This window comes from Hymenobacter sp. CRA2 (assembly GCF_002007105.1).
Taxonomy (GTDB): Bacteria; Bacteroidota; Bacteroidia; order Cytophagales; family Hymenobacteraceae; genus Solirubrum.
In genome coordinates, this window is sequence record NZ_MVBC01000004.1 from 168,426 (window position 1) to 224,247 (window position 55,822).

51 protein-coding genes and 2 tRNA genes (2 of these 53 only partly in view) are annotated in these 55,822 nt (G+C 64.6%); 27 read left to right on the plus strand and 26 right to left on the minus strand.

The features are described 5' to 3' along the window. Positions 1 to 189 carry the 5' end (the start) of a hypothetical protein gene (locus B0919_RS08655; protein ID WP_078011839.1) on the minus strand. It extends 372 nt beyond the left edge of the window, so 189 of the gene's 561 nt are visible here — the first part of the coding sequence; the start codon lies at positions 187 to 189; its stop codon lies beyond the left edge, outside the window. A gap of 219 nt (positions 190 to 408) precedes the next feature. Between B0919_RS08655 and B0919_RS08660 the strand changes: the two genes are divergently transcribed. Next, the gene (locus tag B0919_RS08660; RefSeq protein ID WP_078011840.1) at positions 409 to 1,848 is read left to right on the plus strand and encodes a 3' terminal RNA ribose 2'-O-methyltransferase Hen1; all 1,440 of its coding nucleotides are present in this window, start codon (positions 409 to 411) and stop codon (positions 1,846 to 1,848) included. A gap of 21 nt (positions 1,849 to 1,869) precedes the next feature. On the opposite strand, the gene B0919_RS08665 is transcribed toward B0919_RS08660, so the two are convergent. Next, a complete protein-coding gene (locus B0919_RS08665) occupies positions 1,870 to 2,703 on the minus strand; it encodes a sulfurtransferase (protein ID WP_254846520.1) in 834 nt (277 codons plus the stop codon). A gap of 73 nt (positions 2,704 to 2,776) precedes the next feature. Beyond that, positions 2,777 to 2,989 (minus strand): hypothetical protein, encoded by a 213-nt coding sequence (locus B0919_RS25655; protein WP_254846521.1) that lies wholly within the window; start codon positions 2,987 to 2,989, stop codon positions 2,777 to 2,779. 316 nt (positions 2,990 to 3,305) lie between these two features. On the opposite strand from B0919_RS25655, the gene B0919_RS08675 reads away from it, so the two are divergent. The 3 genes from B0919_RS08675 to B0919_RS08685 all read left to right on the plus strand — a co-directional run bounded on the left by B0919_RS08675 (position 3,306) and on the right by B0919_RS08685 (position 6,317). Continuing rightward, positions 3,306 to 3,701 carry a winged helix-turn-helix transcriptional regulator gene (locus B0919_RS08675; protein WP_078011841.1) on the plus strand — a complete coding sequence of 132 codons (396 nt, stop codon included), beginning with the start codon at positions 3,306 to 3,308 and terminating at the stop codon, positions 3,699 to 3,701. 125 nt (positions 3,702 to 3,826) lie between these two features. After that, positions 3,827 to 5,806, plus strand: a complete 1,980-nt coding sequence (locus B0919_RS08680; RefSeq protein ID WP_078011842.1) for an OmpA family protein — start codon at positions 3,827 to 3,829, stop codon at positions 5,804 to 5,806. A 70-nt stretch (positions 5,807 to 5,876) separates the two neighbouring features. Beyond that, complete coding sequence (locus B0919_RS08685) at positions 5,877 to 6,317, plus strand: DUF5991 domain-containing protein (protein WP_078011843.1); 441 nt, start codon at positions 5,877 to 5,879, stop codon at positions 6,315 to 6,317. 5 nt (positions 6,318 to 6,322) lie between these two features. On the opposite strand, the gene B0919_RS08690 is transcribed toward B0919_RS08685, so the two are convergent. Beyond that, positions 6,323 to 6,700, minus strand: a complete 378-nt coding sequence (locus tag B0919_RS08690; protein ID WP_078011844.1) for a hypothetical protein — start codon at positions 6,698 to 6,700, stop codon at positions 6,323 to 6,325. Between the two features lie 215 nt (positions 6,701 to 6,915). Between B0919_RS08690 and B0919_RS08695 the strand changes: the two genes are divergently transcribed. Continuing rightward, positions 6,916 to 9,516 (plus strand): polynucleotide kinase-phosphatase, encoded by a 2,601-nt coding sequence (locus B0919_RS08695; RefSeq protein WP_078011845.1) that lies wholly within the window; start codon positions 6,916 to 6,918, stop codon positions 9,514 to 9,516. Between the two features lie 55 nt (positions 9,517 to 9,571). After that, on the plus strand, positions 9,572 to 10,759 hold the full coding sequence (locus B0919_RS08700) for a hypothetical protein (RefSeq protein WP_139362006.1): 1,188 nt from the start codon (positions 9,572 to 9,574) through the stop codon (positions 10,757 to 10,759). A gap of 31 nt (positions 10,760 to 10,790) precedes the next feature. Here the strand turns inward: B0919_RS08700 and B0919_RS08705 are convergent, their stop codons facing one another. Together B0919_RS08705 and B0919_RS08710 are read right to left on the minus strand one after the other, a co-directional pair. Continuing rightward, the gene (locus B0919_RS08705) at positions 10,791 to 11,522 is read right to left on the minus strand and encodes an SGNH/GDSL hydrolase family protein (RefSeq protein ID WP_078011847.1); all 732 of its coding nucleotides are present in this window, start codon (positions 11,520 to 11,522) and stop codon (positions 10,791 to 10,793) included. A 47-nt stretch (positions 11,523 to 11,569) separates the two neighbouring features. Further along, complete coding sequence (locus B0919_RS08710; RefSeq protein ID WP_078011848.1) at positions 11,570 to 12,181, minus strand: TMEM175 family protein; 612 nt, start codon at positions 12,179 to 12,181, stop codon at positions 11,570 to 11,572. A 272-nt stretch (positions 12,182 to 12,453) separates the two neighbouring features. On the opposite strand from B0919_RS08710, the gene B0919_RS08715 reads away from it, so the two are divergent. Genes B0919_RS08715 through B0919_RS08725 form a run of 3 tightly spaced genes read left to right on the plus strand, consistent with a single transcriptional unit; the run spans position 12,454 to position 13,931 of the window. Continuing rightward, complete coding sequence (locus B0919_RS08715) at positions 12,454 to 12,843, plus strand: hypothetical protein (protein ID WP_139362007.1); 390 nt, start codon at positions 12,454 to 12,456, stop codon at positions 12,841 to 12,843. Then, on the plus strand, positions 12,816 to 13,187 hold the full coding sequence (locus B0919_RS08720; RefSeq protein WP_176132933.1) for a hypothetical protein: 372 nt from the start codon (positions 12,816 to 12,818) through the stop codon (positions 13,185 to 13,187). Before B0919_RS08715 ends, B0919_RS08720 begins: the two co-directional genes overlap by 28 nt. A gap of 12 nt (positions 13,188 to 13,199) precedes the next feature. Further along, the gene (locus B0919_RS08725; protein WP_078011851.1) at positions 13,200 to 13,931 is read left to right on the plus strand and encodes a carbon-nitrogen hydrolase family protein; all 732 of its coding nucleotides are present in this window, start codon (positions 13,200 to 13,202) and stop codon (positions 13,929 to 13,931) included. Positions 13,932 to 13,981: 50 nt separating this feature from the next. Here the strand turns inward: B0919_RS08725 and B0919_RS08730 are convergent, their stop codons facing one another. The 6 genes from B0919_RS08730 to B0919_RS08755 form a co-directional block, all read right to left on the minus strand. After that, positions 13,982 to 14,566, minus strand: coding sequence for a hypothetical protein (locus tag B0919_RS08730; RefSeq protein WP_078011852.1), 585 nt, complete (start codon positions 14,564 to 14,566; stop codon positions 13,982 to 13,984). Positions 14,567 to 14,600: 34 nt separating this feature from the next. Continuing rightward, a complete protein-coding gene (locus B0919_RS08735; protein WP_078011853.1) occupies positions 14,601 to 16,364 on the minus strand; it encodes a M28 family metallopeptidase in 1,764 nt (587 codons plus the stop codon). A gap of 148 nt (positions 16,365 to 16,512) precedes the next feature. Then, the gene (locus B0919_RS08740; protein ID WP_078011854.1) at positions 16,513 to 17,499 is read right to left on the minus strand and encodes an NADP-dependent phosphogluconate dehydrogenase; all 987 of its coding nucleotides are present in this window, start codon (positions 17,497 to 17,499) and stop codon (positions 16,513 to 16,515) included. A 158-nt stretch (positions 17,500 to 17,657) separates the two neighbouring features. After that, entirely contained in the window at positions 17,658 to 18,296 is a 639-nt protein-coding gene (locus B0919_RS08745; RefSeq protein ID WP_078011855.1) for a cyclase family protein, read from the minus strand. Between the two features lie 166 nt (positions 18,297 to 18,462). Then, entirely contained in the window at positions 18,463 to 21,213 is a 2,751-nt protein-coding gene (locus tag B0919_RS08750; RefSeq protein WP_139362008.1) for an MGH1-like glycoside hydrolase domain-containing protein, read from the minus strand. Between the two features lie 102 nt (positions 21,214 to 21,315). Continuing rightward, a complete protein-coding gene (locus B0919_RS08755) occupies positions 21,316 to 22,134 on the minus strand; it encodes an SDR family oxidoreductase (protein WP_078011856.1) in 819 nt (272 codons plus the stop codon). Between the two features lie 406 nt (positions 22,135 to 22,540). On the opposite strand from B0919_RS08755, the gene B0919_RS08760 reads away from it, so the two are divergent. The 5 genes from B0919_RS08760 to B0919_RS08780 all read left to right on the plus strand — a co-directional run bounded on the left by B0919_RS08760 (position 22,541) and on the right by B0919_RS08780 (position 26,635). Further along, positions 22,541 to 23,476, plus strand: coding sequence for a TIGR01777 family oxidoreductase (locus B0919_RS08760; protein WP_078011857.1), 936 nt, complete (start codon positions 22,541 to 22,543; stop codon positions 23,474 to 23,476). A gap of 34 nt (positions 23,477 to 23,510) precedes the next feature. Then, complete coding sequence (locus B0919_RS08765; protein WP_254846522.1) at positions 23,511 to 24,053, plus strand: GbsR/MarR family transcriptional regulator; 543 nt, start codon at positions 23,511 to 23,513, stop codon at positions 24,051 to 24,053. Between the two features lie 33 nt (positions 24,054 to 24,086). Next, positions 24,087 to 25,193 (plus strand): hypothetical protein, encoded by a 1,107-nt coding sequence (locus B0919_RS08770; protein ID WP_078011858.1) that lies wholly within the window; start codon positions 24,087 to 24,089, stop codon positions 25,191 to 25,193. Further along, positions 25,186 to 26,010: a class I SAM-dependent methyltransferase gene (locus B0919_RS08775; protein WP_078011859.1), complete on the plus strand. Its 825-nt coding sequence runs from the start codon at positions 25,186 to 25,188 to the stop codon at positions 26,008 to 26,010. The genes B0919_RS08770 and B0919_RS08775 overlap by 8 nt, the downstream gene beginning before the upstream one ends. Before the next feature lie 211 nt (positions 26,011 to 26,221). Further along, positions 26,222 to 26,635 carry a hypothetical protein gene (locus B0919_RS08780; protein ID WP_176132935.1) on the plus strand — a complete coding sequence of 138 codons (414 nt, stop codon included), beginning with the start codon at positions 26,222 to 26,224 and terminating at the stop codon, positions 26,633 to 26,635. An 89-nt stretch (positions 26,636 to 26,724) separates the two neighbouring features. Here the strand turns inward: B0919_RS08780 and B0919_RS08785 are convergent, their stop codons facing one another. Next, entirely contained in the window at positions 26,725 to 26,976 is a 252-nt protein-coding gene (locus tag B0919_RS08785; protein ID WP_078011861.1) for a hypothetical protein, read from the minus strand. 382 nt (positions 26,977 to 27,358) lie between these two features. On the opposite strand from B0919_RS08785, the gene B0919_RS08790 reads away from it, so the two are divergent. Next, complete coding sequence (locus B0919_RS08790) at positions 27,359 to 33,427, plus strand: carboxypeptidase-like regulatory domain-containing protein (RefSeq protein WP_176132937.1); 6,069 nt, start codon at positions 27,359 to 27,361, stop codon at positions 33,425 to 33,427. 228 nt (positions 33,428 to 33,655) lie between these two features. Further along, a complete protein-coding gene (locus B0919_RS08795) occupies positions 33,656 to 34,621 on the plus strand; it encodes an ADP-ribosylglycohydrolase family protein (protein ID WP_078011863.1) in 966 nt (321 codons plus the stop codon). Positions 34,622 to 34,683: 62 nt separating this feature from the next. Here B0919_RS08795 and B0919_RS08800 read toward each other — a convergent pair whose 3' ends face one another. Continuing rightward, on the minus strand, positions 34,684 to 35,631 hold the full coding sequence (locus tag B0919_RS08800; RefSeq protein WP_078011864.1) for an acetyl-CoA carboxylase carboxyltransferase subunit alpha: 948 nt from the start codon (positions 35,629 to 35,631) through the stop codon (positions 34,684 to 34,686). Positions 35,632 to 35,894: 263 nt separating this feature from the next. On the opposite strand from B0919_RS08800, the gene B0919_RS08805 reads away from it, so the two are divergent. The 3 genes from B0919_RS08805 to B0919_RS08815 all read left to right on the plus strand — a co-directional run bounded on the left by B0919_RS08805 (position 35,895) and on the right by B0919_RS08815 (position 37,581). After that, positions 35,895 to 35,968 (plus strand) — tRNA-Asp (locus tag B0919_RS08805). A gap of 256 nt (positions 35,969 to 36,224) precedes the next feature. Next, the gene (locus B0919_RS08810) at positions 36,225 to 37,262 is read left to right on the plus strand and encodes an FKBP-type peptidyl-prolyl cis-trans isomerase (protein WP_139362011.1); all 1,038 of its coding nucleotides are present in this window, start codon (positions 36,225 to 36,227) and stop codon (positions 37,260 to 37,262) included. Between the two features lie 245 nt (positions 37,263 to 37,507). Next, positions 37,508 to 37,581 (plus strand) — tRNA-Asp (locus tag B0919_RS08815). A 243-nt stretch (positions 37,582 to 37,824) separates the two neighbouring features. Here the strand turns inward: B0919_RS08815 and B0919_RS08820 are convergent. Further along, on the minus strand, positions 37,825 to 38,079 hold the full coding sequence (locus B0919_RS08820) for a hypothetical protein (RefSeq protein WP_078011866.1): 255 nt from the start codon (positions 38,077 to 38,079) through the stop codon (positions 37,825 to 37,827). A 296-nt stretch (positions 38,080 to 38,375) separates the two neighbouring features. Here B0919_RS08820 and B0919_RS08825 point away from each other — a divergent pair, with 296 nt between their 5' ends. The 5 genes from B0919_RS08825 to B0919_RS08845 all read left to right on the plus strand — a co-directional run bounded on the left by B0919_RS08825 (position 38,376) and on the right by B0919_RS08845 (position 41,955). Then, complete coding sequence (locus B0919_RS08825) at positions 38,376 to 38,561, plus strand: hypothetical protein (protein ID WP_078011867.1); 186 nt, start codon at positions 38,376 to 38,378, stop codon at positions 38,559 to 38,561. A 70-nt stretch (positions 38,562 to 38,631) separates the two neighbouring features. After that, positions 38,632 to 39,480, plus strand: coding sequence for an MBL fold metallo-hydrolase (locus B0919_RS08830; RefSeq protein WP_078011868.1), 849 nt, complete (start codon positions 38,632 to 38,634; stop codon positions 39,478 to 39,480). 4 nt (positions 39,481 to 39,484) lie between these two features. Beyond that, the gene (locus tag B0919_RS08835; protein WP_254846523.1) at positions 39,485 to 40,276 is read left to right on the plus strand and encodes a patatin-like phospholipase family protein; all 792 of its coding nucleotides are present in this window, start codon (positions 39,485 to 39,487) and stop codon (positions 40,274 to 40,276) included. Between the two features lie 43 nt (positions 40,277 to 40,319). Continuing rightward, complete coding sequence (locus tag B0919_RS08840) at positions 40,320 to 40,877, plus strand: 1-acyl-sn-glycerol-3-phosphate acyltransferase (RefSeq protein WP_078011869.1); 558 nt, start codon at positions 40,320 to 40,322, stop codon at positions 40,875 to 40,877. Positions 40,878 to 41,046: 169 nt separating this feature from the next. Then, positions 41,047 to 41,955 (plus strand): bifunctional transcriptional activator/DNA repair enzyme AdaA, encoded by a 909-nt coding sequence (locus B0919_RS08845; protein WP_078011870.1) that lies wholly within the window; start codon positions 41,047 to 41,049, stop codon positions 41,953 to 41,955. On the opposite strand, the gene B0919_RS08850 is transcribed toward B0919_RS08845, so the two are convergent. From B0919_RS08850 to B0919_RS08870, 5 genes are all read right to left on the minus strand, one after another. Next, positions 41,932 to 42,369, minus strand: a complete 438-nt coding sequence (locus B0919_RS08850; RefSeq protein ID WP_078011871.1) for a hypothetical protein — start codon at positions 42,367 to 42,369, stop codon at positions 41,932 to 41,934. The two genes, B0919_RS08845 and B0919_RS08850, sit on opposite strands and share 24 nt — an antisense overlap. 1 nt (position 42,370) lies before the next feature. Next, a complete protein-coding gene (locus B0919_RS08855; RefSeq protein ID WP_078011872.1) occupies positions 42,371 to 43,042 on the minus strand; it encodes a DUF4159 domain-containing protein in 672 nt (223 codons plus the stop codon). 108 nt (positions 43,043 to 43,150) lie between these two features. Continuing rightward, entirely contained in the window at positions 43,151 to 43,858 is a 708-nt protein-coding gene (locus B0919_RS08860) for a 16S rRNA (uracil(1498)-N(3))-methyltransferase (protein WP_078011873.1), read from the minus strand. An 80-nt stretch (positions 43,859 to 43,938) separates the two neighbouring features. Further along, positions 43,939 to 45,138, minus strand: coding sequence for a putative sensor domain DACNV-containing protein (locus tag B0919_RS08865; protein ID WP_078011874.1), 1,200 nt, complete (start codon positions 45,136 to 45,138; stop codon positions 43,939 to 43,941). Between the two features lie 264 nt (positions 45,139 to 45,402). Next, on the minus strand, positions 45,403 to 46,224 hold the full coding sequence (locus tag B0919_RS08870) for a S1/P1 nuclease (protein WP_176132939.1): 822 nt from the start codon (positions 46,222 to 46,224) through the stop codon (positions 45,403 to 45,405). Positions 46,225 to 46,375: 151 nt separating this feature from the next. Here B0919_RS08870 and B0919_RS08875 point away from each other — a divergent pair, with 151 nt between their 5' ends. Both B0919_RS08875 and B0919_RS08880 read left to right on the plus strand, forming a co-directional pair. After that, positions 46,376 to 47,566: an SDR family oxidoreductase gene (locus tag B0919_RS08875; RefSeq protein WP_078011876.1), complete on the plus strand. Its 1,191-nt coding sequence runs from the start codon at positions 46,376 to 46,378 to the stop codon at positions 47,564 to 47,566. A gap of 187 nt (positions 47,567 to 47,753) precedes the next feature. Continuing rightward, positions 47,754 to 48,167 carry a hypothetical protein gene (locus tag B0919_RS08880; protein WP_139362012.1) on the plus strand — a complete coding sequence of 138 codons (414 nt, stop codon included), beginning with the start codon at positions 47,754 to 47,756 and terminating at the stop codon, positions 48,165 to 48,167. 204 nt (positions 48,168 to 48,371) lie between these two features. Here the strand turns inward: B0919_RS08880 and pckA are convergent, their stop codons facing one another. Beyond that, positions 48,372 to 50,000 carry a phosphoenolpyruvate carboxykinase (ATP) gene (pckA, locus tag B0919_RS08885; protein ID WP_410503620.1) on the minus strand — a complete coding sequence of 543 codons (1,629 nt, stop codon included), beginning with the start codon at positions 49,998 to 50,000 and terminating at the stop codon, positions 48,372 to 48,374. A gap of 237 nt (positions 50,001 to 50,237) precedes the next feature. On the opposite strand from pckA, the gene B0919_RS08890 reads away from it, so the two are divergent. After that, positions 50,238 to 51,974 (plus strand): peptide MFS transporter, encoded by a 1,737-nt coding sequence (locus B0919_RS08890; RefSeq protein WP_254846524.1) that lies wholly within the window; start codon positions 50,238 to 50,240, stop codon positions 51,972 to 51,974. Positions 51,975 to 52,047: 73 nt separating this feature from the next. Here the strand turns inward: B0919_RS08890 and B0919_RS08895 are convergent, their stop codons facing one another. The 5 genes from B0919_RS08895 to B0919_RS08915 all read right to left on the minus strand — a co-directional run. Then, positions 52,048 to 52,443: a hypothetical protein gene (locus tag B0919_RS08895; RefSeq protein ID WP_217701017.1), complete on the minus strand. Its 396-nt coding sequence runs from the start codon at positions 52,441 to 52,443 to the stop codon at positions 52,048 to 52,050. A 138-nt stretch (positions 52,444 to 52,581) separates the two neighbouring features. Then, positions 52,582 to 54,228, minus strand: a complete 1,647-nt coding sequence (gene groL / locus B0919_RS08900) for a chaperonin GroEL (protein ID WP_078011880.1) — start codon at positions 54,226 to 54,228, stop codon at positions 52,582 to 52,584. Positions 54,229 to 54,264: 36 nt separating this feature from the next. Continuing rightward, on the minus strand, positions 54,265 to 54,555 hold the full coding sequence (gene groES, locus B0919_RS08905) for a co-chaperone GroES (RefSeq protein ID WP_078011881.1): 291 nt from the start codon (positions 54,553 to 54,555) through the stop codon (positions 54,265 to 54,267). A 283-nt stretch (positions 54,556 to 54,838) separates the two neighbouring features. Beyond that, entirely contained in the window at positions 54,839 to 55,255 is a 417-nt protein-coding gene (secG, locus tag B0919_RS08910) for a preprotein translocase subunit SecG (RefSeq protein ID WP_078011882.1), read from the minus strand. Beyond that, positions 55,256 to 55,822, minus strand: partial view of a hypothetical protein gene (locus B0919_RS08915; RefSeq protein ID WP_078011883.1) — the end only. The gene runs 798 nt beyond the window's last position; only the last 567 of its 1,365 coding nucleotides appear in the window; its start codon lies beyond the right edge, outside the window; the stop codon is at positions 55,256 to 55,258.

Below are 55,822 nucleotides of genomic sequence, written 5' to 3' on the forward strand. Positions count from 1 at the left end.
CAGGCGCGTAAAGGTGCCTTCCACTTCCTGGTCCTCCTCCGTGTTTTTGGTCACGTTCTGCACGTACTGGCACTCCTCGTCTTTTTTAGGACGCAGGTACTTTTTGCGCTCGGCGCCGATCAGGTCCTGGGCGTGGGCGGCCACGGTGCCGAGTGACAGCAACGCCACGAGGGTAAACAACTTCTTCATAGCAGGGAAACAGGGGCTTGATGCAGGCCCATCATCCGGCAAAAATAGGCAACTGTCTGCGGCCGGCCGCTACCAGCCGGCGCGGAAACGGCGGCATTCATCGAAAACCTGCGTCAGAACTCACTGGCCGAACCGCCGCGCCCGCAGTCCGAATACCTATCTTGCCGGGGCCCGCTGCCCTTTGCGGCGGTGCCGTGTACTATTCGCGTCGCGTTTTCGATGCTGCTGACCATTACCACCACCCACCAGCCTGCCACCGACCTGGGCTACCTGCTGCACAAGAACCCCGCCCGCCTGCAGACGCTGGACGTAGCCGCGGGGCAGGCCTACATATTTTATCCTGAAGCCACGGCCGAGCGTTGCACGGTGGCCCTGCTGCTTGACATCGACCCCATCGGGCTGGTGCGCAACCACCGCGGCCCAGCCGGCGAAGGCTTCGCGCTGGAGCAGTACGTCAACGACCGGCCCTACGTGGCGTCGTCTTTTCTGAGCACGGTACTGGCCAAGGCCTTCAATACGGCCATGAACGGCACGTGCAAGGACCATCCCGAACTGCCCGAGACCCTGCTGCCCCTGGAGGCTACCGTGGCCGTGGTGCCGGCTGCCGGTGCCGAGCAGCTGCGGCGGCTGTTCGAGCCGTTAGGCTACGACGTTGAAAGCGAAGCCCACGTGCTCGACCCCACGGTGCGGGCCTGGGGCGACAGCCGCTATTTTACGTTGCGCCTGCGCCACCCCGCGCTGCGCCTGCGCGACCTGCTAAGCCATTTGTACGTGCTCATTCCCGTGCTCGACCGCTGCGACAAGCATCACTGGATCAACCAGGCCGAAGCTGAGAAGCTGCTGCTGCGCGGCGCCGCGTGGCTGCCCCAGCACCCGGAGCGGGAGTTCATCACCCGGCGCTACCTGCGCAACCTCGCCCAGTACGTGAATCCCACGCTGGAGCGGCTGCTCGGCGGGGAAGAGGCGCGGTCGGATGACGCGCCGCTGGCCGCTTCTGACGAGCTCACGAATACTGACGCGCCAACGGCGGCAGCCCCCAATCATCCCGCGGAGAAGAAGCAGGGTCTGCACGACCTGCGGCTCGACGAAGTGGCTGCCGAAATTCAGCGCCTAGGCGCCAAGCGCGTGCTCGACCTGGGCTGCGGCGAAGGCAAGCTGGTGCGCCGGTTGCTCAAGCTGCCGCACGTCGAGCACATTCTGGCCATGGACGTATCGTGGCAGGAGCTGCAGCGCGCCCAGGAACGGCTGCACGTGGCCGAAATGCCCCCACGCCAGCGCGAGCGGCTCACGCTCACGCAAGGCTCCTTGCTCTACCACGACCCGCGGCTTGCCGGCTACGACGCGGCGGCCGTGGTGGAAGTTATCGAACACCTCGACGAAAGTCGGCTGGCCGCGTTCGAGCAGGTCGTGTTTGCCCGCGCCCGGCCGGGCGCGGTGCTCGTCACCACGCCCAACGCCGACTACAACCAGCGGTATGGCGCCCTGTCGGCGGGTGAGTTTCGGCACGCCGACCACCGCTTTGAGTGGACGCAGGCGCAGTTTGCCGAGTGGGCCGACGGAGTGGCAGAGCGACACGGCTACCGGGTGCGCGTGGCCCCGCTGGGCCCGGTGGATGCAGAAGTGGGCGCGCCCTCGCAAATAGCCGTGTTTCAGCTGTAAGAAACGAGCAGGGCCCGGGGCTTATACCTCGCCGGTGGCCAGCGGGCGGCCGCTGCGCGACCATTCGCTCCACGAGCCCACGTAGAGCTTGGGCAGCGGCAAGCCAGCTTGCGCCATGGCCAGCAGCGTGTGGCATGCCGTGACGCCCGAGCCGCAGTGCACCACCGCTTCGGCAGCCAGTAGCGGCTGGTATTTCTGCCGTAGTTGCTCGGCGGAAAGAAAATACCCGTTGGAGTCCAGGTTTTCAGCAAATGGCACGTTTACCGCGCCCGGAATGTGCCCGGCCACGAGGTCGATGGGTTCGACTTCGCCGCGGTAGCGCCGGGCTTCGCGCGCGTCGATGACCACATTGCCCGGCGTTTGCAGCAGGCGCTGCACCTCGTCGGCCGTGGCCAGCGGGAGCTGCCACGCGGCGGCAGGGTAGGGCGCCGCGCCTAGGGCGTGTTCGGGCCCGGCAGCGGTGGGCAGCTTGGCCGCCTGGGCTGCTTGCCAGCCGCCGTTGAGTACTTGCACAGCCTCGTGGCCGAGGGCGCGGAGCATCCACCACAGGCGGGCCGCGGCGTTGGCGCCCTGCTTGTCGTCGTACACGACCACGTGCGTGGCAGGTGTGATGCCCAGCCGGCCGAGCAACTGGCCGAACTGCGCCGGCGCGGGCAAGGGGTGGCGGCCGCCGTGCGCCGGATTAGCGGTTTTTTCGGCCAGATCCGTTTCCAGGTCCACGAACTGCGCCCCGGCCAGATGGCCGGCCTCGTACTGGTGGCGGGCGTCGGGCCCGCTGCGCACATCCAGCAAGCTGACCTGGCCGCTGGTCATTAACGGCCCCAGCTCGGCGGCGGAAAGAAGAGGCTGCATCATGGACAAGGGAGCGGAGGTGCGGGCAGCAAAATAAGCTGAAATCCGCCGCCGGCGGCCGTCATTCCGACCTGGGTTACTGGCCTGTGAGCGAAGCCGGTAGGAAAGTGGATCGGTCGCGCACGAAGGCCACCAGCCACACCAGGGCCAGGATGACGGCCGCTGCCACCGGGCTGCGCCCGTGCGAAATGTCGGTGGCAATGGCCCCAGCGAAGTAGCAGGTGAGCAGCAGCAGCCCGAGCTTCAGGGTGCGCGGGTACACAAACAAGGCCGCGAACAGCAGCTCCATAATCCCCAATACGGGCATGTACCGGGCCATGCCGCCTGCGCAAGCCCGGCGCGGATTTCGGCCGAGCCGGTGAGCTTCATCACACCGCTGGCGACAATCAGCAGGGTGGGTATGGCTGTGGCTAGCCCGGCCACGAGGGTGTTTTTGGTAAGTACCATCGGGAGAAACGGTGGAAAGTGAACGACATGCAGTGGGCTGTCGGTAGCTTGCTGCCAAGGCAAAAGTGCCCGCGCCGCGGTGTACTTCGGATAGCGGTTTACCAAAGTATACCGGTTTGCCGGGGTATAGTAGCCTGATTTGTAGTCACCTTTGCTGCATGCAACTGCCCCCGCATCCTCTGACTAACCAAGAATGCACCGCCTCGATGCGCGCCGTGCGCGACGCCCTCGACCTGCTCGGCGGCAAGTGGAAGCTGCCCATCATCGTGGGGCTGGTGCACGGGCCCAAGCGCTTCAAGCAGCTGCAGCGCGAGGTGGCGGGCATCACGGCCAAGATGCTCAGCAAGGAACTGAAAGAGCTGGAAGTAAACGGGCTGGTGACGCGCTACGTGCAGGCCGATGCCGCGCCCGTGGCCGTGACTTACGCCTTGGCCGAGCACGGCACCACGCTGTACCCGGTGATTGAGGCCCTGCAGGGCTGGGGGCAGCAGCACCGCCGCTTCATCATGCACGCCCCGGCCGTGGCGCTGGCCGAGCCGGTGCTGGTGGCCTAGGTGTGCGCCTGCGTATCAGGTAGATAGCTCGCCAAAACGTCTGTCGGCCGGACTTTTACCCGGGCAGCTGGCAAAGGCTTCGTATTTTTGGGATACCCAGTCCGTAATGCTGGGTGCCGGGGCCGATGCGAATCAAGTTGTTGCTGCTGATACTGTGGGTTGTGGGGCTGCCGCTCCGCCTGCTGGCTCAGGTGCCCGCGGCCGGCCAAGCCTACACCGACGCCCGCGCGGGCTACCGCCTCGTGTACCCGCGCGACTGGCAGGTGTACCAATCCGACACCAAACCGCCGGTCGTGAGCTTCTACGCGGGGGAAGAGTGGGCGCAGGCGCAGGCCGCCGTCAGCCTGACTATTCGGCCGGTGCCGGCGCGCCGCCTGAACCTCAACCTGCTGGCCGCCGGTCAGGCCGACTCGGTGTGGCAGGGCATCATGGCGCAGCCCCAGGCGCGGGTGCTGCGCCTGGAGCAGCACGACGCCGGCACGTACCAGGAAATCCGCTACGACTATACCTACGCGGCTACCGGCGGCGGGCGTACCCACGTGCTGGGCCGGCAGCTGTGGCGCGGGGGCTACGCGTTCGAGCTGGAATACCGCGCCGTCGCGGCGGCCGACGGCCGCCATCTGGCCGCGGGCAGGCAACTGTTGGAGTCCTTCGTCTTTGCCGGCAAGGGCCTGCCGAGCCGGCGCTACGCCGAGCAGCCCTGCGACGACAAGATGTACGGCATTGCCGCCCTGCGCTTTCACAACGGGCAGTGGGAAGACGACTGCCGCACGATTCACGAATTCTCGGTGAGCCGCCCGAGCACCGCGCCCAAGCAGCACCGGCTGGCCTTGCCCTTCCAGTCGTACGCCCTGGCCAAGGGCTTCGACAACTGCCTGTACGCGGTGACCAAGTCGCCGACGGACGCGCCGGAGCTGGTGTACCGCTACAACCCGGCCACCCACACCGGCGAATACACCCCGTGGCGGCTGCCGCGGCAGGGCTCCGAAAACGTCTGGATTTCGGCCGCCACCGACGAGCGGGGCGACCTGTACTTCATCACCAGCAGCGCCGATCTGCTGGTGCGCGTCAGCCCCGCTACCGACTCCGTCTCCGTGGTCTGGGCCGCCGACCCGCTGCGCAAGACGCCGTATTACGCCGCCATCGGCTTTCCCGGCGCCGGTACCCACGCCAATTTCTGCATCGACGACGACAACGCGCTCTACGAAGTCTACAGCACCGACGGCTCCCTGCTAAAGATTGACCTCACCACCCGGCGCCCTGGCACCGAGCTGATGCAGCTCGGGGGCCTGCCGGAGCGCGGCGGCTACAGCGACCTGCTGGTGCAGCGCGACGCGGCCGGGCGGCGGCGCCTATACCTGGCCGGCCCCAAGGCGCTGTACGACGTAGACCTGAACCTGCGTCAGGCTACCCAAGTACGGAAGGGCATCTACACCGACCTGGCCGGCTGCAACGTCTTTCGCTCGCCGGCCAAGCCTGTTACCGCGCCCCGCACGCCTAGTACGGCCCTCTGGCGCGGCCGCGTGCTCGATGCCGTAACCTACCAGCCGCTGCCGCAGGCGCAGCTGCGCCTGCGCGGCACGGGCGGCCCCGAAATTACCGTGCAACTGACGCCCCAGGGCACCTTTGCCGTGGGCGGGCAGACCGGCTACCCCTACGTGACGCAGGTGCAGCTGGCCGGCTACTTGTCCGTCGACAGTCTGTATACGCTGGCGCCGGGGGCCTCGGTGCAGGACATTCTGCTGCGGCCCCTGAACGTGGGCACCACCCTGTCGCTGGATAAGGTGCAATTTGAGCAGGGGCAGGCGGCGCTGCTGTCGTCGTCGACGCCGGCGCTGGATCAGCTGGTAGTCCTGCTCACCAACAACCCCGGCATGACCATCGAGCTGCGCGGCCACACCGACAACGTGGGCGACCCGCAGAAAAACGTGGAACTGAGCCAGCAGCGCGTGGCCGCCGTAAAGGCCTATCTGGTCAACCACGGCATTGCCGAAGGCCGCATCACCGGCATCGGGCTGGGCGGCGCCGAGCCCCGCGCCAGCAACGCGCAGGAAGCCACGCGCCAGCTGAACCGGCGGGTGGAGTTTCGGGTGACGGGGCGCTAGGCGGGGCGGGCGGTGCAGCCAAACGAGGCGTTTGGCCGTTAGAAGAAGCTCCACCATCCCTGCCACTGCCATGCTGACGTTGAGCCTGCCGTTCGCCGCCTGGGTTTCGTTATGGGTTGCCACCCCGCCGGCCGCCGGGGTGCAGAGCTGGGCCGGTTCGTACCGCTACGAAGAGGAGCCCACCAAGGCCCTGGCCGGTTATAGCATGGCCATGATGTGGAATCTGCAACTGAAGCCGCAGGCCGGTAACCTAAGCGGCGAGCTGGCCGTGGAAGGGCAGCAGACTTTTATGAAGCTGAAAGTGCGCGCCGTCGGCACCGACCAGGATGCGCAGGTCGTTTTTGTGCAGGGGCTCGACGGCAGCGGTTACCAGCAGCTCAAGTCCGGCGACGTGCTGTTTCGGCTGCACAAAGACCCCCAAAGCGGCCGCATCCTTACGTACTGGGGCAAGCTGCAGCCCCGCCTGACGGAGAAGTACCAGGACGGGCAGCAGTGCTTTGTGCGGAAGTAAGCCCGTTAACCGTTGATTTTGCTGAGGCGGTAGCGCATTTCCTTGCGGATGCCTTTCCGGCCGGTTTCGGCAAACTCGCGCATAGTCTGAATGGCTTCGGGCGTACCGATATCGTGCAGGGCCCAGCTGAACCACTTGGCAATGACGCTGCGCCTGGAGCCGGAGTAGGCCAGGTAGTCAAAGTTGGTTTCGAGCGCGGCCCGGATAAAAGGCACGCTGCTGGCATGGCGCAGGCGTTGCAGCTCACGGGCAATTTGCTGATGACTCCAGTGATGCGGCACGAGCAGGAGCTGATGCAGCAGGTCGATCAAGTCCGCAGTGTCCTCGGAAAGCCACAGCAGGTCAATGGTCCTGTCCAACTCATCGGCATCGTGTTGGGCCATGGCCGCGGTTAATTCTGCCCGAACGTATTCCTTTGTCAGCTGAAAACCGGGTGGTAGTTTGGCCAGGACTGCCGCCCGCGTACTTTTCCCGCTGGCAAATTCAATAAGCAGTTGCCTTATACTAGCTTCCATAAGTACACAAGTGTCGTGCGGCTACCTACGCTTCGGCTAATAAAGGTAGACGGCATCGGCCTCTTGTTCTGATTCTCTTTTCAATGCCCCTGACCTCCCTCAAGCTCCCCGAACTTTCCCTGGTGCTGCTCATCGGCACTTCGGGCGCGGGCAAGAGCACCTTTGCGCGCCGGCTGTTCCGGCCCACCGAAATTGTCTCCTCCGACCATTGCCGGGCTCTGGTTTCCGACGACGAAAACGACCAGGGTGCCACTACGGATGCCTTTGCCCTGCTGCACTACCTCGTGGGCCTGCGCCTGAAGCGCGGGCTGCTGACGGTGGTCGACGCCACCAACGTGCAGCCCGAAGCCCGCAAGAGCCTCATCGAGCTGGCCCGCAGCTACCACGTGCTGCCCGCCGCCGTGGTGCTCGACGTGCCCGACCGCCTGGCCGAGGACCGCAACCAGCAGCGCGCCGAGCGCCAGCACCTGGGCCGCCACGTGGTGCCGCAGCAGCGCCAGCAGTTGCGCCGCTCGCTCAAAACGCTCAAGGCCGAGGGCTTCCGTCACATCTACCACCTGCGCGGCCCCGAGGAAATCGACGCGGTGCAGGCCGTGGTGCGCGACCCGCTGCACAACAACCTGCGCCACGAAACCGGCCCCTTCGACCTTATCGGCGACGTGCACGGCTGCTACCACGAGCTGGTGCAGCTGCTCACCGCGCTGGGCTACGCCGTGGAGGAGGAGCCGCGCCTCGACCCGCGCGACCTGGGCGTGCGCGTCACGGCCCCGACCGGTCGCCGCGCCGTGTTCCTGGGCGACCTGGTCGACCGCGGCCCGGCCTCCCCGGCGGTGCTGCGGCTGGTGATGCGCATGGTGCAGGACGGCACCGCCCTGTGCGTGCCTGGCAACCACGACATCAAGCTGCTGCGCCACCTCAACGGCAAGCAGGTCAACGAGAAACACGGCTTTGCCGAAACGTTGGCCCAGCTGGCCGGCGAGTCGGATACCTTCAAAAACCAGGTGCGCCAGTTTCTCGACGGGCTGGTGAGCCACTACGTGCTCGACGACGGCCGCCTGGTGGTGGCTCACGCCGGCATGCGCGAGGAAATGCAGGGCCGCGGCTCGGGCGCCGTGCGGGCCTTTGCCCTGTTCGGCGAGACGACGGGCGAAATCGACGAGTTCGGCCTGCCGGTGCGCTACAACTGGGCCGCCGAGTACCGCGGCCGGGCCATGGTGGTGTACGGCCACACGCCCGTGCCCGAGCCCGAATGGCTCAACAACACCATTGACATCGACACGGGCTGCGTGTTTGGCGGCCGCCTCACGGCCCTGCGCTACCCCGAGCGGGAACTGGTATCGGTGCCCGCCGCCAAGGTATACTGCGAGCCGGTGCGCCCGCTGCGGCCCGCCCAGGCCGCCGACGCCGCAGCCGAGCTCACTGCCCAGCAGCAGCACGACGACGTGCTCGACATCCGCGACGTAACGGGCAAGCAGATTGTCAGGACGCGGCTGCTGCCTTCGGTGACCATTCGGGAGGAAAACGCGGCCGCCGCGCTGGAAGTCATGTCGCGCTTCGCCCTGAACCCCAAGTGGCTGCTGTATCTGCCGCCCACCATGTCACCGTCGGAGACGTCGGCGCTGCCGGACATGCTGGAGCACCCGGCCGAGGCCTTCGACTACTTCCGCCGCCAAGGCCAGCAGCGCGTGGTGTGCGAGGAAAAGCACATGGGCAGCCGCGTGGTGGTGGTGCTGGCCCGCGACGAGGACACCGCCCGCCGCCGCTTCGGCGTGGTGAGCGAGGGGCCAGGCAAGGTGTACACCCGCACCGGGCGCAACTTCTTCACCGACGACGCGCTGGAAGCTGCTTTCCTGGCCCGCCTGCAGGATGCTCTGACCAACAGTGGCTTCTGGGAGAAGTTCCAGACCGATTGGGTGTGCCTCGATGCCGAGCTGCTGCCGTGGTCGGCCAAGGCGCAGGAGTTGATCAAGAACCAGTACGCCGCCGTGGCTGCCGCGGCCACCGCCGCCCTGCCCGAGGCGGCAGCCGTGCTCAGCCGGGCCGCCACCCGCGGCCTCGATGGCATCGAGGCGCTGCTGGCCCGCACCACGGCCCGGCAAACGGCCGCCGAGCACTACGCCGCCGCGTACCGCCGCTACTGCTGGCCGGTGGAAAGCCTGGACGATTTGCGCCTAGCACCCTTCCACCTGCTGGCCACCGAAGGCCGGACTTACTTCGACAAGGACCATGTGTGGCACATGGAAACGCTGCGCGCCGTTTGCCTGGCCGACGAGGGCCTGCTGCGCGCCACGCCTTTCCGCGTGGTACACGTGCAGGACATTCCGGATGTGGAAGTAGCCATTCAGTGGTGGACCGACCTCACGGCGGCCGGCGGCGAAGGCATGGTGGTGAAGCCCTACGAATTTATCCCCGCTGGGCAGAAGCACCTGGTGCAGCCGGCGCTGAAGTGCCGCGGCCGCGAGTACCTGCGCATCATCTACGGCCCCGATTACCTGCTGCCCGGCAACCTGGAGCGCCTGCGCGAGCGGAACGTGAAGGCCAAGCGCAACCTGGCCCTGCGCGAATTTGCCCTCGGCGTGGAAGGGCTGGAGCGTTTCGTGGCCGGGCAGCCGCTGCGCGCGGTGCACCAGTGCGTGTTCGGGGTGCTGGCGCTGGAAAGCGAGGCTGTGGACCCGCGCCTGTAAGCCGATGGAGAGGCCTGCTGATCCGCTGGAACCGGAATTCTCTCTTGCACACCGGTTGCTGCGTCCTCACAATCTAAGCGGCGTGCTGGCGCGCGGCTGGCTGTTGTGCGTACTGCTGAGCCTGCTGGAGTGGCTCACGCCGCTGGCCTTCAGCAACCGCGCCGTGAGCAGTGCCCTGCACTGCGGCATCTGGGTGCTTTCGCCGTTTGTGGCCCGGCGCCTGCCTGAGTTGCGGTGGCTGCCGCGGCTGCTGTGGAGCGTGTTGCTTGGGCTCTTGCCGGTGTGGCTGTTGCTCTGCCTGTGGCCCTGGGGCTTTGGGCTAATTCCCTTGTCGTATCAGTACCACTTCTTTTTCGGCACCAACGACAGCGGCGCTACCTGGAAGACCACGTACATCTACGCCCGCCAGAACGGGGCCGTCGTAGCGCGGCAGCAGTGCGAGTACTGGAGCCTGCATAGCTCAGAAACCCGGCACAGCCGCACGGTCAAAATAGTGCCGCTCACGCCCGTGTGGCAATGGGTAACGTCGGCTGAGGACGAGCACCCCCAAGGCTGGGCCCTGGTCGACAAAGCGGCGGTGTATTTCGGCCCTGATTCTACCAAGCAATACCGCGCCGATGCCTTGAAAGCGGGGCAGCAGCGCTGCTGGCAGGAGCAACAACGCCTCGACAGCATCCCCCAGTCGGCGCCCCGGCTGACGCTGCCGCCCGCCACGCAGCGCGGGGCCGGCACCCTGGGCTTTGAGCTGGCCGGCAAGGTGTGGCGCAACTTCGGCCACTGCTTCGACGGCCAGGCGTGCACGGATCAGTGTCCCGTGCGGGCCTCGGCGGCCCTCGAATACGTCGACCCCACCACGCGCATCTACTCGTTCCGAATCATGACCGAGTTGCACGCGGGGCCTACCAATCGGCAGCAGCTATCCATCTGGCTGGGCCGCGTGAGCGGGCCGGGCACGTATGAGTTGGAGTCGCCCCAGGAGGCCAGCGAAAATTTTGACCTCGTACTACAAGACAAGGTCACCGACAGCCTCTACAGCCAAGCCAACGCCCTGGACCGCCGCGGACCCCGGGCGGCTACCCAAGACATCAGACCCGCCCGGGTGACCATCACCCGGCTGGATCCGGAGGCGCGGATTCTCTCCGGCACGTTCGAAGGGCAGCTGCGCGCTGACGCCCCGCGCGCTAAGCCCCTACAAGTCAGTAAAGGCCGCTTCGACGTGCACTACTTTTTGGTGCGCAACTAAGCCGCTGTCCCGGGCCGCGGCTGTAGCAGGGCTATTTCTGCTTCAAGGCCTGCGCCACGGCTTGCTGCAGCAGGGGCTCCATCACGCGGTAGCCGGCCAGGTTGGGGTGCACACCGTCGTCGGCGAGGGTGGCCTTCAGGCCCTGCCGCTCGTCGACCATGGCCGTGTGGTAATCCAGGTACACGAAGTGCTGCTGGCGGGCGTAGGCTTTGATCTGCTCGTTCAGGGCCACGATTTTGGGCGCGGGCTCCAGGCCTTTGCGCCACCAGAAATCAATAGCCGGCAGCACCGAGCATAGGACCACGCGCACGCCCTGGGCCCGGGCCAGCTCGGCCATGGATTTGATGTTGTTCATCGTCGCCTGCGGGCTGTAGGGACCCGTGTTCTGGGCCACGTCGTTGGTGCCGGCCGCAATGACGGCCACGGCCGGCTTCAGCTCCAGCACGTCCTGGCGGAAGCGCACCAGCATCTGCGGCGAGGTTTGCCCGCTGATGCCCCGGCCGATGTACTCGTAGGGCTTACCGGCGAAAAACGCCGGGTCGGCTTTGGGCCAGCCTTCGGTGATGGAGTTGCCCATAAGCACTACGCGGGGCGTGCCGGCTTTGGGCGCGGGCAACTGGACGTTGGCCGAGGCGTAGCGGGCGAGCTTGGCCCAATCGGTGCGCAGCGGGTGGTCGGGCTGGGGCTGCGTGGGCGCCTGTTGGGCGAGCAACTGGCTGCTGAACAGGAGCAAGGCCAACGTGGCGGGCAGGAAGCGGGGCATGAGCAGGCGAAAGAAGTCAGTAATGAGGAAGATACGGCTGCCCGGTGCTAGTGCGCCGCCAGGTGCTCCGCCTGGTCTGCTTTTTTACGGTTGAGCGTGCGCTCGATGCGGCGGTCGGGAATCAGCCACATAAAGGCCACGAACACGTACACGGCCCCGGCCAGCCAGGGCTGCCAGAAGCTAACCAGAATACCCAGCAGGTACAGCGGGGGCGAGGCCTTGCCCTTCAGGTCCTTACCGATAGCGTAGGCCAGCACCGAATCGGGCCCGTCATCGGCAATGATGCGGCCCTGCAGCATCCAGTACGCCGCCCCCGACATCAGCAGCACTACCCCGTACACGGCCATGGTGGCCGAGGTGAAGCCGTTTTCGCCCATCCAGCCGGTGGCAAAGGGCACCAGCGACAACCAGAACAGCAGGTGCAGATTGGCCCACAGAATGCCGCCGCTGATGCGCCCGGCGCTGCTGAGCATGTGGTGGTGGTTGTTCCAGTAAATGCCGATGTAAATGAAGCTCAGCACGTAGCTCAGAAACACGGGCAGCAGCGGCCGCAGCGCGGCAAAGTCGTGGCCATGCGGCACCTTGATTTCCAGCACCATGATGGTGAGGATGATGGCCAGCACCCCGTCGCTGAAGGCTTCTAGGCGGTTTTTGTGCATGAAAAATGCAGGGTAACGAGGACGTGCAGGTGAGCTACCAAAGACACGGTTGCCTTTGCCGCGTAGGCGGCAGCCAACTGCATTCTCTCGAGCGTCGCCCGCAACTCCAAGGCTAAAATTTGGGCATAAACGGCAGCAAAGTAGCACGAGCGGTGCTGAACAGGAGCCGCAGCGCAAGCAAAGTAGGAAAAAGCCTGCTACTCATTCCCGGTGACGCTATGAGGCAATTAGTTATAATGCGTGCGCCGCAAACGCATCCGTAAAGACTTTCCATGCCCGCCGCTGCCCGCGCCCTTCAACCCAATCTGTTACTACACGTGGCGGCGGCCGTGCTCATCGGTCTTGGCATGCGCTGGTTGGTGGGGCTGGAGCCGGTGGGGTGGCTGGCCTGGCTGATGCCGGGGTTGCTACTGGCACTGGCTTGGCGTCAGCCGCAGCCCCGCGCCCGGCTTCTGGTGCTGCTGGCTGCCCTTATCGGTACCAGCGTCAACTGGCCTTACTACCGCTTGGTGATGCCGACGGGCGCCGCGCTGGGTGCCGTAGCGGCCCAAGCCGCACTCTGGACGTTTCTGGTGCTGGCGGCCCGGCGCGTTGTGCTCCGCTACCGCGCCGCCTGGACGGTGCTGGCCTACCCGTGCTGTGGGTCGGGGCCGATACCCTGATGGCCGCGTGGCTGCCCGACGGCAACTGGGGCAGAGCGTATTCGCAGGCCCGTTGCTTACCGCTGCTGCAGCTTACGGCGTTGCTGGGCGTGCCCGGACTGTTATTCCTGCTGACGCTGGGGCAATCAGCGCTGGCTCTGGGGCTTACGTGTGGGCGCCGGCTGCCGGGCGGCGCGTGGGCTTACGCTGCCCCGGTGGTGCTGCTGGCCGCGGCGCTGGGCTACGGCACCTGGCGGCTGCGGCAGCCGCTAAACGGGTCGGTAGTAACGTTTGGGCTGGCCTCCATCGACGACGCCATCGGGCCCCGGGCCTCGGCCGAGTACGCGGCCGGCATTCTGCGGTAGTACGAGCGGCACGTGGCGACTTTGGCCGCGCAGGGCGCGCAGGTAGTGGTGCTGCCCGAGAAAATAGGCGGGCTGCTGACGACCGCCCAGGCGCAGGCGTGGCAGCGGCAAATGAGCGGCTGGGCGGCCCGCTACCGCGTGTGGCTGGAAGCCGGCGTGGGCGTGGAGCGCACCGGCGGGCACCTGAACGTGGCCTGGCTGTTCGCCCCCGATGGTCAGCTGCTGGATACGTATCAGAAGCACTACCTGGCGCCCCCGGAGCAAGCGTTTGCTGCGGGGCAGGCGTATACCGTACGCGCTGTGGCCGGGCAGCCCGTGGGGCTGGCCATCTGCAAAGACCTGCACTTTGCGGCGTTGGGTCGGGCCTACGCCCGCCGCCGGGTAGGCGCCCTGCTGGTTCCTGCCTGGGATTTTGACCCCGACGGGCAATTGGCGGAGCGCATGACGGCTACCCACGGCGTGGAAAACGGCTACTTGATCGTGCGGGCCGCCCGCAACGGCCTGCTGACGGTCAGCGACGCCTACGGCCGCGTGGTGGCCGAACGGCTCAGCCGCCGCCTGCCCGGCCAAACGCTACTGGTCCGCACCCCCGTTTCACCGCTCGTGCCCACGCTCTACACGCGCCTCGGCGACGCGCTGGGCTGGCTCTGCGTAGCCGCCGGGGCGGGGCTGCTGCTGACCAGCCGCGGGGTCTCGCGGCGCTCCGAATCCACCCCTCGGCGCGCTGGCAGCTTAGTCCGATAGAGGGCGGACGGTCGTGAAGGCCAATTTTCTATTCGGACCCGCGCTGGCTTTTACTGCTCGCTTTGCAGTTCGATCAAGCCATTTTGCTCAAACACCCAGTCAAGCACCGCCGCCAATACTTGCGCATTGTAGTCGCTGACGTAGTACAGATTGGTCCAGACATCGGAATCTTGCTGGTGATTAATCGTCAGTCGGTTGTATTTCTTTTCGTACGCCAACGCCGCCCAGGGAATGAACGCCTTTTTGCAGCTGATGCCATGCTTGCTAACCGCGCACGAGCCGATTTTGACTTCCGTGCCAGTTAATAGCTGCTCAATGGTTTCATTGACCAGTCGGACGAACGTTTCGTCCCAAATACTGTCGATTAGGCGCGTGAAGAGCTCCTGAAAATACCTCTTCGACAACCCGAAGAACATCCGTAGATGGATGGTTATGGTTTCGTTCCCGGCCCGAAGAGCCAACGTGTATTCGCGCCCGATGTAAAACATGTCGAGTTGAATCGGCTCGACTCCATACCGGATACCCGAAACAAGGTGCAGCGGAATGGATTGCTGCCCGTAGGTTAACGTGTTGTTCTCGACTTTGAGCAGCGTACCAGCCCGTGCGAAAGAAGATGTTTTGATTATCTGGTGCACAGCCAGGGGCAGTTTTGCAGCCAACTTACACGCACTACCGGCCCATACTTATCTCCCGCGCCGCCCGAAACTCCGAGCCTTCCCGCCACTGCGGAAACGAAGTTTCGCCGGCCAGGCGCTGGCCCACGCGCAAGTACAGCTCGGCGTCCTGCGCGATGCCCGACAGGTCCCAACTCGGGTCGAACTGGTCGGCTGGCTTGTGGTACATGTCGGTGGTGTAGCGCTGGCGCTGCTCGGCAATGTAGGCCTTGCCCTGGGCGCGGCTCTCGAAGCCGCCGCTGGCGTAGAGCGAGGGCACGCCCACGTGGGCGAAGCTGAAGTGGTCGGAGCGGTAGAACATGCCGGTTTCGGGCGTCTGGTCGGGCAGCAGGTAGCGGCCCTGGGCCCGGGCGGCGGCGCGGGCGTAGTCCTCCAGCTCCGATTGGCCGTAGCCGATGACGGTGAGGTCCTTCATCTGCCCGTAGGGCCAGAGCATGTCCATGTTCAGGTCGGCCACGGTCTTCTTGAGCGGAAATGCCGGGTGCTGGGCGTAGTAGGCCGAGCCCAGCAGGCCCTGCTCTTCGCCCGTCACGGCCAGGAACACGATGCTGCGCTGGGGCTTCTGCGGGGCTTGCTGGAAGGCCTCGGCAATGCTCAGCAGGGCGGCCAGGCCGGTGCCGTCGTCCACGGCGCCGTTGTAGATGGAGTCGCCCGCAATGGCCTTGCCCACGCCGAAATGGTCCCAGTGGGCCGAGTACACGATGTATTCATCGGCGCGCGAGGTGCCGGGCAGCACGGCCAGCACGTTCTGCGAGGTCTGGCGGCGCAGCTTGTTCTCGATGCTGCCGGTGAGCGTGAGGCCGCCTAGGGCGCGGGGGCGGAAGCCGGGCTTGTTGGCGGCGGCGTACTGTTCGTCGTAGCGCAGGCCGGCGGCCTGAAACAGCTTCTTAGCCGCGTCCAGGGTCAGCCAGCCTTCCAGGGCGCATTTGTCGGCGCCTTTGTTGGCCGTCTGGGCGCGCAGCTTGGGGCTCACGGCCCCACTCAGCACCACCGACCACGGGTAGGCGGCCGGCTTGGTATCGTGCACGATGAGCACGGCGGCGGCCCCGTGACGGGCGGCTTCCTCGTACTTGTAGGTCCAGCGGCCGTAGTAGGTCATGGCCTTGCCGCGGAACAGAGTGGTGTCGGTGCCCGCGTTGCCGGGGTCGTTTACCAGCACCACCACGGTTTTGCCCTTCACGTCGAGGCCCTGGTAGTCGTTCCAGTTGTACTCAGGCGCCACCACGCCGTAGCCCACAAACACCAGCGGCGAATTGGCGACGGCCACCTTGGGCTGCTCGCGCTGCGTGAAGGTCACAAAATCAGTCTTGTACTGGAAGCTCAGGCTCTTGCCCGAGCCTTTCACCTGCAGAGTGGGTGAGGGCGTAGCGGTAATTTCGACCAGCGGCACAGGCTGGAAATAGCTTCCGCCCGGTGCTGGCTGTAGCCCTAGGCGCTTGAACTGCTCCGCCAGGTAGCGCGTGATGCGTGTTTCGCCCTCGGTAAACGGCTTGCGGCCCAGCATGTCGTCGGCCGACACCGCTTGCAGGTAGCGCCCAATCGTGGCGGCGTCAATGGCCGGCTCGGCGGTGCTGGGCGCCGCGTCGCCGCCCGGAGCGGCCTGATCAGCGGCTTGCGGCACAACGGCGGTCGACAGCTGTTGCAGCGCGGGCGTAATGGCCTGCGTGGTGGTAGGCTGGGCGCGGCAGCCGGCCAGTAGCAGGGCGCCCAGCAGGGCCGAAGAGAAGCCGCCTGCGCGCGGCAGAATCAAACTAGGCATAACGGAGAGGTCAACAGCCGGGAAGAACGGCAACTTACAACGCTTGCCGCAGAAGCGGCAAGCCCGCCCTCATGCCATAGCGCCGGAGCGCGTCGAAACAGCCAGCTATACCAGCTGTTTCGACGCGCTTCGGCGGCGTCGTTTCAGCTTACTTAGGGTTGTTTTCTGGCTGCTCACCCGTCTGCTCGGGCTGCTCGTACTCGCCCACGCGCCCGAACTGCCGCTCGTGCCGGATGCCTGCGTCCTCGCCGTAGGGGTGGCCGCCGAAACCGTGGCGCATCATGGCAATGGCCTTGGCCCAGGTCGGGTCCTTGTCGCGGGAGGTGAAGAGCTGCACCACCGACTGCGTAATGACCGGAATGGGCACCTCCATGTGCAGCGCGTCGGCTACCAGCCAGTTCACCTCACCGGTGTCCTCGATGTAGCTGGGCACGGTGAAGCCGCCTTCCTGGTCGTAGGTTTTGCGCATCAGCTCGATCAGCCAGGAGCGCACCACCGAGCCGTTGTTCCACAACTGCAGGATGGCGCTGATATCCAGCTTCTCGCGGAAGTGCGTGAGCAGGCCCATGCCCTCGCCGATGGCCTGCAGCATACCGAACTCGATGCCGTTGTGCACCAGCTTCACGTAGTGACCCGAGCCGGCGGGGCCGGTGTGCAGAAAGCCGCCTGGCACGGCCGTAGCCACGAAAAAGTCCTGGAGCAGGGCCACGGCCGCGGCCTCGCCGCCCACCATGTAGCAGGCGCCCGTGCGGGCCCCGGCCGGGCCGCCGCTGGTGCCGCAGTCGATGAAGTACACGCCCTGCTGCTGCAGCCGCTTGGCCCGCCGGATGGAGTCGCCCCAGTAGGAGTTGCCGCCGTCGACGATGACGTCGCCGGGCTCCAGCACCGTCAGCAACTGCTCGATAATGCCGTCGACGGCGGCCCCGGCCGGGATGTACAGGAAAACTTTGCGCGGGCGCTCCAGGCATAAGGCCAGCTCCGGCAGCGTACCAACCACCTGAATCATGTCGGATTCCAGATCGGGCCGGGGCCGGATGTCCATGCCCACGACGGGGAAGCCTTTTTCGGCCGCCTGCTGGGCCAGGGCCGCACCCATTTTGCCGAGGCCAACGACCCCAATTTGCGTGTTGCTCATCTTAAAGGTGAAATGGTGAGGTGGTAAGTTGAGAAGAGGGGGAAGCGAGATGCCAGGGAAGGTAAATGAATGATGAATGAGGCCGATGCCTGACAGCCAAGCCTTTACTAGCTTCTCCGAGAAGGGCCGTTAACTCACCATTTCACCGCCTCACCATCTCACATTTTCCGGGCAATGATGCGGGCCGGCGCGCCGTCGGCGCCTTCGATGAGCAGGGGCAGACAGATGATTTCGTAGCGGCCCGGCGCCACAGTCAGCAGGTTCAGTCCCTCGATGACGGTAATGCCCGCCCCGAGCAAAATCTTGTGCGTATCCGCCGGGCCTACAGATAAGTAATCGACGCCCACGCAGGCCACTTGCCGCTCGCGCAGCCACTCGGCCGCATCGGCGCGCACCCGCACAAAATCGGGGTTGAAGGGCGCCGTGGCCCAGGGCCGGTGCGAGTTGCGGGTGCGGAAGAGCAGCCGCTCGCCGGGTTGCACGTTGGGCAGCTTCTCCAGCTCCTCGCGGGTGATGAACCGTTCGTGCTCGATTTCCACCACGCGGGCCGGGCCCATGAGCGTCTGCAGGTCGATTTGGGTCACGTCGTCGCCGTCGGCCAGGAAGTGGCGCGGGGCGTCTACATGGGTGGCGGTGTGGGCGCTCAGGCTCAGTTCCGTCACGTTGGCCGGGTCGCCCCAGTCCATGCTGCGCGTCGGGCGAATGTGCACGGGGGCGTTGTCGGGCCAGTGCAGCATCTGGTCGGTGATGGGCGTGGTCAGGTCCAGCCAGGGCGAGGAAGTGGGGGAGTCGGACATGTTAGGTGATGGTTGGTCAAATAATAGTCGCCCGTCATCCTTGATCTGGCGTACGGCGCAGGCGAAGGACCTTATCACCGAAGAACGGCCGGCAGCGTAGAGTTACCGCCTGAAGTTGTAAGGTCCTTCGCTTTAAGCTCAGGATGACAGGATAGGTAGCGTTGCCCTACTTTCCCGGCGCCGCTGCCTGGGCCTGCATTTCCTGCTGCTCCTCCTGTTCGTCCACTACGCCGGCGAAGAAATAACCGTCCTTGCGGCGGGGCTGCAGCAGCTTGGCAATCAGGCCGGTCCAGCCGGTTTGGTGACTGGCGCCGAGGCCCTGGCCGGTTTCGGCGTGGAAGTACTCGTGGAAGAGCAGGTAATCCTTAAAGTGCGGGTCCTGCTGTAGCTTGTCGTCGGGGCCGAAGGCGGGGCGGCGGCCCTGCGCATCGCGCAAAAACAGGCGGGTGAGGCGCTGGGTAAGGGCATCGGCAATTTCGAGCAGCGAGGAATACTGGCCCGAGCCGGTGGGGTACTCTACCCGAAAATCGTCGCCGTAGTAGTGGTGAAAGCGCTGCAAGGCCTCGATAATCAGGAAGTTCATGGGCAGCCACACCGGGCCGCGCCAGTTGGAGTTGCCGCCCCACAGGTCGGTTTCCGATTCGGCCGGCTCGTAGCGCACCGTGAAGTCGCGCTCGGGCGTGTGGTAGGTGTAGGGGTGCGCCTGGTGGTAGCGCGAGAGGGACCGGACGCCGTACTCGGAGAGAAATTCGGCCTCGTCGAGCATGCGCCTGAGCAGCAGCTTCATGCGGTGGCCGCGCAGCAAACTCAGCAGGTGCCGGCTGCCCTTGCTCGGCTCCTGCCAGCGCGACACGAGCGCCGCCAGGTGCGGGCGGTGCTCCAGAAACCAATTCATACGCTTGACAAACTGCGGCATCTCGCGCATCAAATCCTCGTCGAGCACCTCCACCGCAAACAGCGGCACCAGCCCCACCAACGAGCGGACTTTCAGCGGCTGCCGGCCTCGCTCGGGCGTATTAAGCACGTCGTAGTAGAAGCCGTCCTCGTCGTCCCAGAGGTCGAGGCCATCCTTGCCGCCCGCGGCCATGGCCTCGGCGATGTAGAGAAAGTGCTCGAAGAACTTGCTGGCCATGTCCTGGTAGATGGAGCTGGTTCTGGTCAGCTCCAGGGCCATGCGCATCATGTCCAGCGCGTACATGGCCATCCAGGAAGTGCCGTCGGCCTGTTCCATGGTCACGCCCGGCGGCAGGTCGGCCGAACGGTCGAACACGCCGATGTTGTCCAGGCCCAGGAAGCCGCCCTCAAACACGTTGCGGTTTTCCACGTCCTTGCGGTTGACCCACCAGGCGAAGTTGAGCAGCAGACGGTGGAAGGCCGCTTCCAGAAACTCCACGTCGCCCTGGCCGCCGCGCTGCTTCTGGTCCATCTTGTACACGCGCCAAGTAGCCCAGGCGTGCACCGGCGGGTTTACGTCGCCGAAATTCCACTCGTAGGCCGGCAGTTGCCCGTTGGGGTGCATGTACCAGTCCTGCAGCAGGAGGCGCAGCTGGTGCTTGGCAAACTGGGCATCCACCATGGCCAGCGGCACGCAGTGGAAGGCCAGGTCCCAGGCCGCGTACCACGGGTACTCCCACTTGTCCGGCATCGAGATGACGTCGGCGTTGTTGAGGTGGCGCCAGTGGGCATTGCGGCCGGTCTGGCGCTGCTCCGGTGGGGGCGGAAAGGCCGGGTCGCCATTGAGCCACTCCGGCACGTCGTAGTAGTAGAACTGCTTGCTCCAGAGCATGCCGGCCAGCGCCTGTCGCTGCACGTTGCGGGCGTCCGCGTCGGCGAGTTGGCTTTGCAAGGCCGCATAAAACTGGTCGGCCTCCTCGCGGCGCTGCTGCAGAAGCTGGTCAAAGTCGGCGAAGGGCGCGGCCAGCTCCGGCGGGCCCAGGCGCAGGCGCACCGTCTGGCGTTGCCCGGCTTCGAGGTGCAGGCGGTAATGGGCGGCGGCCTTGGTGCCGGTGCGGACGGGGTTCAGGGCGTCGGCTCGCTGGTGCAGCAGGTAGTCATTGATGCCGTCCTTGAAGTATTGCTCGGCCTGGGGCGGTGCGCAGCGGTGCAGGCGCTGGGTGTTGGTGTGGTTGTCGCAAAACCACAGCTCGGGCGGAGCCTGCTCGGCCAGCGGCTCGCAGTACAGGCGCAGTGAAGCCAGCTCGCGGTGCTCGGCGGTGAGGTGCCCGTCGGCATCGGCGCGCAGCTCGGGGCGGTACGCGTCGTAGCCCCCGCTCCAGGTGTTGCGAAACCAGAGCTGCGGCAGCACGTGCAGCGGGGCCGCTTCCGGGCCGCGGTTGTACACGGTAAGCTGAATCAGGATGTCTTCGGGGCCGGCCTTGGCGTACTCCAGGCAGATGTCGAAGTAGCGGTTTTCGTGGAAGACAGCCGTGTCCAGCAGCTCAAACTCGGGCTTGAGGCGGCCCCGCTTGCCGTTTTCCTGCACCAGCCACTCGTAGGGAAACGCCCGCTGCGGATACTTGTAGAGCATCTGCATGTACGAGTGCGTGGGCGTGTTGTCGAGGTAGTAATACAGCTCTTTCACGTCCTCGCCGTGGTTGCCCTCGGGCCCGCTCAGCCCAAACAGCCGCTCCTTCAGGATGGGGTCGTGCTCGTTCCAGAAGGCTGGCGCAAAGCACAGCCGCTGCTTGTCGTCGGAGATGCCGCCAATGCCTTCTTCGCCCCAGCGGTAGGCCAGGCTGCGGGCCATGTCGTGGGTAGTGTAGCGCCAGGCGTCGCCCGTGGCGGAGTAGTCCTCGCGCACGGTTCCCCACTGGCGGTCAGCCAGGTAGGGGCCGAAGCGCCGCCACGGCGAGGATTCCTTCGGGTTGTTGGCGGCGGCCAGGCGTTGGTGTTCGGGCGTGTCGGGTGTGGTCGACATGGCGGCAAAGCAAGGACTAAGGAATAAGGAGGAATGAAGAAGCCGGATTGAGAAAGGCAGCGGGGCAGAGAAGCCACTTCGTCATTCCTCCTTCATCAACAATCAGCCGTTGCCCACGAAGCCGGGGTAGAGCAGCATGCCGCCGTCGGCAAACAGCGTGTGGCCCGTCACGTAGTCCGATTCGTCGGAGGCCAGCCACACGGCCACCTTGCCGATGTCGCTCGGCTCGCCGATGCGGCCGTAGGGGATGAGCTTGAGCAGGGCTTTTTCCTCCTCGGGCGTGTCGCGGGCCTCTTCGTTGATGGGCGTGGCAATGGCGCCCGGCCCGATGCTGTTGACGCGAATTTTCTTCGGAGCCAGCTCCTGAGCCACGCTTTTCATCAGCAGCATAATACCGCCCTTGCTGGTGGCGTAGTTCACGTGCCCGGCCCACGGGATGACCTCGTGCACCGAGCTCATGCAGATGATTTTGCCGGTGGCCTTTGATATTTCCGGCTGCGGACCGCGGCGCACAAACTCGCGGGCGGCCTCGCGCATGCACAGAAACTGCCCGGTGAGGTTCACCCCGATGACGCTGTTCCACTCATCCAGGGTCATGTCCAGAAAGGCGGCGTCCTGCTGAATGCCGCTGTTGCTGACGAGGATGTGCACGGTGCCGTACTTCTCGACGACGGTCCGGAACATGCGTTGCACGTCCTCTTCCTTGCTCACGTCGGCCTGCACGGCCAGGGCCTCGCCGCCGCGGCTCTTGATGTCTTGGGCCAGCTTTTCGGCCGGCTCAGCGTCCTTGTGGTAGTTGATAACGACGGTGGCGCCGGCGGCCGCTAGTGCCTCGGCCACGCCGAAGCCGATGCCGGAGCTGGCGCCCGTCACCAGGGCAATTTGATTCTGGAGCAGAAGGGGAGCAGTCGAAGGTGTCATGGCTGGTATGAAAGGAGAACCTACTGCTAGACAGCAAAACCAGCCATTGGGTTACGCTGGCCGCGGCTTAGCTGGTCAGTCACAGCCGCTGTGGCAGGGCGCGGCTAGGCCGAAGTGCCCTTGGCCGCGGCCCCAACCTGCGGCCATCAGCCTGTGGATTCGGTGAAGGCGGGGCGTCCGCTTAAGGCCTATCAACTAGGGTTTTGCCGAGTCACGATGCAAGCGGAGTAAGTCGTCAATTATCGTCCCGGGCTAAGTCTCCCGACGTTTACCGGAAATTAAATACTCTGATATTCAATAGTATAATGATTATGTATCACAAGTTTCAATAATTATTGAAACTTGTGATACATTTGAAGCGAACAACGGGTAAGCACATTCTTTCATCTGCAAAGCTTCACCAGCTATGGGCCGTACGCGCATTGTTTTGGCCGGGGGAACGGGGTTTCTGGGCCAATGTCTGATTAAGTACTACCGCCAGCCCGACGTCGATATCGTGGTGCTGGCGCGCGAGCCGCTGCCGCCTTACGCCAACGTGAGCTACGTGGGCTGGGACGGGCGCACGGTGGGGGAGTGGGCCGCTGAGCTGGAAGGCGCCGACGTACTCATCAACCTAGCTGGGCGCACCGTGGATTGCCGCTACAATACGGCCAACCGTCGTGAAATCATTGCCAGCCGGGTGGAAAGCACCCGGGCCCTGGGCGCCGCCGTGGCGGCCTGCCGCCGCCCGCCGCGCCTATGGCTGAACGCGTCCACGGCTACCATCTACGAGCACACCGACGCGGACCGGCCCGCCAACACCGAGGCCGACGGCGTCATCGGGCGGGGCTTTTCGGTGGAAGTGGCCCGGGTCTGGGAAGAGGCGTTCTGGAGCTGCGTGGCGCCCCAGACGCGGCGCATCGCCCTGCGCACGGCTATTGTGCTCGGCGCCGACGGCGGCGCGTTTCCCACGCTGACGCAGCTGGCTAAGTGGGGCCTGTGCACGCCCCAGGGCTCGGGCGAGCAGTGGATCAGCTGGATTCACGAGCGGGACTTCTGCCGCGCCGTCGATTTTTTGCGCCGGCACCCCGAAGCCAGCGGCACCTTCAACGTGTGTGCCCCTAATCCGCTGCCCAACCGCGACTTCAACGCCCTGCTGGCCGAGGAGCTGCGGCCCTTGGTGCGCCTGCCCCAGCCCGAGTGGCTGCTGGAAGTGGGCGCGCTGATGCTGCAAACCGAGACCGAGCTTATCCTGAAAAGCCGCAAGGTGTACCCGCAGCGCCTGTTGGAATGGGGCTTCGACTTTCAATTTCCCACCTGCGCGGCGGCTCTCGCCGACCTTCTACGTACAGTAGACGCGTAACTTTCGCGTTCCGCCGACCTTTTCCTCCCGACCCTTGACCGAGCAACCCGACCTCACGCCCACGCCGCCGACTCCACTGGAGCAAGCCAAAACGCAGTTTATTCAGCTGTGGGGTGCTTCCGCGGCCAACTGGGGCATCAACCGTACCATGGCCCAGATGCACGCCCTGCTGCTGGTGTCGCCCGAGCCGCTGAGCACCGAGGACCTGATGACGCAGCTGCAGATTTCGCGCGGCAATGCCAGCATGACGGTGCGCGACCTGATCGACTGGGGCTTGGTGTACAAGGAGTTGCGGGCGGGGGAGCGGCGCGAGTTCTACGTGGCCGAAAAAGACATGCTGCAGGTCACGCGCTGCATCATCCGGGAGCGGAAGCGCCGCGAACTGGACGCCATGAAGCGCAGCCTCGATCAGCTTGCCACCCTGCCCGGCGACGAAAACGACCCGAATTACCGCGAGTTTCACCGCACCCTCACCGACATCCAGCAGATAGCCGACGGCGCCGACCGGGTGTTGGGCGGGCTGATGCGCGCCGAGCGCAACTGGTTCCTCGACAAATTCCTGCGGCTGTTCATGTAGAGCAGCTATTCCCTCACTTCCTGGCCTGGTTTTATGGAAACCGACGAGCCGCGGCTGCCCGAGCAGCCCAGCGGGCAGCTCCCTGCATCCCATTTTCCCGCCTCCCTGACGCCGCCGGAGGCGCCCGGCGACTCCCAGCTGCCACCGGAAGCGGCCGGCCCGGCGCGGTCCTGGCTGACGGGCACGGTGTGGGGCTGCGCCCTGCTGGCGGTGGGCGGCGGCGCCGTGCTCATGGTACTGCTCACGGCCCTGTCGACCAACGGCTTCCGGCAGTACGGCTTCATGGTGTTCGTCTCGGCGCCGTTTCTCTGCGGGCTGGTCACCAACATCCTGTTTGTGTGGCTCAACCCCGAGCGGCCTACCCGCAACGGCGCCGTTGCCGGGGCGGTGGTCACGCTGCTTACGGTGCAAACGGCTCTGGCCCTGATGGTAGCCTCGGCGCTGGAGGGCATGATTTGCGTGTTGATGGCCGCGCCCCTGGCTTTGCTGGCCGCCTGGGCGGGCGCCTTAGTGGGCGCCGCGGGGCACCGGGCCGGGCTCGAACGGCACCGCGTGCCGGTCTTGTCGCTGCTGGTGCTGCTGTACCCGGTGGGGCAGCTGGTAGAGATGCAGCACAGCGGGCCCCCGAAGCCGCACCGCGTCAGCACCCGGCTGCGCGTGCGGGCCACACCCGAGCAGGTGTGGCGGGTACTGATTGGGCCCGTGCAGTACCCCACGGCGGTGGGGCCGTTCTTCCGAGCTGGGGTGGCCTACCCCCTCAGCACGGCTGTTCAGCTGGATAGTGCCGGGCGCCGCACGCTGACGTGCGCGTATTCGCAGGGGCGGGCCCACTTGCCTATCACGGGGTGGCAGCCGGGGCGGGAGCTGGCCTTTCAGATTCCGAACACGCCGGCGCCGATGCGGGAGTTGAGCCCGTACCCCCGGATTCACGCGCCGCACCTGCACGGCTACTTCAGCGTCGACCGCGGCACCTTCCGCCTGCTGCCGCAGCCCGACGGCAGCACCGTGCTCGAAGCCACCACGGTGTACCGCCACAGCATCGGCCCGCGCGCTTACTGGCAGCTGTGGAGCGACTACCTGCTCGACGACATGCACCAGCGCGTGCTCACCGCCCTCAAAACCCAAGCTGAACATGAGTAGCCGCGTACTGGAGCGGCCGCGCCAGGCGCGCCGCCGCACCGCCCACGACATTGTCCCCACGGCCGAGCTGTTCGAAACCGGCTTTGTGCGCAACCTCTTCAATCAGCTGGCCCCGAATTACCACTGGCACGAGCAAATGGCCTGCGGGCTGACCAACCGCTGGCGCCGCGAAGCTGTGGACCTGCTGCCGGCCCTACCGCCGGCCAGCGTCGTTATCGACCTGATGAGCGGCGGGGGTGAAATGTGGCCTGCTCTGCGCCAGCGCCTTGGCCCTGCGGCGCAGGTGCACGCCGTGGATTTTGCGCCAGCCATGCTCGCCCAAGCCCGCGCCCGGCAGCAACAGGCCGCGCAGTACGCCCGCACCACCCTGCACCACGCCGATGCCCTGACTTGCCCGCTGCCCGACGAGGCCGCCGATGCGCTGGTGTGCGGCTTTGGGCTAAAAACGCTGGCTGCCACCGATTTTGAGCCGTTGGCGCGCGAAACGCGGCGGCTGTTGCGTCCCGGCGGCAGCTTCGTGCTGCTGGAGCTGACGCTGCCGCGGCACGGCTGGCGGCGGGCTGCCTTCATGCGCTACCTGCGCCTGGTACTGCCGCTGATAGCGTGGCTGAGCCGGGGCCGCGCCGCGCTGCACCGCTACCTGCCGTTTTACGCTCATTCTTTTGCCAACCTCGACGCCGTGGAAGGTGCCTTTCACGTGGCGGGCTTCGAACAGGTGCGACAGGTGCCGCTGCTGTTGGGCTGCGCCACGGCGTTGGTAGGGCGGAAGCCGGAAGAGCTTGTTGGGCAAGGCTTAGACTTCGGCGTGAGCGAATGATCCTTAGGATGTAGAAAAGCGCAGTTCCCTCAGGTTCAGGAGCTTGAATGGTTGGTGCCGGAGGCAACTCAATCAGCGCCGGTTCACGGGTTTGCTCCGCGAGAATATGGCGGCAGTTGGCAGCGTACCTGGCTGCTCGCGGTGCAGGCCGGTGGTGTCCGTCAGGGCGTGCAGGAAGGCCATGAGGTCCTGCTTGTCGCGGGCTGTGAGGGTGAGCTTATCGAATGGCAGGGTTAACGGCTACAGCATCTACTGCCGCGTGTACCGCGAGTACTGGGACTGGGTGCAGAAGCGCAACGCCGAGCGCTACCAGAACACCGTGCAGCACGGCAAAAACTACGACGCCAAGAACATGCTGCACGTCTTTCGACTCCTGCAGATGGCCGAGGAAATTGCCCGCGAAGGCGCGTTGCGCGTGCGCCGCCCCAACCGGGAGTTTCTGCTGCAAATCCGCCGCGGCGAGTTCGAATACGCCGATCTGGTAGCGCAAGCCGAGGAGCAGGTGGCCCGCGTCGACGCCGCCTTCGCCGCCAGCCACCTGCCCGGTGAGCCCGACCGCGCCGCCGTCGAGCAGCTGCTCATCGACACGCGGCAGCGCTTCTACGCCGAACGCAGCAAGGGCTGAACCCGACGCCACCGACCAAAAACCAACCGGGGCCGCACCCACCCGAAGGTGAATGCGGCCCCGACCGAGAGGACCCTGAAAGCGGGTGCTTAGAAGCGGGTGGTGGTGTGCGCGGCCCGCGTGCTGCTTGCTTTGCTGCGCTTGATTTTGCCGGCCTTGCTGCGGCTGTGGCGCTTGGCGAATTTCCAGCCTTTGTAGCGCTTGTAGTTGGGGCGGTGCGTGTACACGCGGCCTTTCATTTTGGCCCGGGCGTAGGCGCTGATGCGGGCAGCCTCGGCGGGGGCAGTGGAGGCAATGCTGCTAACAAGCAGCGCGAAGCAGAGAAGCAGGATGCGGATCATCGGAGAGAAGGGTTGTGGTGTAGGGCTTAAACTTGTTTGGCCTAATGAAAATTGTGTGCCAGCTTCTGCAGCTGCAAAGAAAAAAGTTCCCGGTTGAGCTTGGGCTTTAGTTGTCATGATGAATTATAGTGTTGATTGTCAACAAAATATTTTTTATTCGAGTCAATGCCGATAGCGATACAAAATTCTGGGAGCAGCTAAAAATCAGCTGCGCAGGCACCGCAGAATGGTGAAAATCCGGGAGCGGCTCCGGCGCGCGGCGGCTTTTTTCGGGGTCGTAGTGTGGAATTCCGGGCCGGGGCGCATCCCCTAAATGAAGTTGCCCGGCCGGCTGGCCACCGGCGGCGGCCTCGGATTCTGCCACGCGCTACCACCGTCACCCATGTTCCGATTGTTACTCTGCGGGCTGTGCCTGCTCGGGCTTCTCGTGCCCGGGCGCGCCCAGCAACGTTTGGCCTGCGCCCGCCAAACCAGCCACCTCACCAAGGTATTCCGCCTCACCAACGAGCAGGCCCGCCACCTCTACGAGCACGACCTGACCGGCGCCCGGCCCGAATTTTTTCGCCAGCCCGTCGATTCGTTTCTCACCGACAGCGCCCGCCGCTACCAGTGGCGCCCCCTGCCGCCGGGCTACTACCTCGTGGCCCGCACCGAAGGCCCGCAGCTGCTGTACTGGCTGCGCAGCGAAACCAACCGGCAGCTGACCGTGCTCGACAACCAAGTGGACCTGACCCTGCTCGTGCGCGACTCCACCGGCCGGCCGCTCGCCGGCGACGCCCGCGTCATGCTCGGCCGCCGCGTCGTTCCCTTCGATGCGGCCACCCGCACCTTTCGCCTGCCCAAGGCCGGGCACGCGGGGCTAGTGGCCGTAACCTACCGCGGGCTGACTACCTACCACGCCCTTAGCCAAACGCTTCCGCCGCAACGGCCGCGCTGGACGCAGCGCGGCGCGCCCAGTCTGGTATTGCGCCTCGGGCGCCGGCTGCTCTACGGGTTTCCGCTGGGCTACCTCACGCGGCCGGTGCGAAATCTGGTGGGGCAGCTCCGGCACGCTTCCTACGTCAGCAAGGGCCTGATCGGGCTGCTTCGCTCGCCCTTCAGCGAAGACGTGCGCGATGAGCGGCAGGACCGCCGCGAGGAACGGCGGGAGCGGCGCAGCGGGCAGGCGCCCGCCGAGCCGGGGCGCATTGCCTGGGCCAGCTACGTGGCCTTCAACAAGCCGCGCTACCGCCCCAGCGGCGACACGCTGCGCCTGAAAATCCGGCTGCTGCGCCGCCCGTACGGCCGCCCGGCACGCCAGCGCGTGGTGCTGTGGCTGGGCTCTGAGAACGGCAAACCCAAGCGCCTAACCGAGTTGCGCCCCGTGCGCCCCGGCTCCTACGAGTACACGCTGCCGCTGACTGATACCCTGGGCCTGCAACCCGATTCCTACGTGCAGGTGAGCCTGACCACCCTGCGCGGTACCACGCTGGCCAGCGGACAGTTTCGCCTCGAAGACTACGAGCTGAGCAACACGGAGTATGCCCTGCGCGTCGCCGAAAAGGAGCACCGCCGCGGCCAGCCACAAAGCTTCTTTTTGCGCGGCACCGACGCCAACGGCCTGAACCTGCTCGACGCCCGCGTGCGCCTGAGCGTCGTGCCGGACGGGATGCCCGAGTGGTTTGCCCAGCGGCAGCTGTTCGTGCCCGATACGCTGTGGAGGCACGCCGGCCCACTGGATACCAGCGGCGAAACCCGCCTGGACCTGCCCGCCGACCGCCTGCCCGCCGCCAACTTCCGCTACCGGGTGCTGGCCACCTTCCTCAACACCGACAACGAGCGGCACGAGGAAAATACGGTGGTGCCCTTCCGCCTCGACCCCGGCCAGCTCACCGCCGAGCTGGTGGGCGACTCCGTGCGCCTGCGCTACCTGCATCTGGGCCAGTCGCGCCCGGCCGCGGCCCGCCTGTGCATTGCCGGGGCCAGCCACCTCAGCGGCGACACTCTCTTCAGCGGCCCGGTGCGCCTGCCGCTCACGCTGCCCGTCGATGCGCGGGCCCGGCGCTATGACCTGCGCGACAGCGCCGGCCACGTCGCGCAAGTGGAGCTGACGACCCAGAACGCCGGGTTGGCGCTGCAGTCGGAGCGCACCAGGGACTCGGTGTACCTGGCCGTGGACAATCCGCGCCGGCTGCGCTTCTGGTGCTTCGTGTACCGCGGCAACCGCCTCGTGTACCGCCGCTACGCCGAGCCCGACTGGCGCCTGGTCCTGCCGGCGCGCTCGGCCGCGCCCTGGTACATATCGGTGCACTACCTCTGGGGCGAACAGCTGCTGAGCCAGGAGTACAACGTGCCGCTCGAACGGCACCAGCTGCGCATTCAGTCCGATCTGCCCGCGGTGGCGTACCCCGGCCAGCAGCTGCAGCTGAACTTCACCGTGACCGACGTGGCCGGCCGCCCCGTGCCCGGGGCCGACCTGACGGCCTTTGCCTACACCAACAAATTCGACGAAGATGCGGAGCCCAACGGCCCGGGCGTGCCCGACCTGGAGCCGCCCCTGTACGGCCGGGCGTCGCTGCGGCGGTTTCGGCTGCGCGAAACCAGCTTCGAAAACCGGCCCGATGCCACCCGGCAACAGCTGCTGCGCTGGGCCGAGTGGCGCCGCACCCTCAGGCTGGACTCGCTTCGCTTTTACCACTTTCTGTACCCCGAGGCCGGCCAGTTCTACGAATACCGCCCGGCACCCGGCGGCCTGACGCAGGTGGCGCCCTTCGTGGTGGACTCCGGCCGGGTGCAGCCGCCCGTGGCCGTGTACCTCGACGGCGTGCCGGTGTACGTGCACGACGTCAACCACGCCGAGCCCTATAGCCTGGTGGCCGAGCCGGGCCTGCACACGCTCAGCATCCGCACCACCGACCGCCTCGTGACCCTGCATGACGTGTACCTGCGCCACCTGCACAAGCTCACGCTCAGCGTCGACGTGAACCGCCCCTGCCAGGAGCTGACGGTGCAACGGCTCGGGCCCCTGCGCCCCGAAGAGCACCTGGCCCTGAGCCGCTCCCTGGTCATGCTGGATGAGTCGTACGACCACCTGCGCGACGCCACTCTACGCCAGGGCAACCGCCTGCAGCCCGTAGTGGGCAACGTGGGCGGCAGGCGCGTGGCCGGTCCCTTTCGGCCCGATTCCCTGCTGCTGCGCCGCCCCGATGGCTACCGGCGCAAGTTTGCTTTCGAGCCCTTGTTCAGCTACAGCTTCGGGCCGGCGCTGCTGCGCATGCGCTGCGTCGAGCCCGTGGCCTTCGGCCCGCTCACCGGCGCCGGCTTCGGCCCCGCGCTGCCGCTGGACGGCTTTGCCTACACCGAAGCCGCCGTGCGCGAGCTGCAGCGCCGCGACGCGCCGGCAGCGCGCTTGCCCTACGACTACAACGCCAATCAGTATCCCATCCTCGAAAATCCCAACCGGACTGAGCAGGGGCAAGGCCAGCTTGTGGTGCGGGAGCCCCTGTCGCCGGCCGTCGGCAGCTCCTGGCCTGCGGCGCGCTACCTGCTGGTGACGCGCCCCGATCAGCCTAAGTTTCAGCGCTTGCTCTTCAGCCTGAACACGGTACACGCGCTAGCGCCCGGCCGGTACCGCGTAGCCGTGCTGCTGGCCGACAGCTCCTGCTGGGCACCGGCCGAGCTGGTGGATGTGCGGCCCAACGGCACCACCTACCTGCAGCTGCGCGCCACCGACCGGCAGCAGCTGGGCCAGCTGAGCCGCCGCATCGGCCGGTTGGTGCGCCAGCGTATTCCGCACGTGTCGGCGCTGAGCGAGGACCGGCTGCAGCGGCGCGAAATCAAGGTGCACGCACCGGTGCTGCCCGGCGTGCAGGGCCGGCTCGTTCGCGGCCGCGTGTTCGACCGCAGCACCGAGGAAGGGCTGCCCGGCGTCACGGTGCTGGTGCGCGGCACCACGGTGGGCATATCCACTAACACGGACGGAACTTACGAGCTGGACGTGCCGCTTGATGCCCGCACGCTGTTGTTTTCGTCCATCGGCTACGTGACTCAGGAAAAGCCCGTTGGTGACGTAGTTGATGTCGGTCTGAGCGCCGACAACAGGCAACTGTCGGAGGTAGTGGTAACGGGCATGGGCCTGCAGATGGAGCGCCGCGAGCTGACCGGATCGGTGTCGTCGGTGCTGGCCGGGCGCGCCGCGGGCGTGAGCATCACCGGTGCTCCGAGCAGCAGTGTGCGCATCCGCGGTACCAGAAGCGTTGCCGCCGATTCCCGCCCGCTGATTATTCTTGACGGCCTGCCGCTCAGCGGCCGGCTCGAAGACCTGAACCCGGCTACCATTGCCAGCATCAAGGAGCTGCCGGCCGCGCAGGCAACCGGGCTGTACGGCGTGCGCGGGGCCAACGGCGTGCTCATCGTCACTTCCAAGGCCGGCTTGGCCAACAGCTCCGATAACCCCGGCCGCGACCCGCGCCTGCAGCTGCGCCGCCGCTTCTCGGACTACGGCTGGTGGCGCCCCACGCTGGTCACCGACGCCCGCGGACGGGCCAGCACCACCGTCACCCTGCCCGACGACGTGACCGGCTGGCGCGCCTTCGTGCTCGGCTCCGACGCCCACGGCCGCACCGGCCGCAGCAGCGGCGAGCTGCGCGCTTTCAAGGCGCTGCTGGCCGAGCTGGCCGTGCCGCGCTTCCTGGTGGCCGGCGACCGAGCACAGGTTATCGGCAAGACGCTGAATTACTTGCCCGATACCGCCCAGGTCAGCACTACGTTCCGGGTGGGGGAGGCGGTAGTGCGGCAGCAGGCGCACCGCGTCAGCACCTCGGCCCTCGATACGCTCACCGTCACGGCCCCGGCCACGCCCGGCGACTCGTTGCAGCTCACCTTCGGCCTCGCGCAAAACAGCGGGTACCAGGACGGCGAGCAGCGGCGCATTCCCATCGTGCCCGCCGGCTCGCGCGAAACCGTGGGCGCCTTCCTTGCCCTCACCGCCGCCGATACCACCCTCACGCTGCCGTCCGCCGATCCGGCCAAAGGCGACGTCACCGTACGCGTCGACAGCGACCCGCTGCCCGCCATTCTCTCCGAAATCCAGCACCTGCAGCAGTACGCCTACCTCTGCAACGAGCAGGCCGCCTCCAAGCTGAAGGCCCTGCTGCTGGAGCGCCGCATCCGGCAGTACGAGGAAGAAGATTTTAAGGGTGACCGGTCCGTGAACTACCTTATCCGCAAGCTGCTGGCCGGCCGGCGCCAGCCCGAAGGCCTGTGGGGTACGTGGCCCAGCTCGGCCGTGAGCTACTGGGCCACGGCGCACGTGCTCGAAGCCCTGCTCGACGCCGAACACTCCGGCTACCGCGTGACCTACGACCGCGCTAAAGTAGCTGCCTACCTGCTCAAGGCGCTGGACGAAGGCCTGGCCCGTACTGAGGAATCGGCCAAAACTCAGCATTACCTCTGGTACCACTACCAGCTCAACGACCATCTGCGCCTGTTGCGCCTGTTGCTGCAGCTGCAAGCCACGGCCGACTACCGCACCTACCTCACGCGCCTGGCCCGGTTGGAGCGCGGCCGCCAGCCCCTCGACCGGTACTTGGCCTTCACCGAGCTGCGCCAGCAGCTGCAGCTGCCTTACCAGCTCGATACCTTGCGGCGCTACCGCCTGCGCACGGCCCTGGGCGGCGTCTTTTACGCCGATACCCTGCGCGGCGGCTCCTACTACCGCGACCTGCTGGCTGGCGACGTGGGCAGTACCCTGCTGGCCTACCGCGTGCTGCGCGCCCACGGCGGCCAGGAAGCTGAGCTGACGCGCATGCGGGTGTATCTGCTGGGGCTGCGGCGCACCGGCTACTGGCGCAGCACCTACGAGGCGGCGCAGATTCTGGAAACCATCGGCCCCGACTTGTTCGCCGCCGGCCGGGCGGCCACTTTTGCCCGCGTCGAGTTCAGCGGCGGTCTGCAGCAGCGCGTCACCCAGTTTCCATTCGAAACCAAGCTACCCGCTACCAGCGGCAGCATCAGCCTGCGCAAGGAGGGCCCGGTGCCGGTGTACGCCACGGCCTATCAGACCTTCTGGAACCCGGCGCCCGTGGCCAAAACCGGCACGTTTGCCGTCAGCACGAGCCTGGCAGGCCAGAAGGGGCGCCGGGTGCAGCTGCGCGCCGGCCAGCCGGCCGAGCTGCTGGTTACCGTCGACGTGAAGGAAGCGGCCCGCTACGTGCTGGTGGAAGTACCCATTCCGGCCGGCTGCTCCTACGGTCCGCCCGCGGCTACCAACTTCCGCGAGGTGCACCGCGAGTACCTGCGCCACCAGACCGGCATTTTCCTCGACGAGCTGCCCGTGGGCCGCCACACCTTCCGCATCAACCTGCAGCCGCGCTTCCGCGGCCGCTACACGCTCAACCCCGCCACAGCCGAGCTGGTGTACTTCCCCACCAAGTTCGGCCGCACCGACAGCAAGCAGGCAGAGGTCAGGTAAGAGGGGCCTACTGCCGCTCCAAAAGCCCCGCACGGTTTCCGGCGGGGCTTTTTTGGGAGTCACATGTTGGTGGCCCATATAAAAGGGCCTGTCGTAGCGGACTGGCCGAGATATTTCGCGTGCTCCCGTCGGCCATCGACCAAAAGACGGTTGGGGAAGCCTCACAACTGTTACGCCAGCTACTTCCAGCCCGGTCGCTACCTTGCCTTTTCTATTCTGTCGTTGTTTATGCCCGCTCCCCAACCATCTACCCTCGAAGCCCAGATCCGCGCTGCCCTGCTGGGCCTGGCCGTTGGCGACGCCCTCGGCGTGCCCGTGGAGTTTGAAAACCGCGCCAAGCGCCAGGCCGACCCCGTCGTGGACATGCGCGCTTACGGCACCCACCACCAGCCCGCCGGTACCTGGTCCGACGACGCCTCGCTTACATTTTGCCTGGCTGAAGCTATTGCTGATGGCTACTCGCCCCGAAAACTGGCAGTGTACGCTTGCCGGTGGTATTACGATAATTTTTGGACGCCCCACGGCTTGGTATTCGATATCGGCATAACAACCCGTGAGGCGTTGTATCGCTTCAAAACCAATCCTGAGGACACACCGCTGGTTGGCGGTACTGATGAGTACAGCAATGGCAATGGCTCGTTGATGCGCATTTTGCCGCTGGCGTTCTACAAGTCGGATACACCTTTGGAAAGCCGCTTCCGACTAATTTTCGACGTGTCGGCCATCACCCACGGGCACATCCGCTCGGCCGTAGCTTGCTGGCTGTATCTGGAAATGGCCCGGCACCTGCGCGCCGGCCAAACACCCGCCGAGGCGTACGCTACGCTCTGCGCGGAAGCGCCCGCGCAACTTCGGACATTGAACGTACCGGCCAAGGAAGCCGACCATTTTGAGCGCATCCTCAGCGGCCGCTTGCCGGAGGTAAACGTGCTGGCCATCAGCAGCGGCGGCTATGTGCTGCACACGCTGGAAGCGGCCCTGTGGTGCCTGCTGCGCCACAATACCTACGCTGAAACCGTGCTGGCGGCTGTCAACCTCGGCGATGATACCGATACCACCGGCGCCGTCACCGGTGGCCTGGCTGGCCTGTACTACGGCGAGGCCGCCATTCCGCCCGAGTGGCTCCAGGTTTTGGCCCGCCGCGCCGACATCGAGGACCTGGCTCGCCGAATGGCGGTGGCCTGTGCCCCCTGACGAAAAAAGCCCCGCAACAACCGTTACGGGGCTTTTTTGTGACTTCAAGGGCGAAGCGGAGCTTACTCCATTACCACACCCATCTTGCCGAACTTGTCGATGCGCTGGGAAATCCGCTCGTCGGCGGGCAAAGCTTCCAGCTCATCCAGGGTCTTGATCAGCGTCTTTTTCAACGTCTGGATCATCTTGTCCGGATCGGTGTGGGCGCCGCCTAGCGGCTCCTTCACCACGCCGTCCACCAAGCCGGCCTTGGACATGTCGGCGGCGGTCAGCTTCATGGCTTCGGCGGCCTGCTCCTTGTAGCTCCAGGAGCGCCACAGAATGGTGGAGCAGTTTTCGGGCGAAATCACCGAATACCAGGAGTTTTCCAGCATCAGCACCCGGTCGCCGATGGCAATGCCCAGGGCGCCACCCGAGGCACCTTCGCCGATGATGATGCAGATAACCGGCACCTTCAGCATGAACATCTCCTTCAGGTTGCGGGCAATGGCCTCGCCCTGCCCGCGCTCCTCGGCCTCCAGGCCCGGAAAGGCGCCCGGCGTGTCGATGAGCGTCACGATGGGCTTGCCGAACTTCTCGGCCAGCTTCATCAGGCGCAGGGCCTTGCGGTAGCCCTCGGGGTTGGGCATGCCGAAGTTGCGCAGTTGCCGTTGCTTGGTGTTGCGGCCCTTCTGCTGGCCGATAAACATGACGGTGCGGCCGTCGAGCTCGGCAAAGCCGCCGACCATGGCCTTGTCGTCGGCCACGGTCCGGTCGCCGTGCAGCTCCACGAATTTCTGGGTCATGCCCTCGATGTAGTCGAGGGTGTAGGGCCGGTCGGGGTGCCGCGAAAGCTGCACGCGCTGCCAGCGCGTGAGGTTGGCGTAGGTTTCCTTTTTAAGGGCCTTGATTTTGGTTTCGAGCGCCTCAACAGCTTCCGAGACGTCAACCTGGCTTTCCTGCGCCAGTTTTTGCATCTCGCGAAGCTTGCCTTCGAGGGCGGCGATGGGTTGTTCGAAGTCGAGCAGCATAGCCAAACGGGCGGCGTGCGGCCGCCGCGCAGTCGTTTCTTAAACGGTGGAAAATGGGGGAGGGCAAAGGTAAGCGACGCGAGCGAAGCGCGCAGCGGCAATTTTTGGTCGTGGGTCCGAAAATTTTTCTGGTTGGTTATCAGTCAGAACAGCTCAGCCGGTAACGATTTGGTAAAAAACTTTGCCTGGGGCTTGCACGGCGGTTATTCAGCCCCCTACCTTTGCATCGCAATCGGGGAAACGCCCCAGCCACATTGCAACCTGGTTCGGTAGTTCAGTCGGTTAGAATGCCGCCCTGTCACGGCGGAGGTCGCGGGTTCGAGTCCCGTCCGGACCGCACAAAGGCCCTTCAGCAACGCGCTGGAGGGCCTTTTGCTTTTCCGGCCTGCCGCCATAGACCGTCCGAACTGGCCCCCGGCAGCCTAGTCCGAAAGAGAACATGTTGGTCTGGGCGAGACGGCGGCCCAACGGCATTGCCCTGCCGAACACACAAAGCGCTCCGGCGGCTAGGCATCCCGCACAGGGCGTTAAGCCCTGTGCGGCCGGCAATTCTTGACCGGCCGCCTATCTTTCGGCTCCTTTTTTCTTATACGATGCTGACGACGATGATCCGTTGGAATAAATCGGCGGGCTACCCGCTCGCGGGGCTGTCCTTGGCGGCGCTGCTGGCTTTTCAAACCAAGCCGACCCAAACCAAGCCCACTCAAGCCAGACCCACTCAGGCCAAAACGGCGCAGACGACTACGGCTCCTTACAATCGCCTGAAATCCGGCATAGAGTACCGCATCTACAAGCGCGTGAGCGGGCGCTACACGCGCCAGCCCGCTGTGGTACCGGCTACGGCCGCGACGGCGTACGCCAAGCGCATCGGCCAGGTAATGGCCCTGCACGTGGAGTACCGCACGGCCAAGGACTCGGTGCTGTTTCAGTCGCGCAAACAGCAGATGGGCTTTCCGGCGCGCGTGCAGCTGCAAGCCCTCAAGAGTCGTGGTGGCATCGAAGAAGCTCTGTCGCTGCTGCAGCCTGGCGACTCGGCCGCGTTCCGCTTCAACGCCGACTCGCTGTCCATTAAGAGTTCGGGCCAGCCCGCCCCGCCGCAGATCAAACGGCATGGCAACACCATGCGGGTACTGGTGAAGGTGGTGGCCATTCAAAGCGAAGCCGACGCCATGGCTGCTCAGCAGCAGGCCATGCAGCAGCTGGAGGCCAAGGCCCAACAGCAGGCGGAAAAGCAGAAAACCATCGACGACCAGCTTATTCAGGACTACTTGCAGCAAAACCACCTACAAGCCCAGAAAACGGCCGCGGGTACTTACTACGTCATCACGCAGCCGGGAGCAGGCCCGCAGCCCCAGCCGGGGCAGACGGTGTCAGTACGCTACCAGGGAGCCCTGCTCATCGGCAAAGTGTTCGACTCGTCGGAAAAGCACGGCGGCACGCCGTTTGACTTCGTGCTGGGCCGCGGCCAGGTCATTGCGGGCTGGGACGAAGGCATTGCCCAATTACCGAAGGGCAGCAAAGCCATTCTGCTTATTCCTTCCGGCCAGGCTTACGGCGGCCGTGGTGCCGGCGCTGATATTCCCCCATACGCCGTGCTGCGTTTCGACGTCGAGCTGACTGATATCAAGTAAGACGTGCCCAGGCGGGTTTTTCGCCCTGCTTCTCCCTGATTCCAGCAAGAAATCGGCCGGTGATACGCAGGGTGTGAAGAAAATTTGAAAAAATATGCTCAGCTATATCGTTCACAACCAATTTTATGCGTCGTGGTGGTTGTTTTTTGAGCTGAAAAGAAGGGGCGGGGATTTTGAAATGTGAATTCGCATCGTACCTTTGCAGCACCTTAACAAAAGGCACACGGCCTAAGAGCAGGTTACCTGGTTCGGTAGTTCAGTCGGTTAGAATGCCGCCCTGTCACGGCGGAGGTCGCGGGTTCGAGTCCCGTCCGGACCGCACAAAGGCCCTTCAGCAACGCGCTGAAGGGCCTTTTGCTTTTTCGGGCCCCACGGGCGGCTATGACTCGCGCAGGCACAAAAAAAGCCTTGGCCGGGGGCCAAGGCAGTTCCATTGTTCACCAATGCCGTTTCCTTAAGCAGCATTGCACAAAAGTAGCTAACCCACGCAGGCCGGAAAATCACATAAAGATGTGAGTCCACCCTCTGCCAGCAGGCAGCGCACCGGCACGGTGTAGCTAGGTTAATAAAACGTGCCCAGTAGCTCCGGTACCGGTTCGGGCAGGCGTCCCCCGTGCTTGGCGAAGAACGCCTCCACGGTGGCTAGTAGCTGTGACTGGTCAGGTGCCGGCCCGGTCGAGCTAACAATGTGCGGAACCGATAGATAAAGCCGGGCCCCGTCGCGGGCAGCGTGGGCGTGCACGTACATGGCCGTTTGCAACGGAAAGGGCGGTATCCAACGCTCAAAGCCTAGCGAAAGAAAATACGCGTCGTCCATGGGGGGGGTGAAGCCAATTGCTGAACGGTAAGCCAACGTAAAAGAGCGGTAGTTTGATACCACACAATCATGTGAGCAATGCTCATCCGGGGCCGAGCAATTGGGTTTTGGGCCAATCGAATGAGCTTATACGCCGTGATTATTGTTATGATGATTATTGTATAAGTTCAATAAATATGAAATTGCATTTAAGTAATGGTGCTCATGAATAATAATAATATTTAGTCGATATCTAGGTTGTTTGATAAGTATCGTTATAATTTAGCAGTGCAAACGTTCTCTTACCCATCTGAGTTATGAACAAACTGGTACTTCTCTTCGCTACGGTAGCTACGCTGGTTGCTACCCAAGTCGAGGCCCGGCCTCGTCCCCGCTACGTTCGCGACAAAATGAACGGTCGTTCGCACACGCACCGCCCCAACTATAGCCGCTACCACGGCGCCGGCAGCCCCTTCCGCGGGATTCTGGCCGTGTTGCGCTAAGCCTGCCTTCGGCCATAGAAAAGCCGCCGGCCCTTTCCCAGGGTCCGGCGGCTTTGTGCATCTTGCGGGCATGAACGTTCATCCCCTCGATACCGGTCTGTTTAAGCTTGACGGCGGCGCCATGTTCGGCGTGGTGCCCAAGTCCCTCTGGTCGCGGCAGTACCCCGCCGACGAAAACAACATGTGCACCTGGGCCATGCGCTGCCTGCTCGTCGAAGACGCCGGCCGGCTGCTGCTCATCGACAACGGCATCGGCAACAAGCAGGACGAGAAATTTCGCGGGCACTTTTACCTGCACGGCGATGCTACCCTGGAAAGCTCGCTGCGGCAACACGGCGCTACCGCCGCCGACATCACCGACGTGTTGCTGACCCACCTGCACTTCGACCACTGCGGTGGCTCGGTGCTGCGCACCCCGGCGGGCAAGCTGGAGCTGGCCTTCCCGAACGCCACCTATTGGTCGAACCAGGCGCACTGGGACTGGGCCGTGACGCCCAATGCCCGCGAAAAAGCCTCCTTCCTGGCCGAAAATATCCTGCCCATTCAGGAAAGCGGGCAGCTGCGCTTTATCGACCCAGCGCAGGGTGTGCCGGCTGAGCTGCCCATGCTCCGCGACATCGTGTTTGCCAACGGCCACACCGAAAAGATGATGGTGCCGCTGCTCGATTACAAGGGCCGCAAGCTGGCCTTTATGGCCGATTTGCTGCCTTCCACGGCCCACCTGCCCATGCCCTGGGTGATGAGCTACGACGTGCGCCCCCTGCAGACGCTGGTGGAAAAAGAAGCCGTGCTGCGCCGCGCCGCAGAAGAACAGTGGGTACTGGTGCTCGAGCACGACGCCCACACCGAGGCCTGCACCGTGCAACTGACCGACCGCGGCGTGCGCCTGCACGAAACGCTGCGGCTGGCCGACCTGTAGGCCCGTGGCGACGCGGACCTTGGGGCTGGCGCTGTCGGGTGGGGCGGCGCGCGGCATTGCGCACCTGGGCATGTTCGAGGCGCTGCACGAGCTGCAGCTGCCCATCGGAGCGTTGTCGGGGGTAAGTTCGGGCGGGCTGGCGGCGGTGTTCTACGCGGCTGGCATTCCGCCGCGGGAGGTGCTGCGCCTGCTCGCCGACACGCGCTTTCTGCGGCTGGTGCGCCCGGCGTACCGGCGCGGGCTGGTCAGCCTCACGCTGCTGGAGAAGCTCTTTGTGGCGCACTTACCCGGCGAGCAGACCTTTGCCGACCTGACCCTGCCCGTGACGCTGAGCGCCTGCGACCTGGCCGCGGGCGAAACGGTCTTTTTCAACGAGGGCCCGCTCATCCCGCCGCTGCTGGCCACCGGCGCCGTGCCCGTGCTGTGTCAGCCCATCGAGTACCAAGGACGGGTGCTGGTGGACGGTGGGCTGCTGAACAACCTGCCGGTGGAGCCCCTGCTCGGCCGGCCCGACCTGGCGGTGGTAGGAGCGCACACCAACGTATTCAACCCCGAAGGCCCCATCGACAGCATCCGACACGTGGCCGAGCGCACGTTTATGCTCGCCATCGGTACCAACGCTACGCCCCGGCTGGCCCAGTGCGAGCTGGTGCTACAGCCGCCCGAGCTACGGCACTTCCGCGTGACAGACCTGCGCCACGCGGCGGCCCTGTTTGCCATCGGTTACGAGCACACCATGGCCCAGGCAGCAGCATTGCAAGCTTTACTGACTGCTCCCGCCGGGGATTTTGGCTAGCTTTGTTGGCTTTTTCCCCGATACATCCCCGTACCTGCACCTTATGAACGCCTTCTGGCTGGCATTTTCTAAGTTTTGGTTTAAGCTCGTCGGCTGGCGCCTGGCCTCCAGCATTCCGCCGGACATCCGGCAGGCCATGATGATTGCAGCCCCGCACACCAGCAACTGGGACTTCATGCACGCCCGGGCCGCCTTCTTCCTGATGCGCCGCAACGTGCGCTTCACCGTGAAAAAGGAGTGGACCGACATTCCCCTGCTCGGCAAGCTCATGCTCAGCCTGGGCGCCCTGCCCATCGACCGCAGCAAGAACAACAGCATGGTGGAAGCCATGAAAGAGCTGTTTCAGGAGCACCCGGACCTGATCATCCTGATTACGCCGGAGGGCACGCGCAAGTACCAGCCGCGCTGGCGCCGGGGGTACTACTTCGCCGCGCAGGCCGCCAATGTGCCCATCCTGCTGGGCTACCTCGATTACAGCAAGAAGGAAGCCGGCGTAGGGCCCGCAGTGTACCCCACGGGCAACTACGAGCAGGACGAAGAGAAAATCAAGGCCTTTTACCGCACCAAGAAGGGACGTTTTCCGGAGCAGGGCATTCGGTAATTGTGCGGTCGTTTTTTGCCCGCCGCGGACGCAGAGAGTTGGCGCAACAGGCGCCGGGCTCTGCGTCCGCGGCTTTTGCTGCCGCGCCCTCTGCGGGGGGATTAAACCGTAACCGCAACTCCGCAAGAATCGGGTCGGTGGGGCGGGAGCGGAGCGCTACTTTTGGCTTATGCTTACCGCCGAAACCGCCAGCCCCGATTACCAGCGCATTGCGCAGGCCATTCGCTTTCTGGAAGCCAACTTCCGCCGCCAGCCCAGCTTGGAGGAAATAGCCGAAGCGGTGCACCTGAGCCCGTTTCACTTTCAGCGCCTGTTCAGCGAGTGGGCCGGCATCAGCCCCAAGCGCTTCGTGCAGTACCTCACGGCTGATTTTCTGAAGGCCCGGCTGGCTGCGGCCGGCAACCTGACCGAAGCCGCCGAGGCGGCCGGCTTATCCGCGCCCTCGCGCCTGCACGATTTGTTTGTGACCCTGGAGGCCGTGACCCCGCACGAATACCGCAGCGGCGGTGCGGGCGTGCGCATAGGTTACGGCGTGCACGCTACGCCCTTCGGGCCGGCGCTGCTGGCGACTACCGAGCGCGGCATCTGCGGCCTACACCTGCTCGATGCGGCCCTCCCCGATGCCGAGCTGGCCCTACGCGCGCTGCAGAAAAGCTGGCCAAATGCCGTGCTCGTGCCCGATGCCGACCGCACGGCCCCCTTGCTGGCGCAGGCTTTGGTCCCTGCCAGCGGCCGTCCGTTGCATCTGCTAGTACGCGGCACCAACTTTCAGGTGAAAGTGTGGGAAGCCCTGCTGCGGGTGCCCAGCGGGCAGGTGGTCAGCTACCAGCACGTGGCCCAGGCCATTGGTCAGCCCAAAGCCTTACAGGCGGTGGGTTCGGCGGTGGGTGCTAATCCGGTGGCGCTGCTGATTCCCTGCCACCGCGTTATCCGTAAGGAGGGCGTGCTGGGAGAGTACCGCTGGGGCTCGGTCACCAAAAAGGCGCTGATCGGCTGGGAAATGGCGCGGGCCGAGCAGGTAGCCGATCAACTGAATGTAGAGCCAGCTGCGTTGTCAGAAGGGAATACCCCGGAATAGCGGCCGCACGTCGACGCCGAGCTGCGCCTGCACGTCCGTTTGCAACTGTTGCAGAAACACCTGGCCGGCCCGCGCAAACTCGGATTCCAGTACCGTGAGGCTGCTTACGTCGCGGCCGGCGCTGCCCCAGGACAGGGTAATGCCCTCGGCCTGACGCCGAATTGTTAGGGCCGGCGACGCTTCGAACTCGTCGATAACCAGGCGGGCTTCGTCCAGTGGCGCCGGGCGGTACGCCTGCCAGTGGTGCAGCAGGGCTGCCAGGCGAAATAACGGAAAGTCCTCCTGCAGAAAGGGTTGGCCCTGCTCCGCAATGGTCAGCTTGCCGTCGAGCAGGTACCAAAGCGCGGCCGCGGGCGAGCTAGCCATCTGCGCCGCGGTGGGCTGCTGCGAAAAAGAGGGGTAGGTAAACTGCACCTTACTGCTGGGTCAGGGCGTAGGCCAGCAGGTTGGCGCCCATGCGCAGGGCCTCTTCGTGCTTTTCCACCGGGTCCTTGTACACTTCGGGGTCCTCCCAGCCGTTGCCCAGGTCGCACTCGTAGCTGTAGAAGCACACCAGGCGGCCTTTGTAAATCAGCCCAAAACCCTGCGGACGCTTGCCGTCGTGCTCGTGCACTTTGGGCAGGCCCTTGGGAAAGGGAAACTTTTGGTGGTAAACGGGGTGGGTGAAAGGCAGCTCCACGAAGTCCAGCTCCGGGAACACCTTCTTCATCTCGGGGCGGATGTACTTATCGAGGCCGTAGTTGTCGTCGATGTGGAGAAAGCCGCCGCCGAGCAGGTAGCGGCGCAGGTTTTTGGCTTCCGCATCGGTAAAGGTGACGTTGCCGTGGCCCGTCATGTGCACGAAGGGGTACTGCAGCAGCGTGGCCGAACCGGGCTCCACCGTGGCCTCCTCGGGCGCAATGTTGGTTTTGAGCGTCTGATTGCAGAAGCGGATCAGGTTCGGCAGCGAGGTTTTGTTGCCGTACCAGTCGCCCCCGCCGCCGTACTGCAGGCGGGCTATCTGGAAGCTATACGACGGGCCCGGCGCCGCTGCCGCGAGGGGCAGAAGCAGCACGAGCACAAGCAGAAGGCGGGAAAGGAACTTCATGAGGATAGGCAAAGCGGAAACGACCGGCAAATCAGGTGGCATACGGCCGGAGGCGGCGGCCGGTGTACCGGGTGCGGCCGCCGTCCGAATCTACTGACAACCGAACGGCTAGACTAATTCCCGCACCACGTGCACCGTGTGGCAGGCGGCCAGGGCGGCCGTTTCGGTGCGCAGGCGCGTCTGGCCCAGCGTCACGGGCCGAATGCCGCGGGCCAGCGCCAACTCGATTTCGTCGGGGGTAAAGTCGCCTTCGGGGCCGATAAGGATGCAGCAGCCAGCGCCGGCGGCCGCTACTTGCGGCAGCGAAGTCCGCTCGCCCTCGGCCAGGTGGGCAATAAAGGTGGTGGCGGGCTCGATGGTGCGCACAAAGGCCGCGTAGTCCGTCAGCTCATCCAGCTGAGGTAGCCAGGCCTGGCCCGACTGCTTCAGGGCGCTGACGGCAATGCGCTCCAGCCGATCCAGCTTCAGCTCGCGCCGCTCGGAGCGGGCCGCGCGCAGGAAGCTGAGCCGGTCAATGCCGATTTCGGTGGCTTTTTCCACCAGCCATTCCATCCGGTCCAGGTTTTTGGTGGGCGCCACGGCCACGTGCACGAAGTAGAGCCGGCGCTCCACCCGCTGCTCGGCGGTAATGCGTAGCTGGCAGCGCTTGGGGTTGTCGTCGGCCACTTCGGCCTGGTACAGCCCGCCGCGCCCATCCACTAGCTCCACCGCGTCGCCCGGCTGCAGGCGCAGCACCCGCACGGCGTGCTTGCTTTCGTCTTCGGGCAGGGTGTAAGTGGGGCCAGCGAGGTCGGGGGCGTAGAAGGTATGGGGCATGGGGCAAAAATAAGCCGTGTGCCGTTGTGCGGACCCGGCGGAGCCGTGTCGCAGCCCGAAGCCGGTGTCGAAAACCGGGCTCAGACGGCTAACTGGTCCCAAAAGACCACTTTGCCCTCGCGCTGGCGGACGAACTTTACGGCCCCGTCCTGCGACACGACGATGACCAGACAATCCGTTGAGGCGAAACACAGGCGGTAGGCGGCCCGGTGCCGGGTCCCACCGGTATCCACGGCTTCGGCCCGCAGCGCTACCGCATCCACGTCCAGGGCCCGGTAAACGCAGTTGGTGGAAATCAAGGGCGCGTGAATTTCCACGCCGAACCCGGCTACATCCAGGCGGCTGCTGAGCACGGCGGCCCCGTCCACGCCCATCAGGTCGGCCAGCACTTCGGCAAACTCGTCCAGCTGCTGCCGCAGAGCCCGCAAGGCACCGTCCGCCGTTTCCTGGTACTGGCTCCAGCTGGTCAGCCCCAGCTGCCGGGTTCGTTGCAGGATAGCCTCGAACAGCGCGCTGTACTGCCCGCCCGTGCCCAGGGCCTGAACGCGGTACTTGGGGCGCAGCAAGCCGCTCGGGCCCATCAGCTCGTCGACGGCGGGGGCCGGCACCAGTACCAGCATGCCCCCGTGCCGCTCACTGCGCACCCGCGTGATGGCCCGGCGCAGCAGGTGCATAACCATTGCTTCGGCTATTTCGGCGGTGTCCTGCGAGTTGTAGGTGAAGTACTTCCGCGTCCAGGCCGCGGGGAAGTGCAGAAAGCCGTGCCCTTCGATGCGGCCCTGTTGCAGCGTTAGCACCCGAGTCCGGCCGCAGTAAAATACCAGCCCACCGGGGGCACGCACGTGCAGCACCAGGGCCGGCGGCAGCGAATCGGCGGGGGCGTATCCGTCCTCGGCTTCCTGCTCCCAGGGCGAGCTGGTCAGCAGCATGCCCCAGATCTGCAAGGAAGTCTGAGCTGCCTCGCTGACGGCCAACAGGCTGCTGCTGCGCTGCACCGTAGGGCTTAGGCGGCGCAGTTCCTGTTCGTTGCAGGCGCGCGGGTGCGACAAGGCCAGTACGTGCGTGCCGTGGCTGTTGTCGGCGTGCACCACGGCCTGGTCCGGCGGTAGAAAAATCAGGTGGGAGTGCACGGGCCGCCCTTCTTCGCTGAGCAGGCTGGCCTGATAGGCAACGGAGATAAGCGAAATCAGCAGGGCAAGCGGCGGCAGCGGCAAGCCCTGGGCCGGCCACCGGCCCTGCAAGGCAACGGCGACGTCCGGGGGGTAATAATGCTGATCCATTCGGGGCAAAGGGCTAGGGTAACTACTGTGCGCAGCATCGGCTGGCACGAGGTGCTGGGGCTTACGTGTACGGAACAGTCCCGGCGGTAGCAAAAACAACTTGGTAGTGCTGCCCGGAACGGGCAGCACAAGCAGCAGGGACGTTGCTGCGGGAGCCGGTATCCGATCTGTTCGCGCTATTCCCTAGGCCTTTACACAAGCACTGCGGCCGGCGCAGCGTCGATAGTCGACGCTGCGCCGGCCGCAGTGCGTTGGCGGGGCTGCTTAGTTGAGGGCCTTGTTCAGCACCTCGGCCAGGCGGATGCCGCCCTGCTGCAGGCGCAGATTTACCTCCGCGATGTGCTTTTTGTAGTACTCCGTGTCGAGCTTGGTGCCGGTGGTGGCTTCGGCGTACTGCTGGGTGCTGATCAAATACGACTCGAACAGCCACTGTTCCGGGCGGGCCTGGGCCCACTGTTCGGCCAGGGCCTTATCGGGGTGGTCGTATTCGGCGGCCATTCTGTCGTCGGAGAGGCCTTGAGCGTGAATCAGGCCGCTGTCCCACATGCGGTGCAGGTTGGTGCCCTCGCCCTGAAACTGCAGCTGAATATCGTTGCCGCCCTTGTCTTCGGCCCGGCTTACGTGCATGGGCTCGTGGATGTCGCCCACCAGGTGCACCACAAACTTCAGCGCGTCGAGACGCTTTTCGCGGGCCTGCTTTTTATCGGCGAGGATTTTCAGGTTGTCGTTGAGGGCCTGGTAAGCGTTGGCCTCCGTCTTGGCTTTCAGCTGCTTTTCGAAGTCGGCGTAGCCAAAGCCCAGCGGCAGGTTGACGAAGTGCCAGGGGCCGGTGCCCTTGTACTCGGGCTTGTTGCGCACCTCGTCGGCCCAGGAGGCCACGTCGGCAATGGATTGTTCGCCGAGCAGCTCTTTGATTTGCGCCTGGGCTTTGCGGGAGAGGTGTTTCTGGGCAATCAGGGCAATGGTGCGGTGCCCTTCGTGGCCCCAGGCCGAGGCCGAGTGAGCGGAAAGCAGCAGCAGCGCTGCAGCAGTAAGCGGGGAGGCCGCCCGGGTGAAGCGGCGCAGTAAGCGGGACAAAGAACGCATGGCAATAGGGAAAAAGAGCTTACTGACGCAGCTGGCGCGGCAGAAGCTGCACAAAGGTCCGGCAAAATTTTTTCGCATCGAAGCCGCTGGGCCGTCGTAGAAGAAAGCTTACAGCCCGTCATCTTTAAATCCACACCCAACCCCACAACCAATGGCCCTGAAACTAAAGAAGCTCAAAGACCAGGTTATCGTCATCACCGGCGCCTCCTCCGGCATCGGCCTCGTTACGGCGCGCATGGCCGCCAAGAAAGGCGCCAAGCTGGTGCTGGCCGCCCGCTCGGAAGAAGCCCTGCGCCGGCTTGTGCAGGAAATCGAGCAGGAGGGTGGCCAGGCCGTGTACGTGGCCATCGACGTGGCCCAGCCCGCGGCCGCCCGCACCATTGCCGACAAGGCGCAGCAGGCTTTCGGCGGCTTTGATACCTGGATCAACAACGCCGGCGTGAGCATCTACGGCAAGGTGGAGGAGACGCCCATCGAGGACATGCGCCAGCTGTTCGAAGTGAATTTCTGGGGCCTGGTTCACGGCTCGCTGGAAGCGGTGAAGCACCTGAAAAGCCGCGGTGGGGCCCTGATCAACGTCGGCAGCATCCTCTCCGACATCACGGCCATTCTGCAGACGGTTTATTCGGCCAGCAAACACGCCGTGAAAGGTTTTACCGACGGCCTGCGCATGGAGCTGGAAATGGAGGGCGCTCCGGTATCGGTCACGCTGATTCAGCCCGCGGCCATTGACACGCCGTACCCCATCCACGCCAAAAACTACATGGAGCGCGAGGCTAAGCACGCGCCGCCCGCTTACGCCCCCGAAACCGTGGCCCGCGCCATCCTGCACAGCTGCGCCGCGCCCGAGCGCAACGTGGTAGTCGGCGGGGGCGGCCGCGCCATGATTGGCATGGAGCACTGGACGCCCGCGCTGCTCGATAAGTTTATGGAAAAGTCGTTCTCGAAGCAGGAAAAGGCCGATTACGCCCCACGCCCCCTGCACGAAAACGCTCTGGATAAGCCCATGGGCAGCCTCGAAGAGCGCGGCAACTACGATGGTCACACCCGCGAAACGAGCTATTACACCGAAGCCGTGACCAGCAAAAGCCCCGTGCTAAAAACGGCCTTGGCCGTGGGCGCCGGCTTGGCGCTGGCCACCTGGCTGAGCAAAACGCGCAGCTACAGCGCCAGTGGGGGCAGCGGCTCGGTTGGCAACGGCTACCACCCCCGCAGCACTCCCGACGACGGCCGCCCCGCGAGCTACGCCGCCGGCTTGAATAACCCAAGCTCGGCGGGCAGCGCCCCGGCAGGGCACGACCACCGCTATTCCACGCAAACCCGCCACGAGGATCTGCCTTAGTAAGGCCAAATTAAAGCCCCGTAATCAACCCGCCCCGTTGCCCAATCCGCAGCGGGGCGGTGTTGTTTAGGGCAGCTGATCCAAAGAATGCCGGCGGGCCAAAAGAGAGCGTAGTTAGGCTACGAGGAACATTTGGCGCGGCGCTGCTGGGCTGCTAACTTGGGCGTCCTACTTGTTTTCGCTTGCTATGCTGCGCGTTAAATACAGTCACCAACGAGCTACCGAATTGTTTCGGCAGGGCCAAACGCCCCAGGAGGTCAGCCAAATGCTGGTGGAAGAGGGCGCTACCCCAGCCGAGGCGCCGGATTTGGCCCGACAGTATTACCGCAATTTCCTGCTGTACCACTTGGAGGAGCAGCGCAAACGCAGCAAAGACGCCGATATGCAGAAAACGATTGGGGCGGTGCTGCTCGGGGCCGGCGTAGTTTTCAACGTGCTACTGTACTTGCTCATGGACGGCGAAACGTACGTAGTGTTCTACGGCGTGCTCGTCGGGGGCCTGATCTGGCTGATGCGCGGCATCAACGCCAAGAGCCAAGCCGAAGCCAACATCGACCGGCTGACGAAGAAATTTGAGCTAGCCGGTAAAACGCTCGCATGAGCTCAGGGGGATCTAGCAAGCGTTGCTGCCGTTTGAATAGGTGACGACCTACGCCTTCAACTGCGGGCCTGGCTGCTCGTCCAAGGCCACGCCGCCGAGCAAGAGTAAAACGCTCCAGCGCTACTCTAAAAGCCCAAAAAGCCCCGCCGGCAACTGCCAGCGAGGCTTTTCTGGTGAGTGAATGGATTTACGGGAGCGGAAAGCTTAGGCGCCGGCTTCGACGGCTACTTTGGGGGCGCCGGCCAGGATTTCCTCGCTGGCGAAATCGGCAAATCGTTGGAAGTTGGCCACGAACTTCTCGGCCAGGTCGGCGGCCGTTTTGTCGTAGGCTTCTTTATCGGTCCAGGTGTTGCGCGGGTCGAGGATTTCGGCCGGCACGCCGGGCACGGCGGCCGGAACTTCCACGCCAAACACCGGGTGCTTGTGGAAGTCCACGCCTTCGAGCTGGCCTTCCAAAGCGGCCGTAATCATGGCGCGGGTGTAACCAAGCTTCATGCGCGAGCCCACGCCGTAGCTGCCACCCGACCAGCCGGTGTTTACCAGCCACACGTTCACCTCGGGGTGCTCTTCCATTTTCTGGCCCAGCATCTCGGCGTATTTGGTGGGGTGTAGGGGCAGGAATACCTGACCGAAGCAGGCAGAGAAGGTCGTTTGCGGCTCGGTCACGCCCATTTCGGTACCGGCTACCTTGGCGGTGTAGCCCGACATGAAGTGGTACATGGCGTGCGACTTGTCCAGCTTGCTGATGGGCGGAATCACGCCAAAAGCGTCGGCCGTGAGGAAGAAGATGTTCTTCGGTACGCCGGCCACCGAGGGCTCCACCGCGTTGGGGATGTAGTGGATGGGGTAGGCCGTGCGGGTGTTTTCCGTCACCGATTTGTTGGCGTAGTCCACCGTGTGGGTGCCCGGCAGGAAGCGGGTATTCTCCACAATGGAGCCGAACTTGATGGCATCCCAGATTTCGGGCTCCTTCTCGCGGCTCAGGTCAATCACCTTGGCGTAGCAGCCGCCCTCGAAGTTGAAGATGCCCGCGTCGCCGGGCATCCAGCCGTGCTCGTCGTCGCCCACCAGCCCGCGGTTGGGGTCCGCGGAGAGGGTGGTTTTGCCCGTGCCCGAGAGGCCAAAGAAGATGGCCGTGTCGCCGTCCTTGCCCACGTTGGCCGAGCAGTGCATGGCCAGCGTGTTGTGCGCGTGGGGCAGCAGGTAGTTCAGCACCCCGAAAATGCCCTTCTTCATCTCGCCGGCGTAGCCCGTGCCGCCGATCAGAATCATTTTCTTCGAGAAGTTCAGGATGGCGAAGTTGGCCTGGCGGGTGCCGTCCACAGTCGGATCGGCCTCGAAGCCGGGGGCGCAGATGATCGAAAAGTCCGGCGTCCACGACGTGTCAGCGCCTTCCTCGGGGCGCAGGAACATGTTGTAGCAGAACAGGTTGTGCCAGGCCAGCTCGTTTACCACGCGCAGCTTCAGCTGGTAGTCGGGGTGGGCCCCGGCGTAGGCGTCGCGCACGTAGATTTTCTTGTCGGCCAGGTACTGCACCATCTTCTCGTGCAGCTGGTCAAATTTCTGCGGGTCGAAGGCGATGTTGATGTCGCCCCACCACACGGTGTCGGCGGTGTGGTCGTCCTTCACCACGAAGCGGTCCTTGGGCGAGCGGCCGGTGAACTTGCCCGTATCGGCCATCAGGGCGCCGGTATCGGTCAAGGTGCCTTCCCCGTTCTTGAGCGCCTCTTCCACCAGTTCGGCGGGCGTCAGGTTCAGGCACACCTCCTTGGCTTGGCTGATGCCCAGCGGGTTGAGGCGGTTCATGGCGTCGGTGGAAGCAGCGGTTTCCATCATAAGCGCAGAAATGTGGGAATGAAATTGGGGTGGGAATGGGAGAATATTGGAACAAAAGTAGGCGAAAAAGCCAAAGTGCCGCAAACGTTTGCGCTAACACTTGTAAGCCACCTAACGGTATCAGGACTGCAAAAGATTTAGTAGATTTACCCGTAAGCCCCAGCCCGCCTACAGCGGCTGCAGGGCGTTTTTTCCACCATTCCATTCTCTTACCACTCCTTCCTTCCCGCACTCATGCAAGTAGCCACCGCTCAGGCGCCGCCGCCGACTCCCACCAGCACCGGGCACCCGAAGGGCCTGTACGTGCTCTTCGCCACTGAAATGTGGGAGCGTTTCAGCTATTACGGCATGCGCGCCCTGTTGTCGCTGTATATGATCAAGGCCCTCCTGATGAACAAGGAGATGTCCTCGCTCATTTACGGCAACTACACCAGCCTCGTCTACCTCACGCCGCTGCTCGGGGGCTACGTGGCCGACCGGTACTGGGGCAACCGCCGCTCGATTCTGGTGGGCGGCCTGGTGATGGCTCTGGGCCAGTTCGCGCTGTTCTTCAGTGCCTCGTTCTACCAGGCTGGCCAAACGGCCGTGCCCTCGGCCCAGCTGCTGTTGTTCTTCCTGGGCCTGGGCTGCTTGATCTTCGGCAACGGTTTCTTCAAACCCAATATTTCCTCGATGGTGGGTACGCTGTACCCGGCCGGCGATAAGCGTATCGACGCGGCCTACACCATCTTCTACATGGGCATCAACCTCGGCGCCTTCTTTTCGCCGCTGGTCTGCGGTACCCTGGGCGACACCGGCAACCCCGCCGACTTTAAGTGGGGCTTCCTGGCGGCCGGTTTCGGTATGCTGCTCGGCACGCTCACCTTTGAGCTGTTTAAGAACAAGTACGTGGTAACGGCCACGGGCGCCCCGCTGGGCGCCAAGCCCGAGCGCAGCGTGGCACACGCCTCGCAGGTGCCCGCCGATACCGCCGCTCCGGTGCGTAGCGAAACCATTGCGCAGCCGGCTCCCAAGGGCTTCGCCAGCAAGCTGCCCATGCTCCTCGGCATCTTCGTGGTGGTGTACGCCGCCATTGCTTGGCTGATGAACTACGACTGGGTCGGTGCCCTCGTCTTCTCGGCCATGATTGTGATGCCCATGGCTGTACTGGCCGATTCGTCGCTGACCAGCCGTGAGCGGGAAAAGATCTACGTGATTCTGATTCTGAGCTTCTTCGTAATCTTTTTCTGGGGCGCCTTCGAGCAAGCCGGCGCTTCGCTGACCTTCTTCGCCGACGAGCAAACCAACCGCCAGCTGACCGATACCTATACCGTGCCGGCGTCGTTCTTCCAGTCGGCCAACGCGCTGTTCATCATTGTCTTCGCGCCGGTATTTGCCGTGCTGTGGGGCGCGCTGGGCCGCAGCGAGCCTTCCTCGCCGCTCAAAATGTCCATCGGCCTGATGCTGCTGGCTGTGGGCTACCTCATCATTGCCTTCGGGGTGAAAGGCGTCGACGCCAATACCAAGGTGAGCATGTTCTGGCTCATCACCATGTACCTGCTGCACACCTTCGGCGAGTTGTGCTTGTCGCCCATCGGCCTGGCGCTGGTGAATAAGCTGGCTCCGGCCCGCTTCGCCTCGCTGCTGATGGCCGTGTGGTTTCTGGCTACCGCCGCTGGCAACAAGCTGGCTGGTGTGCTGTCGGGCCTGTACCCGGCCGGCCCCGGCGAGTTTGCCAAGGCGCAGAAGGAAGGCATCGACCTGCCTGCCATCCTGAACGGTACCCAGCAGGCTACGCCCGAAGTGGTAGAGAAGCTGAAAGGGCTGGAAATTCCTTACCAGTGGCCTTCGTTCGTGGGTTTCCAGATCCACAACCTCTACGAGTTCTTCATGATCTTCGTGGTACTGTCGGCCGCCGCGTCGCTGATTCTGTTCGTCATCTACCGCAAGCTGACGAAGATGATGGACGAGCCAGTAGCTCCGGTAGCCTAATAAGTCTGTTTCGCAACCCATAAAAAAGCCCAGCCGGTGTACCGGCTGGGCTTTTTTATGGGCTTCAGGCTCCTCAACGCGTCCAGACCAGGGCACTCAGCACGAGCGGCAGCACGTGCAGCACCGTGCCGAGAAAAAGCAGCGCCGTGAGTACGTGCACCAAGCGCACGTTGACGCGTAGGAAAATTAACTGCTCGATGAGCCGCCCCAGCCAGAATACGGCCATGCTGCCCAGCAGGAAGCGCCCGAGGCTGGTGCTGAGCAACTCTTCAGGAAAGCCGAAGCACAAGGCGGCAAACACGCCGAACACGTACATCAGGCGCAGGTTCAGGATGGACACGATGGCCCGGTTGTAATACTTGAGCTTGCGCAGCTGCTTGTGCCAGCGAAACAGCTGCCAGAACGCCGCATGAAATGCGAGCAATGCCAGGTTGTAAACGCCGCACAGGAAAAGCAGGATGTCGGGCATACGCATTATGGAGCAGCGGGAGCAATACCGTATAAAACGTAAGACACCGCTGCCGCAGCCAAAACAAAAAGCCCCGCCGGCGTACTGCCAGCGGGGCTTTTTCAATAAACCAGAGCCGGAAAGCTCGGGTCGGCTGACTTACATCATGCCGCCCATGCCACCCATGCCGCCCATACCAGCAGCACCGGCGCCACCGCCTTTCTCTTCTTCGGCTTCTTCCGAAATTACGCACTCAGTCGTCAGCAGCAGGCCGGCGATGGAAGCAGCGTTTTCGAGGGCCAGACGCGTTACCTTGGTCGGGTCGAGGATACCAGCGGCCATCAGGTTTTCGTAGCGGTCCTCGCGGGCGTTGTAGCCGAAGTCGCCTTGGCCGTCGCGCACTTTCTGCACCACTACCGAGCCTTCGCCACCAGCGTTAGCCACGATGGTGCGCAGCGGAGCTTCCAGGGCCGTGCGGATGATGTTCACGCCGGTGCGCTCGTCGCTGTTGATGGTGTCAACGGCTTCCAGCGAATCCAGGGCGCGCACCAGGGCTACGCCGCCGCCGGGTACCACGCCTTCCTCAACGGCGGCGCGGGTAGCGTGCAGCGCGTCGTCCACGCGGTCTTTCTTCTCCTTCATTTCCACCTCGGTCGAAGCACCGATGTAGAGGATGGCTACGCCGCCCGAGAGCTTGGCCAGGCGCTCCTGCAGCTTCTCCTTGTCGTAGTCCGAGGTCGTCGTCTCGATCTGGGCCTTGATCTGGCCTACGCGAGCCTGAATGTCCTCTTTGCCACCTTTGCCATTGACAACGGTCGTGTTGTCTTTGTCAACGATGATTTTCTCGGCCTGGCCGAGGTAGTCGAGCGTAGCGTTGTCGAGCTTGTAGCCGCGCTCTTCCGAGATAACCGTGCCGCCGGTCAGGGCTGCAATGTCCTCCAGCATCGCCTTGCGACGGTCGCCAAAGCCCGGAGCTTTCACGGCGGCAATCTTCAGCGAGCCGCGCAGCTTGTTTACCACCAGCGTAGCCAGGGCCTCACCGTCCACGTCCTCGGCGATGATCAGCAGGGGCTTGCCCGTCTGCACCACTTGCTCGAGCACCGGCAGCAGCTCCTTCATGGTGCTGACCTTCTTGTCGTAGATCAGGATGAAGGGCGAGTCCAGCTCCACTTCCATCTTCTCCGCGTTGGTCACGAAGTAAGGGGAGAGGTAGCCGCGGTCGAACTGCATGCCTTCCACCGTCTTCACTTCCGTCTCGGTGCCGCGGGCTTCTTCCACGGTGATGACGCCTTCCTTGCCCACTTTGTCCATGGCGTCGGCAATCATTTTGCCGATTTCCTGGTCGTTGTTGGCCGAAATGGTGCCTACCTGGGCAATTTCCGACGAGTTTTCAATCTTCTTCGACTGCTGCTTCAGGTTAGCCACTACGGCCAGAACAGCCTTGTCGATGCCGCGCTTCAGGTCCATCGGGTTGGCGCCGGCCGCGACGTTCTTCAGGCCAGCGCGGTAGATGGCTTGGGCCAGTACCGTAGCGGTGGTGGTGCCGTCACCAGCCTGGTCGGCGGTTTTCGAGGCAACTTCCTTCACCAGCTGAGCGCCCATGTTTTCGATGGGGTCCTTCAGCTCGATTTCTTTGGCGACGGTCACGCCGTCCTTGGTGATGCTCGGAGCACCGAACTTCTTGTCGATAACCACGTTGCGGCCTTTCGGGCCCAGGGTTACCTTCACGGCGTTAGCCAGTTTATCTACGCCGGCAACGAGCTTGTTGCGGCCTTCGATGTCAAATTGAACGAGTTTAGCGGCCATTGGGCTGTGCTATTGATGTTTTAGGCGGGAGGTGACTTACAGGATGGCGAAGATGTCCGACTCCTTCATGATGAGGTAGTCCTGACCGTCAACGGTGATTTCGGTGCCGGCGTACTTGCCGTACAGCACTTGGTCGCCTACCGATACCTGGGGCTTAACCAAGCTGCCGTTGTCGGCCACTTTGCCTTCGCCTACGGCTACTACTTCGCCGCGCTGCGGCTTTTCCTTGGCCGTATCGGGGATGATGATGCCCGACTTGGTTTTTTCTTCGGCGGCGGCCGGGGCGACAATCACGCGGTCGGCCAGCGGTTTGATGCTAACTGCCATACTGCTGGTGTTAGGTTTGGTATGTTGAATGGAGGGAAAAGACTACTGGGAGTCGGCAGCGGCTGGGCACTTCTTGTGCCAGCCCTGCAAAAGCTGACAGAATGCACCCGTACGGGGAACTTTCTGCCGGAGTTGTCGCACCCCGACCTGACAAACCCTGACAGGACGGCGGCCCGGTTGCGGCGGCGCAAGTATAGGCATCTGCTGGCGCATACCCGAAAAAAGAACCGGCGGCTCTTCGCTGATGCGAAAAGCCGCCGGTGTGCGGGTCAAGTGCCGAAGCTTATTGGGCCGGGGTAGCAGCCGGAGTGGGCTGAGCGGGTGCGGCGGCGGGAGCCGTTGCGCCGGGCTGTTGCTGAGCCGGAGCGGCGGCACCGCCGGGGGCCGGGGCGCCAGGCAGCGCGGGCGAAGCAGGCAGACGGGCTTCCATGGCTTTCTGCTGGTTGACGCTGCGTACCGGGCCGTTGCCCGAGCTGCTCAGTGCTACGTTGGAGGCCAGGGCCAGTACCATCAGGGCAATGGCAAAGCCCCAGGTCAGGCGCTCCAGCAGGTCGCCGGTGCGCTTCACGCCCATGAGCTGGGCCGTGCCGCCGGCCGAGAAACCACCGGCCAGGCCGCCGCCCTTCGAGTTTTGGGCCAGTACCACCAGGGCCAGCAGCAAGCAGACGAAGAGGGCAAGAATGATAATAGCGGTGTACATCTACTCCGGTTGTTGGGTCAGTAAGTCAATTTGAGCGGCAAAATACGCCTTTTTTTCCGGCTGCCGCTGCATCAGCTGCTCGTAAATTTCAATGGCCCGTGCCGTTTTGCCCTGTTTGACCATGATTTTGGCTAAGCTTTCGGAAGCCAGGCTGGGCGGGGCGCTGGTGCTGCGCACCGAAAGGTCCGCTTGGGGAGCGTCGGTCGGGGCAGGCCGGGCAGCAGATTTAATGCGCGGCTGACTGCGCAAAAACTTATCAATAAGCACCAGGGAAGATGGCGCTGCGGGGGCAGCCGGGCGATGCGCTGCCAGGTGCGCCAGCAGCAGCGTGTCGGGGGGCCAGTTGGCGGTGCCGGGCAGGTCTTCCGTCAGCTCGGCGTCGCGCAGCGTGAGGCAGGCACCGAAGCGGCTGCCCGCAGCCAAGGCGTAGGCTAGGTGCTCGTCGGCGCGGAACGGCGGCATAGCCGTGGACGCGGGCTCCTCCGGCAGTTCGGGCAGCTGGTATACCGGGCTAGGCTCGGGGGCTTCGCCCAGGCCAAACTCAAAGCGTGAACTGCCCGCTTCTAC

Excerpts from the sequence above, each read along its gene's own strand:
- B0919_RS08890 (WP_254846524.1), top strand. The coding sequence starts at position 50,238 with ATGCAAGTAGCCACCGCTCAGGCGCCGCCGCCGACTCCCACCAGCACC.
- pckA (WP_410503620.1), bottom strand. The coding sequence starts at position 50,000 with ATGGAAACCGCTGCTTCCACCGACGCCATGAACCGCCTCAACCCGCTG.
- B0919_RS08750 (WP_139362008.1), bottom strand. The coding sequence starts at position 21,213 with ATGTCGACCACACCCGACACGCCCGAACACCAACGCCTGGCCGCCGCC.
- B0919_RS08745 (WP_078011855.1), bottom strand. The coding sequence starts at position 18,296 with ATGTCCGACTCCCCCACTTCCTCGCCCTGGCTGGACCTGACCACGCCC.
- B0919_RS08715 (WP_139362007.1), top strand. The coding sequence starts at position 12,454 with ATGCCCGCCGCTGCCCGCGCCCTTCAACCCAATCTGTTACTACACGTG.
- B0919_RS08795 (WP_078011863.1), top strand. The coding sequence starts at position 33,656 with ATGCCCGCTCCCCAACCATCTACCCTCGAAGCCCAGATCCGCGCTGCC.
- B0919_RS08675 (WP_078011841.1), top strand. The coding sequence starts at position 3,306 with ATGCAACTGCCCCCGCATCCTCTGACTAACCAAGAATGCACCGCCTCG.
- B0919_RS08705 (WP_078011847.1), bottom strand. The coding sequence starts at position 11,522 with ATGCCCCGCTTCCTGCCCGCCACGTTGGCCTTGCTCCTGTTCAGCAGC.
- B0919_RS08690 (WP_078011844.1), bottom strand. The coding sequence starts at position 6,700 with ATGGCCCAACACGATGCCGATGAGTTGGACAGGACCATTGACCTGCTG.
- B0919_RS08865 (WP_078011874.1), bottom strand. The coding sequence starts at position 45,138 with ATGGATCAGCATTATTACCCCCCGGACGTCGCCGTTGCCTTGCAGGGC.
- B0919_RS08870 (WP_176132939.1), bottom strand. The coding sequence starts at position 46,224 with ATGCGTTCTTTGTCCCGCTTACTGCGCCGCTTCACCCGGGCGGCCTCC.
- B0919_RS08825 (WP_078011867.1), top strand. The coding sequence starts at position 38,376 with ATGAACAAACTGGTACTTCTCTTCGCTACGGTAGCTACGCTGGTTGCT.
- B0919_RS08680 (WP_078011842.1), top strand. The coding sequence starts at position 3,827 with ATGCGAATCAAGTTGTTGCTGCTGATACTGTGGGTTGTGGGGCTGCCG.
- B0919_RS08860 (WP_078011873.1), bottom strand. The coding sequence starts at position 43,858 with ATGCCCCATACCTTCTACGCCCCCGACCTCGCTGGCCCCACTTACACC.
- B0919_RS08880 (WP_139362012.1), top strand. The coding sequence starts at position 47,754 with ATGCTGCGCGTTAAATACAGTCACCAACGAGCTACCGAATTGTTTCGG.
- groL (WP_078011880.1), bottom strand. The coding sequence starts at position 54,228 with ATGGCCGCTAAACTCGTTCAATTTGACATCGAAGGCCGCAACAAGCTC.
- secG (WP_078011882.1), bottom strand. The coding sequence starts at position 55,255 with ATGTACACCGCTATTATCATTCTTGCCCTCTTCGTCTGCTTGCTGCTG.
- B0919_RS08855 (WP_078011872.1), bottom strand. The coding sequence starts at position 43,042 with ATGAAGTTCCTTTCCCGCCTTCTGCTTGTGCTCGTGCTGCTTCTGCCC.
- B0919_RS08685 (WP_078011843.1), top strand. The coding sequence starts at position 5,877 with ATGCTGACGTTGAGCCTGCCGTTCGCCGCCTGGGTTTCGTTATGGGTT.
- B0919_RS08760 (WP_078011857.1), top strand. The coding sequence starts at position 22,541 with ATGGGCCGTACGCGCATTGTTTTGGCCGGGGGAACGGGGTTTCTGGGC.
- B0919_RS08735 (WP_078011853.1), bottom strand. The coding sequence starts at position 16,364 with ATGCCTAGTTTGATTCTGCCGCGCGCAGGCGGCTTCTCTTCGGCCCTG.
- B0919_RS08785 (WP_078011861.1), bottom strand. The coding sequence starts at position 26,976 with ATGATCCGCATCCTGCTTCTCTGCTTCGCGCTGCTTGTTAGCAGCATT.
- B0919_RS25655 (WP_254846521.1), bottom strand. The coding sequence starts at position 2,989 with ATGGAGCTGCTGTTCGCGGCCTTGTTTGTGTACCCGCGCACCCTGAAG.
- B0919_RS08770 (WP_078011858.1), top strand. The coding sequence starts at position 24,087 with ATGGAAACCGACGAGCCGCGGCTGCCCGAGCAGCCCAGCGGGCAGCTC.
- B0919_RS08845 (WP_078011870.1), top strand. The coding sequence starts at position 41,047 with ATGCTTACCGCCGAAACCGCCAGCCCCGATTACCAGCGCATTGCGCAG.
- B0919_RS08665 (WP_254846520.1), bottom strand. The coding sequence starts at position 2,703 with ATGATGCAGCCTCTTCTTTCCGCCGCCGAGCTGGGGCCGTTAATGACC.
- B0919_RS08695 (WP_078011845.1), top strand. The coding sequence starts at position 6,916 with ATGCCCCTGACCTCCCTCAAGCTCCCCGAACTTTCCCTGGTGCTGCTC.
- B0919_RS08830 (WP_078011868.1), top strand. The coding sequence starts at position 38,632 with ATGAACGTTCATCCCCTCGATACCGGTCTGTTTAAGCTTGACGGCGGC.
- B0919_RS08840 (WP_078011869.1), top strand. The coding sequence starts at position 40,320 with ATGAACGCCTTCTGGCTGGCATTTTCTAAGTTTTGGTTTAAGCTCGTC.
- B0919_RS08895 (WP_217701017.1), bottom strand. The coding sequence starts at position 52,443 with ATGCCCGACATCCTGCTTTTCCTGTGCGGCGTTTACAACCTGGCATTG.
- B0919_RS08710 (WP_078011848.1), bottom strand. The coding sequence starts at position 12,181 with ATGCACAAAAACCGCCTAGAAGCCTTCAGCGACGGGGTGCTGGCCATC.
- B0919_RS08755 (WP_078011856.1), bottom strand. The coding sequence starts at position 22,134 with ATGACACCTTCGACTGCTCCCCTTCTGCTCCAGAATCAAATTGCCCTG.
- B0919_RS08775 (WP_078011859.1), top strand. The coding sequence starts at position 25,186 with ATGAGTAGCCGCGTACTGGAGCGGCCGCGCCAGGCGCGCCGCCGCACC.
- groES (WP_078011881.1), bottom strand. The coding sequence starts at position 54,555 with ATGGCAGTTAGCATCAAACCGCTGGCCGACCGCGTGATTGTCGCCCCG.
- B0919_RS08820 (WP_078011866.1), bottom strand. The coding sequence starts at position 38,079 with ATGGACGACGCGTATTTTCTTTCGCTAGGCTTTGAGCGTTGGATACCG.
- B0919_RS08740 (WP_078011854.1), bottom strand. The coding sequence starts at position 17,499 with ATGAGCAACACGCAAATTGGGGTCGTTGGCCTCGGCAAAATGGGTGCG.
- B0919_RS08800 (WP_078011864.1), bottom strand. The coding sequence starts at position 35,631 with ATGCTGCTCGACTTCGAACAACCCATCGCCGCCCTCGAAGGCAAGCTT.
- B0919_RS08875 (WP_078011876.1), top strand. The coding sequence starts at position 46,376 with ATGGCCCTGAAACTAAAGAAGCTCAAAGACCAGGTTATCGTCATCACC.
- B0919_RS08810 (WP_139362011.1), top strand. The coding sequence starts at position 36,225 with ATGCTGACGACGATGATCCGTTGGAATAAATCGGCGGGCTACCCGCTC.
- B0919_RS08790 (WP_176132937.1), top strand. The coding sequence starts at position 27,359 with ATGTTCCGATTGTTACTCTGCGGGCTGTGCCTGCTCGGGCTTCTCGTG.
- B0919_RS08660 (WP_078011840.1), top strand. The coding sequence starts at position 409 with ATGCTGCTGACCATTACCACCACCCACCAGCCTGCCACCGACCTGGGC.